General features: G+C 50.4%; 64 protein-coding genes, 3 tRNA genes and 3 pseudogenes (2 of these 70 running past the window's edge). 40 read left to right on the top strand and 30 right to left on the bottom strand.

Annotation, left to right across the window (positions count from 1 at the left end; genetic code table 11):
* Positions 1–682, bottom strand: a pseudogene (tssM, locus tag J1G48_RS13840) (type VI secretion system membrane subunit TssM); its annotated part reaches 1,943 nt to the left of the window's first position; the annotation flags it as partial.
* A gap of 32 nt (positions 683–714) precedes the next feature.
* On the opposite strand from tssM, the gene J1G48_RS13835 reads away from it, so the two are divergent.
* The 6 genes and pseudogenes from J1G48_RS13835 to J1G48_RS13805 all read left to right on the top strand — a co-directional run bounded on the left by J1G48_RS13835 (position 715) and on the right by J1G48_RS13805 (position 4,591).
* Positions 715–1,125: a M91 family zinc metallopeptidase gene (locus J1G48_RS13835; protein ID WP_000523609.1), complete on the top strand. Its 411-nt coding sequence runs from the start codon at positions 715–717 to the stop codon at positions 1,123–1,125.
* A complete protein-coding gene (locus tag J1G48_RS13830) occupies positions 1,125–1,595 on the top strand; it encodes a hypothetical protein (RefSeq protein ID WP_000590999.1) in 471 nt (156 codons plus the stop codon). The genes J1G48_RS13835 and J1G48_RS13830 overlap by 1 nt, the downstream gene beginning before the upstream one ends.
* Positions 1,596–1,703: 108 nt before the next feature.
* The gene (locus J1G48_RS13825; RefSeq protein WP_001574177.1) at positions 1,704–2,216 is read left to right on the top strand and encodes a hypothetical protein; all 513 of its coding nucleotides are present in this window, start codon (positions 1,704–1,706) and stop codon (positions 2,214–2,216) included.
* Positions 2,217–2,283: 67 nt separating this feature from the next.
* Complete coding sequence (locus J1G48_RS13820; RefSeq protein WP_001675351.1) at positions 2,284–2,736, top strand: tetratricopeptide repeat protein; 453 nt, start codon at positions 2,284–2,286, stop codon at positions 2,734–2,736.
* 62 nt (positions 2,737–2,798) lie between these two features.
* The gene (locus J1G48_RS13810) at positions 2,799–3,248 is read left to right on the top strand and encodes a tetratricopeptide repeat protein (RefSeq protein ID WP_012543341.1); all 450 of its coding nucleotides are present in this window, start codon (positions 2,799–2,801) and stop codon (positions 3,246–3,248) included.
* A gap of 193 nt (positions 3,249–3,441) precedes the next feature.
* A pseudogene (locus tag J1G48_RS13805) lies at positions 3,442–4,591 on the top strand (IS3-like element IS1230B family transposase).
* Between the two features lie 138 nt (positions 4,592–4,729).
* Here the strand turns inward: J1G48_RS13805 and J1G48_RS13800 are convergent.
* Positions 4,730–5,509 (bottom strand): hypothetical protein, encoded by a 780-nt coding sequence (locus J1G48_RS13800; RefSeq protein WP_000686693.1) that lies wholly within the window; start codon positions 5,507–5,509, stop codon positions 4,730–4,732.
* A 267-nt stretch (positions 5,510–5,776) separates the two neighbouring features.
* Here J1G48_RS13800 and J1G48_RS13795 point away from each other — a divergent pair, with 267 nt between their 5' ends.
* From J1G48_RS13795 to J1G48_RS13780, 4 genes are all read left to right on the top strand, one after another.
* Positions 5,777–6,055, top strand: coding sequence for a hypothetical protein (locus tag J1G48_RS13795; RefSeq protein WP_001675348.1), 279 nt, complete (start codon positions 5,777–5,779; stop codon positions 6,053–6,055).
* Entirely contained in the window at positions 6,052–6,429 is a 378-nt protein-coding gene (locus J1G48_RS13790) for a hypothetical protein (RefSeq protein ID WP_001574179.1), read from the top strand. Before J1G48_RS13795 ends, J1G48_RS13790 begins: the two co-directional genes overlap by 4 nt.
* Positions 6,430–6,968: 539 nt before the next feature.
* Positions 6,969–7,181, top strand: a complete 213-nt coding sequence (locus J1G48_RS13785) for a cold-shock protein (RefSeq protein ID WP_000208509.1) — start codon at positions 6,969–6,971, stop codon at positions 7,179–7,181.
* A gap of 10 nt (positions 7,182–7,191) precedes the next feature.
* Entirely contained in the window at positions 7,192–7,380 is a 189-nt protein-coding gene (locus J1G48_RS13780; RefSeq protein ID WP_024131109.1) for a hypothetical protein, read from the top strand.
* A 258-nt stretch (positions 7,381–7,638) separates the two neighbouring features.
* On the opposite strand, the gene ompS1 is transcribed toward J1G48_RS13780, so the two are convergent.
* The gene (gene ompS1 / locus J1G48_RS13775; protein WP_001080664.1) at positions 7,639–8,835 is read right to left on the bottom strand and encodes a porin OmpS1; all 1,197 of its coding nucleotides are present in this window, start codon (positions 8,833–8,835) and stop codon (positions 7,639–7,641) included.
* A 649-nt stretch (positions 8,836–9,484) separates the two neighbouring features.
* On the opposite strand from ompS1, the gene drpB reads away from it, so the two are divergent.
* From drpB to J1G48_RS13755, 4 genes are all read left to right on the top strand, one after another.
* Positions 9,485–9,796, top strand: coding sequence for a cell division protein DrpB (drpB, locus tag J1G48_RS13770; RefSeq protein ID WP_000107435.1), 312 nt, complete (start codon positions 9,485–9,487; stop codon positions 9,794–9,796).
* A 79-nt stretch (positions 9,797–9,875) separates the two neighbouring features.
* Positions 9,876–10,571, top strand: coding sequence for a phosphohydrolase (locus tag J1G48_RS13765; RefSeq protein WP_000377050.1), 696 nt, complete (start codon positions 9,876–9,878; stop codon positions 10,569–10,571).
* A gap of 73 nt (positions 10,572–10,644) precedes the next feature.
* Positions 10,645–12,075 carry a DNA cytosine methyltransferase gene (locus J1G48_RS13760; RefSeq protein WP_001157315.1) on the top strand — a complete coding sequence of 477 codons (1,431 nt, stop codon included), beginning with the start codon at positions 10,645–10,647 and terminating at the stop codon, positions 12,073–12,075.
* Positions 12,056–12,526, top strand: a complete 471-nt coding sequence (locus tag J1G48_RS13755; protein ID WP_000785978.1) for a very short patch repair endonuclease — start codon at positions 12,056–12,058, stop codon at positions 12,524–12,526. The genes J1G48_RS13760 and J1G48_RS13755 overlap by 20 nt, the downstream gene beginning before the upstream one ends.
* On the opposite strand, the gene yedA is transcribed toward J1G48_RS13755, so the two are convergent.
* Complete coding sequence (gene yedA, locus J1G48_RS13750) at positions 12,515–13,435, bottom strand: drug/metabolite exporter YedA (RefSeq protein ID WP_001212259.1); 921 nt, start codon at positions 13,433–13,435, stop codon at positions 12,515–12,517. The two genes, J1G48_RS13755 and yedA, sit on opposite strands and share 12 nt — an antisense overlap.
* Before the next feature lie 169 nt (positions 13,436–13,604).
* Between yedA and J1G48_RS13745 the strand changes: the two genes are divergently transcribed.
* From J1G48_RS13745 to dgcQ, 3 genes are all read left to right on the top strand, one after another.
* Complete coding sequence (locus tag J1G48_RS13745) at positions 13,605–14,522, top strand: DUF808 domain-containing protein (RefSeq protein WP_085920526.1); 918 nt, start codon at positions 13,605–13,607, stop codon at positions 14,520–14,522.
* Between the two features lie 76 nt (positions 14,523–14,598).
* The gene (locus J1G48_RS13740) at positions 14,599–14,784 is read left to right on the top strand and encodes a YodC family protein (RefSeq protein ID WP_001521741.1); all 186 of its coding nucleotides are present in this window, start codon (positions 14,599–14,601) and stop codon (positions 14,782–14,784) included.
* Positions 14,785–14,948: 164 nt separating this feature from the next.
* The gene (gene dgcQ / locus J1G48_RS13735; protein WP_001119826.1) at positions 14,949–16,661 is read left to right on the top strand and encodes a cellulose biosynthesis regulator diguanylate cyclase DgcQ; all 1,713 of its coding nucleotides are present in this window, start codon (positions 14,949–14,951) and stop codon (positions 16,659–16,661) included.
* Here the strand turns inward: dgcQ and J1G48_RS13730 are convergent.
* Both J1G48_RS13730 and yodD read right to left on the bottom strand, forming a co-directional pair.
* Positions 16,640–17,455, bottom strand: coding sequence for a mannosyl-3-phosphoglycerate phosphatase-related protein (locus tag J1G48_RS13730; protein ID WP_000948786.1), 816 nt, complete (start codon positions 17,453–17,455; stop codon positions 16,640–16,642). The genes dgcQ and J1G48_RS13730 overlap by 22 nt on opposite strands.
* Positions 17,456–17,764: 309 nt before the next feature.
* Positions 17,765–17,992, bottom strand: a complete 228-nt coding sequence (gene yodD, locus J1G48_RS13725) for a YodD family peroxide/acid resistance protein (protein WP_000844798.1) — start codon at positions 17,990–17,992, stop codon at positions 17,765–17,767.
* A gap of 128 nt (positions 17,993–18,120) precedes the next feature.
* On the opposite strand from yodD, the gene dsrB reads away from it, so the two are divergent.
* Positions 18,121–18,315 (top strand): protein DsrB, encoded by a 195-nt coding sequence (gene dsrB / locus J1G48_RS13720; RefSeq protein WP_000867218.1) that lies wholly within the window; start codon positions 18,121–18,123, stop codon positions 18,313–18,315.
* 38 nt (positions 18,316–18,353) lie between these two features.
* On the opposite strand, the gene rcsA is transcribed toward dsrB, so the two are convergent.
* From rcsA to fliF, 14 genes are all read right to left on the bottom strand, one after another.
* A complete protein-coding gene (rcsA, locus tag J1G48_RS13715; protein ID WP_000103971.1) occupies positions 18,354–18,977 on the bottom strand; it encodes a transcriptional regulator RcsA in 624 nt (207 codons plus the stop codon).
* Positions 18,978–19,258: 281 nt separating this feature from the next.
* On the bottom strand, positions 19,259–20,053 hold the full coding sequence (gene fliR / locus J1G48_RS13710) for a flagellar biosynthetic protein FliR (RefSeq protein WP_000616953.1): 795 nt from the start codon (positions 20,051–20,053) through the stop codon (positions 19,259–19,261).
* An 8-nt stretch (positions 20,054–20,061) separates the two neighbouring features.
* On the bottom strand, positions 20,062–20,331 hold the full coding sequence (fliQ, locus tag J1G48_RS13705; RefSeq protein ID WP_000187355.1) for a flagellar biosynthesis protein FliQ: 270 nt from the start codon (positions 20,329–20,331) through the stop codon (positions 20,062–20,064).
* Between the two features lie 9 nt (positions 20,332–20,340).
* Entirely contained in the window at positions 20,341–21,078 is a 738-nt protein-coding gene (fliP, locus tag J1G48_RS13700) for a flagellar type III secretion system pore protein FliP (protein WP_001253411.1), read from the bottom strand.
* The gene (gene fliO, locus J1G48_RS13695) at positions 21,078–21,455 is read right to left on the bottom strand and encodes a flagellar biosynthetic protein FliO (RefSeq protein WP_000978276.1); all 378 of its coding nucleotides are present in this window, start codon (positions 21,453–21,455) and stop codon (positions 21,078–21,080) included. Before fliO ends, fliP begins: the two co-directional genes overlap by 1 nt.
* Complete coding sequence (gene fliN / locus J1G48_RS13690; RefSeq protein WP_001282115.1) at positions 21,455–21,868, bottom strand: flagellar motor switch protein FliN; 414 nt, start codon at positions 21,866–21,868, stop codon at positions 21,455–21,457. Before fliN ends, fliO begins: the two co-directional genes overlap by 1 nt.
* On the bottom strand, positions 21,865–22,869 hold the full coding sequence (fliM, locus tag J1G48_RS13685) for a flagellar motor switch protein FliM (protein ID WP_000502811.1): 1,005 nt from the start codon (positions 22,867–22,869) through the stop codon (positions 21,865–21,867). Before fliM ends, fliN begins: the two co-directional genes overlap by 4 nt.
* A 4-nt stretch (positions 22,870–22,873) precedes the next feature.
* Positions 22,874–23,341, bottom strand: a complete 468-nt coding sequence (gene fliL / locus J1G48_RS13680) for a flagellar basal body-associated protein FliL (RefSeq protein ID WP_000132169.1) — start codon at positions 23,339–23,341, stop codon at positions 22,874–22,876.
* Between the two features lie 104 nt (positions 23,342–23,445).
* Entirely contained in the window at positions 23,446–24,663 is a 1,218-nt protein-coding gene (gene fliK, locus J1G48_RS13675) for a flagellar hook length control protein FliK (protein ID WP_000631671.1), read from the bottom strand.
* A complete protein-coding gene (gene fliJ / locus J1G48_RS13670; protein ID WP_000046981.1) occupies positions 24,660–25,103 on the bottom strand; it encodes a flagellar export protein FliJ in 444 nt (147 codons plus the stop codon). The genes fliK and fliJ overlap by 4 nt, the downstream gene beginning before the upstream one ends.
* Positions 25,104–25,124: 21 nt before the next feature.
* On the bottom strand, positions 25,125–26,495 hold the full coding sequence (fliI, locus tag J1G48_RS13665) for a flagellar protein export ATPase FliI (RefSeq protein ID WP_000213257.1): 1,371 nt from the start codon (positions 26,493–26,495) through the stop codon (positions 25,125–25,127).
* Positions 26,495–27,202: a flagellar assembly protein FliH gene (gene fliH / locus J1G48_RS13660; protein ID WP_000064158.1), complete on the bottom strand. Its 708-nt coding sequence runs from the start codon at positions 27,200–27,202 to the stop codon at positions 26,495–26,497. The genes fliI and fliH overlap by 1 nt, the downstream gene beginning before the upstream one ends.
* Positions 27,195–28,190 carry a flagellar motor switch protein FliG gene (gene fliG / locus J1G48_RS13655; protein ID WP_000067735.1) on the bottom strand — a complete coding sequence of 332 codons (996 nt, stop codon included), beginning with the start codon at positions 28,188–28,190 and terminating at the stop codon, positions 27,195–27,197. The genes fliH and fliG overlap by 8 nt, the downstream gene beginning before the upstream one ends.
* Complete coding sequence (fliF, locus tag J1G48_RS13650; protein ID WP_001276831.1) at positions 28,183–29,865, bottom strand: flagellar basal-body MS-ring/collar protein FliF; 1,683 nt, start codon at positions 29,863–29,865, stop codon at positions 28,183–28,185. The genes fliG and fliF overlap by 8 nt, the downstream gene beginning before the upstream one ends.
* Before the next feature lie 216 nt (positions 29,866–30,081).
* Between fliF and fliE the strand changes: the two genes are divergently transcribed.
* On the top strand, positions 30,082–30,396 hold the full coding sequence (gene fliE / locus J1G48_RS13645) for a flagellar hook-basal body complex protein FliE (RefSeq protein ID WP_000719037.1): 315 nt from the start codon (positions 30,082–30,084) through the stop codon (positions 30,394–30,396).
* A 119-nt stretch (positions 30,397–30,515) separates the two neighbouring features.
* On the opposite strand, the gene J1G48_RS13640 is transcribed toward fliE, so the two are convergent.
* The 3 genes from J1G48_RS13640 to yedE form a co-directional block, all read right to left on the bottom strand.
* Positions 30,516–30,902: a hypothetical protein gene (locus J1G48_RS13640; RefSeq protein WP_000639597.1), complete on the bottom strand. Its 387-nt coding sequence runs from the start codon at positions 30,900–30,902 to the stop codon at positions 30,516–30,518.
* Between the two features lie 264 nt (positions 30,903–31,166).
* Positions 31,167–31,400, bottom strand: a complete 234-nt coding sequence (gene yedF / locus J1G48_RS13635) for a sulfurtransferase-like selenium metabolism protein YedF (protein WP_000790504.1) — start codon at positions 31,398–31,400, stop codon at positions 31,167–31,169.
* Positions 31,397–32,602: a selenium metabolism membrane protein YedE/FdhT gene (yedE, locus tag J1G48_RS13630; protein WP_001531105.1), complete on the bottom strand. Its 1,206-nt coding sequence runs from the start codon at positions 32,600–32,602 to the stop codon at positions 31,397–31,399. The genes yedF and yedE overlap by 4 nt, the downstream gene beginning before the upstream one ends.
* A gap of 185 nt (positions 32,603–32,787) precedes the next feature.
* Between yedE and yedD the strand changes: the two genes are divergently transcribed.
* Positions 32,788–33,201, top strand: coding sequence for a lipoprotein YedD (gene yedD / locus J1G48_RS13625; RefSeq protein WP_000754694.1), 414 nt, complete (start codon positions 32,788–32,790; stop codon positions 33,199–33,201).
* Between the two features lie 39 nt (positions 33,202–33,240).
* Here the strand turns inward: yedD and amyA are convergent, their stop codons facing one another.
* From amyA to fliD, 4 genes are all read right to left on the bottom strand, one after another.
* Positions 33,241–34,725, bottom strand: coding sequence for an alpha-amylase (amyA, locus tag J1G48_RS13620; protein ID WP_000795475.1), 1,485 nt, complete (start codon positions 34,723–34,725; stop codon positions 33,241–33,243).
* A gap of 71 nt (positions 34,726–34,796) precedes the next feature.
* Complete coding sequence (fliT, locus tag J1G48_RS13615; RefSeq protein WP_000204899.1) at positions 34,797–35,165, bottom strand: flagella biosynthesis regulatory protein FliT; 369 nt, start codon at positions 35,163–35,165, stop codon at positions 34,797–34,799.
* Positions 35,165–35,572, bottom strand: a complete 408-nt coding sequence (gene fliS / locus J1G48_RS13610) for a flagellar export chaperone FliS (protein WP_000287764.1) — start codon at positions 35,570–35,572, stop codon at positions 35,165–35,167. The genes fliT and fliS overlap by 1 nt, the downstream gene beginning before the upstream one ends.
* A 14-nt stretch (positions 35,573–35,586) precedes the next feature.
* Entirely contained in the window at positions 35,587–36,993 is a 1,407-nt protein-coding gene (gene fliD, locus J1G48_RS13605; protein WP_000146816.1) for a flagellar filament capping protein FliD, read from the bottom strand.
* Between fliD and J1G48_RS13600 the strand changes: the two genes are divergently transcribed.
* The 10 genes from J1G48_RS13600 (at position 36,992) to sdiA (ending at position 46,056) form a co-directional block, all read left to right on the top strand.
* Positions 36,992–37,231, top strand: a complete 240-nt coding sequence (locus J1G48_RS13600) for a hypothetical protein (RefSeq protein WP_001141165.1) — start codon at positions 36,992–36,994, stop codon at positions 37,229–37,231. The genes fliD and J1G48_RS13600 overlap by 2 nt on opposite strands.
* 17 nt (positions 37,232–37,248) lie before the next feature.
* Positions 37,249–38,766: a flagellin gene (locus J1G48_RS13595; RefSeq protein ID WP_000079833.1), complete on the top strand. Its 1,518-nt coding sequence runs from the start codon at positions 37,249–37,251 to the stop codon at positions 38,764–38,766.
* Between the two features lie 78 nt (positions 38,767–38,844).
* Positions 38,845–40,050 (top strand): flagellin lysine-N-methylase, encoded by a 1,206-nt coding sequence (fliB, locus tag J1G48_RS13590; RefSeq protein ID WP_000659245.1) that lies wholly within the window; start codon positions 38,845–38,847, stop codon positions 40,048–40,050.
* Positions 40,051–40,246: 196 nt separating this feature from the next.
* Complete coding sequence (locus J1G48_RS13585) at positions 40,247–40,966, top strand: RNA polymerase sigma factor FliA (RefSeq protein ID WP_001087453.1); 720 nt, start codon at positions 40,247–40,249, stop codon at positions 40,964–40,966.
* Positions 40,967–41,024: 58 nt separating this feature from the next.
* Positions 41,025–41,576 carry a flagella biosynthesis regulatory protein FliZ gene (gene fliZ / locus J1G48_RS13580; RefSeq protein ID WP_000218080.1) on the top strand — a complete coding sequence of 184 codons (552 nt, stop codon included), beginning with the start codon at positions 41,025–41,027 and terminating at the stop codon, positions 41,574–41,576.
* A 146-nt stretch (positions 41,577–41,722) separates the two neighbouring features.
* A complete protein-coding gene (tcyJ, locus tag J1G48_RS13575; RefSeq protein WP_000761628.1) occupies positions 41,723–42,523 on the top strand; it encodes a cystine ABC transporter substrate-binding protein in 801 nt (266 codons plus the stop codon).
* A 153-nt stretch (positions 42,524–42,676) separates the two neighbouring features.
* Positions 42,677–43,663, top strand: coding sequence for a D-cysteine desulfhydrase (gene dcyD / locus J1G48_RS13570; protein ID WP_001128188.1), 987 nt, complete (start codon positions 42,677–42,679; stop codon positions 43,661–43,663).
* A 20-nt stretch (positions 43,664–43,683) separates the two neighbouring features.
* Complete coding sequence (gene tcyL / locus J1G48_RS13565) at positions 43,684–44,352, top strand: cystine ABC transporter permease (RefSeq protein WP_001158234.1); 669 nt, start codon at positions 43,684–43,686, stop codon at positions 44,350–44,352.
* Entirely contained in the window at positions 44,349–45,101 is a 753-nt protein-coding gene (tcyN, locus tag J1G48_RS13560) for an L-cystine ABC transporter ATP-binding protein TcyN (protein WP_001273034.1), read from the top strand. The genes tcyL and tcyN overlap by 4 nt, the downstream gene beginning before the upstream one ends.
* Before the next feature lie 232 nt (positions 45,102–45,333).
* Positions 45,334–46,056, top strand: coding sequence for a transcriptional regulator SdiA (gene sdiA, locus J1G48_RS13555; protein ID WP_001157167.1), 723 nt, complete (start codon positions 45,334–45,336; stop codon positions 46,054–46,056).
* Between the two features lie 66 nt (positions 46,057–46,122).
* On the opposite strand, the gene J1G48_RS13550 is transcribed toward sdiA, so the two are convergent.
* Positions 46,123–46,347, bottom strand: a complete 225-nt coding sequence (locus J1G48_RS13550; RefSeq protein WP_000106483.1) for a DUF2594 family protein — start codon at positions 46,345–46,347, stop codon at positions 46,123–46,125.
* Complete coding sequence (locus J1G48_RS13545) at positions 46,344–46,499, bottom strand: hypothetical protein (protein ID WP_000546188.1); 156 nt, start codon at positions 46,497–46,499, stop codon at positions 46,344–46,346. Before J1G48_RS13545 ends, J1G48_RS13550 begins: the two co-directional genes overlap by 4 nt.
* A gap of 311 nt (positions 46,500–46,810) precedes the next feature.
* Here J1G48_RS13545 and uvrY point away from each other — a divergent pair, with 311 nt between their 5' ends.
* The 10 genes and pseudogenes from uvrY to J1G48_RS13495 all read left to right on the top strand — a co-directional run bounded on the left by uvrY (position 46,811) and on the right by J1G48_RS13495 (position 54,027).
* Positions 46,811–47,467 (top strand): UvrY/SirA/GacA family response regulator transcription factor, encoded by a 657-nt coding sequence (gene uvrY, locus J1G48_RS13540; RefSeq protein ID WP_000611323.1) that lies wholly within the window; start codon positions 46,811–46,813, stop codon positions 47,465–47,467.
* Positions 47,464–49,296 carry an excinuclease ABC subunit UvrC gene (uvrC, locus tag J1G48_RS13535; RefSeq protein ID WP_001289463.1) on the top strand — a complete coding sequence of 611 codons (1,833 nt, stop codon included), beginning with the start codon at positions 47,464–47,466 and terminating at the stop codon, positions 49,294–49,296. Before uvrY ends, uvrC begins: the two co-directional genes overlap by 4 nt.
* A 56-nt stretch (positions 49,297–49,352) precedes the next feature.
* Positions 49,353–49,901 (top strand): CDP-diacylglycerol--glycerol-3-phosphate 3-phosphatidyltransferase, encoded by a 549-nt coding sequence (gene pgsA, locus J1G48_RS13530; RefSeq protein ID WP_001160192.1) that lies wholly within the window; start codon positions 49,353–49,355, stop codon positions 49,899–49,901.
* 151 nt (positions 49,902–50,052) lie between these two features.
* A tRNA-Gly gene (locus tag J1G48_RS13525) sits at positions 50,053–50,128 on the top strand.
* Positions 50,129–50,179: 51 nt separating this feature from the next.
* Positions 50,180–50,253 (top strand) — tRNA-Cys (locus J1G48_RS13520).
* 11 nt (positions 50,254–50,264) lie between these two features.
* Positions 50,265–50,351 (top strand) — tRNA-Leu (locus J1G48_RS13515).
* 248 nt (positions 50,352–50,599) lie between these two features.
* Positions 50,600–50,931 (top strand): annotated as a pseudogene (locus tag J1G48_RS13510) (hypothetical protein).
* A gap of 213 nt (positions 50,932–51,144) precedes the next feature.
* Positions 51,145–52,584 carry an SH3 domain-containing C40 family peptidase gene (locus J1G48_RS13505; RefSeq protein ID WP_012543343.1) on the top strand — a complete coding sequence of 480 codons (1,440 nt, stop codon included), beginning with the start codon at positions 51,145–51,147 and terminating at the stop codon, positions 52,582–52,584.
* A 212-nt stretch (positions 52,585–52,796) separates the two neighbouring features.
* Positions 52,797–53,123, top strand: a complete 327-nt coding sequence (locus J1G48_RS13500) for a glucose-6-phosphate dehydrogenase (protein ID WP_000240837.1) — start codon at positions 52,797–52,799, stop codon at positions 53,121–53,123.
* A gap of 238 nt (positions 53,124–53,361) precedes the next feature.
* On the top strand, positions 53,362–54,027 hold the full coding sequence (locus tag J1G48_RS13495) for a YecA family protein (RefSeq protein WP_000781521.1): 666 nt from the start codon (positions 53,362–53,364) through the stop codon (positions 54,025–54,027).
* Between the two features lie 74 nt (positions 54,028–54,101).
* Here the strand turns inward: J1G48_RS13495 and tyrP are convergent, their stop codons facing one another.
* On the bottom strand, positions 54,102–55,143 hold the 3' portion of the coding sequence (tyrP, locus tag J1G48_RS13490) for a tyrosine transporter TyrP (protein ID WP_001680383.1). 170 nt of this gene lie beyond the right edge of the window; the window shows 1,042 of its 1,212 coding nt (coding positions 171–1,212); its start codon lies off the right edge, out of view — the gene reads right to left on this strand; it ends in the stop codon at positions 54,102–54,104.

Raw genomic sequence — 55,143 nt, 5'->3', positions numbered from 1 at the left:
GACGACTGCGATCGCCCCAGTCGCCGTAGGCCAGCGTGGCGTCACGCACCGGGTTAAGTAACGGTAGTTGCAGGTTGCCATAATCGTCCATACCCTGCGGTGGCGGAACCGACATAAAAGCTTTGGCCTGCTCCAGTACGGTGATGCCGGAACGCCAGTTGTTATTGTAATAGTGATGCCAGCCGATAATCAGCAGCAGGGCGGCGATGCCGCCAGTGGCGGAAAACACGGACAACCGGCGGCGGGACTGCATCAGCCAGACGCGGCTTTCACTGGCGAGGTTCGGCTCAGCCAGTAAGGTCTGCGGAAACAGATTACGGGTGAAATACGGTAACGTGTCCACCAGCGGCCAGGCGGTCAGCGGACTGCTGCCCAGCCGGAACTGACGGGCGGCGGACTGCATAAAAATATCGTCTATCTGGCCGCGTTGCAGGGAGGAGGTGAGGTACACGCCGCGCAGCATCATATCCATATTTTCCCCGTCCAGCAGCCCGTTCAGCAGGGCGATCAGCGGCTCGCGGCCCCCCTGGATCTGGCGGACAAAGCTGAACAGGGAACTGCGGGAGCCGGGGGCTAACATCCGCTCCGGCAGGACGTTATTCAACTGTTCGCCCCATGTCTGCCAGAAGGCATTCAGTTCTGTACGCCAGTCGTCATTTTCATGGGCATGACGGGTACCAGTATCCGCTGAACCCTGTCACAGGTACAGATCCATTGGGATTAAAGGTGACTTTTAAGGGTGACGAAGAACAGCAAAAAGCTATGAAAGAGGCATACGAATCTGTAAGGAAGACAAAACATGGTCAGGAAATGATAGAAAAAATGGAGTTATCTGATCATGATTATATATTTAGAGGACCGAGGAAAGGTATGGAACATACATGCTACGATCCCTCCGAATATACTTTCTATATTGAAATAGATTCTGACCATGCCGCATGCCAATATCAAGGAAAAGGTAAAGCATGCAAACTGACACCTACGCCATTAAGTGTAGTTATCGCCCACGAAATGGGGCATGCAATGGGTGAAAATGACGACGGACCAGGACATATGAATAATGTCAAAAAACATGAGAACCCTGTCCGCAAAGAAATGGGAATCCCACCAAGGATGAAATACTGATGATAAAGATAAGCCCTCCCTGCTTAATGAAATTTTATGTATTTTCTTTGCATCTTCAAAAAATCATTAAAAATACATTATTGTTGCTTGTCTGTATTTTACCATTTTTTTGCGATGCGAAAATGCTATTTTTCCGTATTCCTTTTCGTATTCAAACCTATACACCAATAACAAGGGGGGGAATTAAAAGACTTGCAGTGAAAGGAGGGGTGCAAGAATTGCTGCAACGAAATCATGGAAAAGTATTAGCATTACTAAGCCCACATGGGAATAAATGTTATCTATTCGATGATGAAAACATTAGAATATATATATATGAAGATAATCACGAATATTTCATAGATAACAAAGGTGTAGTGTTATTCAAGAATAAAAAAAACTATAAATGCTCAAAAAATAAAATTAATGAGAATGAAATCGTTATGTTATTGAACGATGGAAATGTAGATACATGGGAGAAAGATGAATAATAATGAGAGGAATCGCATAATTCCTGTAGTGGGCCAGGAAAATATATTAAAAATAAAACGATAGTACGATGCAGAAACCAACCGGATCTATATCACCAACACTATGATTTGTTGCAAAGAAAGTATATCACCAAAGATCCGATAGGGCTGGAAGGCGGGCTGAACCTGTATCAGTATCCGCTGAATCCGATTTTGAATATAGATCCTTTAGGATTATCAGGTTGGGATTCTCTTGGATATGGAGGATTTAGGGAAATATGCCAGCAAGCTGGTTCGGCAGTACATTATCTAACACCACAAGAAGCAGCAGGAGTGATACATAATATGGAAACTATGCATAACGTATACAATCCGTTATCTAAATATGTTTTCGGGATATCAGTAGGTTCAACTATAACTGGTATAGCTGGTACGAGTTTCGGAGTGGCAACTGTTGCAGAAAAAGGTTCTGCATGTATTAAAGATGTAGTTAAGTCCATGATAAAAGACGGAGAAAGAGATCCAACAAATTTGGCATTAACTTGCGGAAAAAGCTTTATAAATGAAGGAGATTCCAGTTTTCAGGGTAAGGTATCCGATTACCTTATTGACGCTCTTTTTTCCTATAAGGCGAAACAGTAATCACTGTTATGGATAACGTAACAGTAAGAAATCCATCTATTTTAACAATAGTAAGCTGAAGGATAACATGAAGAAAAACATATTAATGATGGTTTTTACAGTAATTGTTTTATTTGGAGGAGTTATTGCTTGGCTTTATCATTCAAATGATAGTTTGGAAAATGTGAGTGCGAATAGTGATATAGCACATCTAACCAAGTTAGCAGAACAGGGGGATATGAAAGCACAAACAGATCTGGGGCTTGCTTATGGGAGTGGTAACAGTATCCCACAGGATTACACAAAAGCAATGTATTGGTATAATCAGGCTGCAAAACAAGGTTACGCACCAGCACAATTTAATCTCGGTCTTTTCTATGAAAATGGTTGGGGTGGAAGCAGAGATCTTCAATTAGCAAAAGAATTTTACCGTAAGGCGGCAAATCAAGGCTTTACCAATGCTCAAATAAATTTAGGCATTCTATTCATGGATGGCAAAGGGGGGGGATTGATTATGTTCAAGCCAGAAAATTATTTATAAAGGCTGCTGAATCCAATAATCCAGTTGCTATTTATAATCTGGGACACATCTATAATTATGGATTGGGCATTCCAAGAGATGATGTTCAGGCTGCAACATGGTATAGCAAAGCGGAAGATCTTGGTTCAATGAGCGCAAGAAATTCACTTGCTCTATTTTATGCAAAAGGATTGGGTAATCTGCCTGTTGACAGAAATAAGGCATTAAAATTATTGAATATTTCTGCTTGTCAGGGATATGCGGTAGCTCAAAATAATCTTGGAATATTATATTCTGATGGTACAGATGAATTATCTAAAGATTATCAGCAATCCTACGCCTGGTTCTCAGTGGCATTTTATAATGGTTTTAAAGAGGCTGATACCTCACGAAACGTAATCATGGGAAAATTAGAAACTAAAGAAATTGAAAAAGCTAAAGCACTTTCCACTGAATATATTGAAAAATACCATACTAATCTCAATGGAGATGACACAGATAGAGATAAAGAGTGTAAGCATTTATACCCGTGATTATTGAAGATGCTTGATTTTTCAGCGACAGAAGATCATTCTACTCGCTAAGAAAATGTTCATTACTGACCAAGAAAAAGTTGAACTTGAACGCCTTCACAATTCCAGTCGTGACGGGCGAGGCAGAGTGATCTTACCCAGAATAGTGGACACGCGACTAAGTGAGTAAACTCTCAAGTAAGAGGTGACTCACATGACAAAACCAGCATCAACCACCAAAAAGCCACGCAAGCAGCACACGCCTGAATTTCGTCAGGAAGCTATGAAACTGGCTGAACGCATTGGGGTGGCCGCTGCCGCCCGCGAACTTAACCTGTATGAATCACAGCTCTACAACTGGCGAAGCAAACAGCAAAATCAGCTCTCTTCTTCTGAACGCGAGCAGGAGATGTCCGCTGAGATCGCTCGTCTGAAACGTCAACTGGCAGAACGGGATGAGGAACTGGCCATTATCCAGAAGGCCGCGACATACTTCGCGAAGCGCCTGAAATGAAGTATGTCTTCATCGAAAACCATCAGGCTGAGTTCAATATCAAAGCCATGTGCCGTGTACTTCAGATTGCCCGTAGCGGCTGGTACGTCTGGCATCAGCGTCGTCATCAGATAAACCGGCGTCAGCGGTTCCGCCTTGTCTGTGATAACGTCGTCCGGGAAGCATTCAGTGACGCAAAACAACGCTATGGTGCGTCACGCCTGACGGATGAGCTTCGTGCTCAGGATTACCAGTTCAACGTGAAAACCGTGGCGGCCAGCCTGCGTCGGCAGGGGCTGCGGGCGAAAGCCTCGCGCCGGTTCCGTCCGGTCAGTTACCGCAAACATGGTCTGCCAGTCTCAGAGAATCTGCTGAAGCAGGACTTTTACGCCAGCGGCCCGAATCAGAAGTGGGTGGGTGACATCACGTATCTTCGCACTGGTATCTGGCCGTGGTTATCGATCTGTGGTCGCGGTCAGTCATTGGCTGGTCGATGTCTTCGCGGATGACGGCACAGCTTGCCTGCGATGCGTTACAGATGGCGCTGTGGCGGCGTAAATGTCCGGAAAATGTCATCGTGCATACAGACAGAGGCGGTCAGTACTGTTCTACGGATTACCAGAGCTTACTGAAACGCCATAATCTGCGGGGAAGTATGAGCGCCAGAGGTTGTTGTTACGACAATGCCTGTGCGGAAAGCTTCTTCCATACGCTGAAGGTGGAATGTATCCACGGAGAGGACTTTGTCAGCCGGGAAATAATGCGGACAGCAGTGTTTAATTATATTGAGTGTGATTACAATCGGTGGCGTCGTCACAGTGCCTGTGGCGGTCTCAGTCCGGAACAATTTGAAAACCAGAACCTCGCTTAGGGTTGTGCCCATATTACGCGGGTAGGATCAGAAACCCCGCTGACAGTGTTGAATCCAAAGACTTAAAAAGCGGAGCGACAGCTCCTCTGGATTTATGTCAGCGGAGAGTCCACCGGCTCCGTATTTGGCACTGTTCGTTTACTGGTAGCGGTTCACCAGATCTTTCACCATTGACGCATAGGTTCTTTGCCTGAGCTGCGAAATCTGCTGTTCTGTAGTTGCCTCTGCGGAATCTTTTTTCCCCGGCTGTGGTGGAAGTACTGTATTCTCATAGTTGAGTGGCGACCAGGTGGCCCATTCGCCCGTAGCCACGTTCACTAAGGTGAAACGCACCAGATAACGCAACGATACGCTGTCGGTCAGTTTTTCATTTTTAAAATCTGACCAGACGGTGTTTTTTGTCATGGCGTCATATTTGCCAGACTGCAACGTATCCTGATAAACGATAATGGCTTTCTGATGTCCTTTCGCGGCAACATAGCGCAGCGCCTGCATCCAGTTCATATTTTCGGCAGTAGCAATGTCCTGATTTCCGTCTTTAATTTTGTCTTTACTGCAGGTCACAGTCTTTTGTCTGTCCGGGATGCCAGAGAACGTCGCAACAGTATAATACTTGCTCATTTCCTGCTGCATAATAGCTTCCGGTGCGCGATTACCAGACTGAACCAGAATGACGGCAGAATTCAGCGGTACGCTGAATTTCTCACCTTCCAGTGCGGCCTGGATATCTTCTTCTGAAACGGCAAGTGTGGTCTCGTTACCAAAGATATCTTTATCTGTTAACTGACTGGCCATATTTTTACTGATACTACTTTCCGTTCTGGGGACGTCCTTTTTCTTTGCGTCAATGGGGGAACGCACACAGGCGCTCAATAAAAATATTGTTGTGCATAAATAAATCATTGAACAGATTTTCATATGTTTTCCTGAAGTGTGTATTGGATGGCGATGTAATTAAAAGACTCTAGTTATTGTTTTTATTATATCCTGTTATTGATAATTTCAGGAGAATTGTTTTGTATTCATAAATCAAATGAAATGTTCTATTTTGATATTCCCTGATTATTGTTAATGTGTCTGGTATCAATTTTAGTATTTGATTTTTATTTGCCAGTGGTGTTTCTGTTTGTAATAACTGACGATGATATTGAGTCCCTCTGGAAGATAAATAAAGGAGGATGTGATATGAGTTCGGTTCCTTATCACAGTAACAATTCTGTCATGCCGGTCCGGGTAACGATTTATGAAGCCGTTAATATTATAAAAAAGCAAGCTAATGAAGAGATTACAGCCAGTGAAATATGGCGTTATGCGCTCTATGGGCACCCTACGCTATCCATCTATTTTCAGTCTCCGGTGATCTTTCGGCGGATTAAAACCAGAAAAAATAAAATATTTTTAATGAAGGGAAAGGATGATCCAGTTAATCGACTCTGTTACCTGAACAGTGATATCATTTTATGAGCAATAGCTGGAGGGTGAAAACTGAAGGTGATTACATCTCTCCACCCAGTCATATAATGGATACACCATTACTGGGCTATGAATATGTTATGCTGCAACGATTACTGGCGCATTCACTGAATCTACCGCTACCAGAGAGCGGGCAGTGTAATATCTATTGTGGCGTTCTTGTCAGTGATGGAAGTAATATTTTTCAGATTTTTGAATATCAGTCTCTGGAGCAAAGGATTTTTCAGCAGTTACAATTAATTCCGGTAGATAAAGCAAGCCTTTGCCATGACGAAATCAATAAAATACAGTTCGACAGAACAAAGAAAGATTACTTTCCTGTCTATCATTTTCCAGGAGATGCCTGTTTCGTTGTAAAAATGTAGCATCTTGAGTCATTCATCAGCCGGTTTTATTCCTCTCAGACTAAGCCATCAACACAGATTTCAACGCCGCTGTCGCGGTTATTATGGCTTGCCTGTAAACATAATGAACACACTAATTCTCTGCTTGACCACCCTTATAAACTGGTCGCACAAGATCACAGGAACCTCTCACGATGAGGCGCATGTATCCTGGTTTACGACATCAGGAAATGTGGCGCGTTTATTGCCAGGTAGGCGTTATGAGACGTCACTTATTTACGCCAGGTTTCAGCCGTAGCGACGGGCATGGATAAAAAGAGTATGGCAATCAGCGTGATAATACTAAAAAACAATTAATATTTTTTTAACAAAACTAAAGCTTGCTATGTGCAGTTAACCATGCGTTAATGGTTGTGCGGTTTGATACAAACTTATCTGAAGTAGTGATTGTAATATTTCTCATCATTTGTTCCTCTTGAGATCTCCTTTAGGTTTTTTTCTCTCTGATAATTTTCTTCAGGCCATTTTGCCCAAGGGCTCATTCAAAAGGTAACAATATTATGACGACGAAAATCACTGGTTTAGTAAAATGGTTTAACCCTGAAAAGGGCTTTGGTTTCATTACGCCTAAAGATGGCAGCAAAGATGTGTTTGTGCATTTTTCCGCCATTCAAAGTAATGAATTCCGCACTCTGAATGAAAATCAGGAAGTGGAGTTTTCAGTAGAACAGGGACCAAAAGGTCCATCAGCGGTCAACGTTGTGGCGCTTTAAGGCAACTAATATTACTAATAAAATTCACTTCCGGTGTCCATGTTGCCATGGTTCACAATACAGAACATCGACATTCGATGTTACTGAGCAAAACCCGTTTGGCGCGAAATGTATTTTTTGTAAGTCAACCATGATCACTTTTGATAATGTTGGATTATACATTCGCTCAGGACAGGTTCCGCCAGATTTTAGAAAATAATTCATATTAGCTCCGTACAGGAGCTTTTTTATGCCCGGATGATTATCATCTATAGACGCTGACATCCATCATCTATAGTGGCTTACCTTTCCCCAAAGGTGTTATTTCTCTTGCAGACAGCGCCTGAAAAAAGCGACGTTGTCTTCATCTATCCGATGAAACCAGGTCAACCTGTCTTTGTGCCCTTATCCGTTATTTAATTCTTGCCCTATAATAACAAGCCCGCGCTAAGCACGGGCTTGAATAACATAAAGCGTCTTAGAACTGGTAGACCAGACCAACACCTACGATATCATCGGTTGCAATACCGTTGTTTGCGTAGAAGTCATCATCTTCGTCCAGCAGGTTGATTTTATAATCAACGTAGGTGGACATATTTTTGTTGAAGTAGTAAGTCATACCAACGTCAACATATTTAACCAGATCTTTGTCGGTGTAACGATAGTTACCACGGCTATCTTTATCCTGGCCGCCTAAATCTTTGCCCTTAGACTGCAAGTAGGCGATGGACGGACGCAGACCGAAATCGAACTGATACTGCGCAACCACTTCAAAGTTCTGGGTTTTGTTAGCGATACCGCCATTACCGCCATCGCCGCCGCCATAATAGGTCATGTTGCGGGTTTCAGCGTACATCGCCGCCAGGTAAACATTGTAGGCGTCATATTTGGCACCTACGGTCCAGGCTTCGGCAGTTTCACCGCCGGCATAGCTATTGGCATAGTAATGATGGCCATCACCATACCCACGAGTAACCTGATTGTCCGTACGGTCAGAGGAAGAGTAGGCCGCACCCAGGCTTAACCCGAAGTCAAAGTCGTAGGAGGTAGACATACCGAAACCGTCGCCGTTTTCACGGGCCAGTTTGCGAGAACCACTACCTGCATCGCTGCCGTTGGTTGTTCCTTCGCCTGCGCCAGGATCTTCGTTATTGCCCTGGTACTGCAACGCGAAGTTCAGGCCTTCCACCAGACCGAAGAAGTCGGTATTACGGTAGGTGGCAACGCCGTTGGTTCTGCCCAGCATATAGACATCGGTCTGGGTATAAGTATCACCGCCGAATTCCGGCAGCGCATCGGTCCAGGCTTCAATGTCGTAGATAACACCATAGTTACGGCCATAATCGAAAGAGCCGTACTCGCCGAATTTCAGACCGGCAAAGCCCAGACGAGTCCAGGAGTTTGCACCTTCGCCTTCGGTGGTGTTCACCTTAATGTTGTATTCCCACTGACCATAGCCGGTCAGCATATCGTTGATCTGCGTTTCGCCTTTAAAGCCAATACGGGCGTAGGACTGGTCGCCATCGTCGCCTGCATTGTCAGAGAAGTAACGCAGACCATCAACTTTGCCGTACAGGTCGAGTTTGTTGCCATTTTTATTATAGATTTCAGCCGCATTTGCTGCGCCTGCCACTAATAACGCCGGGACAAGCAGTGCCAGAACTTTTCTGTTCATTATGTATTCCCTTATGATAATAATTTATATGAATATGTAGCCACTTCAACAAAACTACAAATTGATACTATTCTATGAAGTTCATGGAATTTAAAAAATAACATGTAACAAAGGTATTTAAAATATTTCAATTTGTTTCTATTTGGTTTTTTATAATACAGGCTATATAAGTGACTAAGAATATATAGTCTATAATTATCATTTTTTATCAATGAGTTATGTGTTTTGATTTGATGGCTGTTGGCGTGAATATAATTTGTTTTTTATATGTATTTGATGCTTTGATTATGAAAAAGCATAAAAAAAACCGGCATAAATGCCGGTAATGTGGGTAATGATAAAATAAATGATAAAAGGCTAATAACCGAATCATTCTGACATTTAATGCTAATAAAATAAAACGCTATCGCGGTGCGTAAAAATAAGTTGTTCTGGTTATAGGTTATTCTGCATCAGAGTGCGATTCAATCACCATTCCCTTATTTAACAGCAGGTTCAGCGCCAGACGTAACATTAACTGAGAATAAACTATTTGTGGAATGAATAGCCAGAACAGGTGGATGAGGTATTCCATGGTCGAAATGTGATTAATATCACATTATAATGTAATTAATGTCATATGACTTACATCACAAAAGCGGAGTAAAGTTTGAGTACCAGGGAGGACAACGCCACCCGTAGCATGGGCGGTAAATTAGCGTTATGGGTTTTTTATACCTTTTGCGGCTACTTCATCTGGGCGATGGCGCGTTGCGTGTGGCTGATGTCCGCCATACAAACCGAGCCGGTTCTCGGCCCAATCAGCACTCCTGGCAGCGCAACGGAAAAATGGCTTAACGCGCTTTCGCTGGGCGTCGTCTGGCTTATTCTGGGGAGTATTGCCTGGTACACCCGGCCTCGCAAAAACAGGGGGTATCCCGCCGACACTCAGCCAGAAACGCGCAAGCACGCAAGGATGTAAAGTGGTGGCGGATATGTCAGGATAGCGAACCCTGTGCTCAGGCATGTAATAAAAATGGTCTGCTATAAAGAGAGGGCGTATGGACTCAGGATATTGGCAATCGCAGTTTGAAGACTGGCTACGTCACCACCACCAGGAACAGGATGCCGCCCATGACATCTTCCATTTTAGTCGTGTTTGGGCAACCGCGCAAACGCTCGGGGAAAACAGTCCTGTCGACTGGCTGGTGGTGCTATCGGCATGTTATTTCCATGACATCGTCAGCCTGGCGAAAAATCATCCGCAGCGGCATCGTTCTTCCATTCTGGCGGCGGCAGAAACCCGGCGTATTTTTCTGCGGGATTTTCCTGACTTTCCGGCAGAAAAACTGGCGGGCATTTGTCATGCTATCGAAGCGCATAGCTTCAGCGCAAAAATTGCGCCTACCACGCCAGAGGCAAAAATCGTGCAGGATGCAGACAGGCTGGAGGCGTTGGGCGCCATTGGTCTGGCGCGGGTCTTCGCGGTCTCCGGCGCGCTGGGCGTCGCGCTGTTTGATGCCGACGATCCCTTTGCCGACAGACGGCCTCTTAACGATAAGCAATTCGCGCTCGACCATTTTCAAACCAAACTGCTGAAACTGCCGCTGACGATGCAGACCGAACGGGGCAAGTACCTGGCGCAGCGTAATGCGGATTTTCTGGTGTCGTACATGGCGAAATTGAGCGCTGAGCTGAAAGGCGACTATGAAACACGGGATGAGGCGGTCATCCAGATGTTTGCTACGCATCAGTAACCCCTGCCGCTGAAACGTAAACCGCGTCATTTTATGTTAGTCTGTCGGCAATTATTTTTGGCCGGTTAAATGTATGCAGGAAAATATTTCAGTAACACACGCCCGGAACCTCATCGCCGACGACGCCGGAAGCGAGATCCAGGCGATGCTGAGTCAATTGCTGGAAATCTACGATGTTAAAACGCTGGTGGCGCACCTTAACGGCCTGGGCGAACAGCACTGGAGCCCGGCCATCTTAAAGCGCGTAATGATGAACGCGGCATGGCATCGTTTGAGCGACAATGAACTCACCTGTCTTAAAACAGGGTTGCCGACGCCGCCAGCGCATCATCCGCATTACGCCTTTCGTTTTATCGATCTCTTCGCGGGCATCGGCGGCATTCGCCGCGGATTTGAAGCGATAGGCGGACAGTGCGTGTTTACCAGCGAATGGAATAAGCACGCGGTACGGACATATAAAGCGAACTATTTTTGCGATCCGCTGCAACATCGCTTTAATGAAGATATCCGCGATATCACGTTGAGCCACCGGGAAGGGGTCAGCGATGATGAGGCGGCGGAACACATTCGCCAGCATATTCCGCAACATGATGTCCTGCTGGCGGGCTTTCCCTGTCAGCCATTTTCTCTGGCGGGCGTTTCCAAGAAAAATGCGCTGGGCCGCGCCCACGGCTTTGCCTGCGAGACTCAGGGGACGTTATTTTTTGATGTCGTAAGAATTATCGACGCTCGCCGCCCCGCGCTGTTTGTGCTGGAAAACGTGAAAAACCTTAAAAGTCACGACCAGGGCAACACTTTCCGCATTATTATGCAAACGCTCGATGAACTGGGATATGACGTGGCGGATGCCGCTGACAATGGCCCGGACGATCCGAAAATTATCGACGGGCAGCACTTTCTTCCTCAGCATCGGGAACGTATTGTGTTGGTGGGATTCCGTCGCGATTTAAACCTGAAAACCGATTTTACGTTACGCAATATCGCCCGTTGTTATCCACCGCGCCGTCCGACGCTGGCAGAACTGCTGGAGCCCGTCGTCGAAGCCAAATATATCCTGACGCCGGTGCTGTGGAAATATTTATATCGCTACGCGAAAAAGCACCAGGCGCGGGGAAACGGTTTTGGCTATGGCATGGTTTATCCTGACAATCCGGAAAGTGTGGCGCGCACGTTATCTGCTCGCTACTACAAAGATGGTGCCGAAATTCTGATCGATCGTGGTTGGGATATGGCGAAAGGCGAAGTGAATTTCGACGATGCTGGCAACCAACAACATCGTCCCCGCCGACTCACGCCGAGAGAGTGCGCGCGTTTAATGGGATTTGAGGCGCCGCAAACGTACCAGTTCAGGATACCTGTCTCGGATACGCAGGCCTATCGCCAGTTTGGCAACTCCGTGGTGGTGCCGGTATTTGCTGCGGTAGCAAAGCTGTTGGAACCCAAAATTCACCAGGCGGTGACGTTGCGTCAGAGAGAGACGGTAGATGGCGGACGTTCACGATAAAGCCACGCGCAGTAAAAATATGCGCGCGATAGCGACCCGCGATACGGCTATTGAAAAACGTCTTGCTGGCCTGTTAAGCGCGCAGGGGATTACGTTTCATACTCAGGACGCGACATTACCGGGCAAGCCGGACTTTGTGGTGAATGATTATGATTGTGTGATTTTTACTCACGGCTGCTTTTGGCATCATCACCACTGTTATCTGTTCAAAGTGCCGGCCACGCGAACGGCTTTCTGGCTGGAAAAAATCGGTAAGAACGTTGAGCGCGATGAGCGCGATATTCAGCGTTTACAGGCGCTTGGCTGGCGGGTACTGATCGTCTGGGAGTGCGCCTTGCGCGGGCGAGCGAAATTGAGCGACGCGGCGTTGGCGGAGCGCCTGGAAGAGTGGATCTGCGGCGGCGGCGCCAGCGCGCAGATCGACACCCAGGGGATTCATCTACTGGCGTGAATCTTCCGTTTTACACGGCGTGACCACCGCCCTGGCGGGAAACAGGTACTTACCCAGAGTCACCAGCACTACGGCAAACACAATCACACCCAGCGCGGCCCATTCAACGGGCGATAACCTCTCGCCGCCCAGGCCAGTGCCAAGCAACACGGCGACAACCGGATTCACATAGGCGTAGCTGGTCGCCAGCGCCGGACTGACGTTGCGAATCAGGTACATATAGGCATTAATGGCGATAATAGAACCGAACAACGCCAGGTAGCCGACGGCCATAAACCCCGATAAGCCAGGCAGCGTGGCGAGCTTTTCGCCGGAAAGAAACGCCGCGCAAAGCAATACCACGCCCGCCGCCAGCATTTCAATCGCACCCGCCATCATGCCCACAGGGAGGGCGATGCGCGAGCCGTAAACGGAACCAAATGCCCAGCTCATCGAACCTATCAGGATCAAAATCGCGCCCCACGGATTGCCGCTTAAATTGCCGCCGCTGTTCAGCAGAATAATCCCGGCAAGTCCAATGGCAATCCCCACCCATTCTAATTTGCGCGCTTTAATACCAAAAAAGTAGCTAAAGCACAGCGTAAATAGCGGGACAGTGGCGACCACGACGGCAGCAATGCCCGATGGCACGTTTTGATGCTCCGCCACCGTCACCAGACCGTTACCCACCGCCAGCAGCAGTAGACCAATCAGCGCGGCGTTGATGGTCTGGCGCAGCGGCGGAAGTTTTTCGCCGCGCAGCAGCAAAAACGCCATGAGCAACATCCCCGCCGAGAGAAAACGTACGCCTGCCATCATCAGCGGCGGCCAGCTTTCAACGCCTATGCGGATAACAAAATAGGTAGACCCCCAAATGATATACAAGGCAAAAAGCGCGCCAAAAAGAGGTAATAACTGCCGGAAACGCATAATCACTCACGGTGAAATAAAAAGGGTGAATATAGTAAACGTCAAAATTATTATGCTGGCGAGCATTATAATTGTCCTTTTGGAATAAAAAGGCGTTGACCCGCGCCGCCGGTTTCGGCATTGCGCGTTTTGCTACATACTTAACGTCTTAGAAGAAAAGACCGAGGAAATCATTTTGGCAGGAAGTAGCTTACTGACATTACTCGACGATATCGCCACGCTGCTGGACGATATTTCGGTAATGGGCAAATTGGCCGCGAAAAAAACCGCGGGCGTACTGGGGGACGACCTGTCGCTCAATGCGCAGCAGGTGACCGGCGTTCGCGCTAATCGCGAGCTACCAGTGGTATGGAGCGTGGCGAAAGGATCATTAATCAACAAGGTTATTCTGGTGCCGTTGGCGCTGCTGATAAGCGCATTTATCCCGTGGGCCATCACGCCTTTATTAATGTTAGGCGGCGCGTTTCTCTGCTTTGAAGGGGTAGAAAAAGTCCTGCATACCTTTGAGGCGCGAAAACACAAAGAAGACCCGGCGGAGCGGCAAAAACGTCTTGAAGCGCTGGCTGCGCAAGATCCTTTGGCCTTTGAAAAAGATAAAGTAAAAGGGGCGGTCCGTACCGATTTCATTCTTTCCGCTGAAATTGTGGCCATTACCCTGGGGATTGTCGCGCAGGCGCCGCTGCTTAATCAGGTGTTGGTGCTGGCGGGGATTGCGTTGGTTGTGACCATTGGCGTGTATGGCCTGGTGGGTATTATTGTCAAACTGGATGATATGGGGTACTGGCTGGCGGAAAAGCGTAGCGTGCTGGCGCAGGGCGTCGGTAAAGGATTACTGATTATCGCGCCCTGGTTAATGAAAGCATTATCCATTGTTGGTACGCTGGCTATGTTTCTGGTCGGCGGCGGGATTGTCGTACACGGTATTGCGCCGCTACACCATGCCATTGAACATTTTGCGCAGCAGCAGGGGGCTTTCATGGCGCATACGATCCCTGCGGGGCTGAATCTGGTGCTCGGCTTTATTATCGGCGCCATTGTGGTGGCGCTGGTGAAAGGTGTGGCGAAAATTCGCGGTGTTTCGCACTGATTTTCTACAATGAATTATGCAAAATTGCCCATCCTCGTCTAAGGTGAAAACGTTTCATCTGATACAGGAGGCAGGTATGGTCTTTTCTGTCAGTGAGGAAGTTACCGTGAAAGAGGGTGGGCCCCGGATGATCGTCACCGGTTATTCCAGCGGAATGGTAGAGTGTCGCTGGTATGATGGTTTTGGCGTAAAGCGGGAGGCATTCCATGAGAATGAGCTCGTGCCAGGCAAGGAAAGGCGCGGGCGGGACGAAGCCCGATGACAAAACGCCCGGTTAATGCCGGGCGTTTTGCTGTGGAGAAAAAGAGTCGTCGCGCTGCGACATGCTGCTACCTGGTTATGCCAGGATTGAGTGGTATCCCTTGATGAGGTCTGGCTACCGTAAGCCATCAGGGGGAGTTGTATCAATAACCAGGAGTTACCAGGGTGCCGCACGAAACACTGTTAGACAATCAAGGCTGGTTTAAAAAGCTGGCGCGGCGTTTTGGTCCCGGTCATGTCGTCAACACCTGTTTTCTGATCGTGATGCTGTTCTCGACGCTACTTACCTGGCGGGAAGTGATGATACTGAAAGACGCGTATGTCGCCAGTCAGCGCAATCATCTGGGGAGCGTCGCGAATGTCCTTGACCGCCAACTGCAATTCAACATGGACAGGTTGATCTTTTTACGCAACGGTATGCATGAAGCGCTGGTGGCGCCGCTGGCTTTTTCCGCATTGCAAAGCGCGGTGACGCAGTTTGAGCAACGACGCGTCAGACATTTCTGGCAACTGGAGCTGGATAAGCGGCGGACATTGCCGTTGTATGGCGTTTCCGATCAATTTGTCGCCCGGACGACGCTTCTTTCGCGGGAGAGTCGTGACCTGGCAAATGAATTAACCGCCACGCTGGAGTTAGGGTATCTGGCGCGTCTGGCGCGCTCATCCGCCATGCTGACGCTGGAGACGATGTATGTTTCTCGCTCAGGGTTTTACCTCTCAACTCTCCCTACGGCGTACGGTAGCGATATTGTCTCCCGTTACTATCAGTACGTGACTCAGCCCTGGTTTATCGAGCAAAGCCAACGGCGTAACCCACAGCGCGGCGTGCGGTGGTTTACCTCCGCACAGCCCTATGTTGCTGACGAGCAGAAAAAAGTGACAGCCAGTCTACCGCTGGATCACGATAATTACTGGTATGGCGTACTGGCAATGGATATTCCCGTCGCGTCATTACAGCGGTTCCTGCGCGATGCGGCCGAAAAGGATATTGAAGGGGAATATCAGCTATACGATAACCATCTCCGTTTGTTGACGGACTCCGCGCCGGAACAACAAACCGCGAATACGTTAAATGACCGTGAGCGCGCCTTACTGGCGCGTGAAATAGAAAAAGATACCCTGGGCGGGCTGCGTTTAGGAACGCATTATGTAAGCTGGGAGCGGCTGGATCATTTTGATGGCATCCTGCTGCGCGTGCATACATTACGTGAAGGCATACAAGGGAATTTTGGCAGCATTAGTATCGCGCTGACGCTGTTATGGGTGCTTTTTACGGCGATGCTGTTGATCTCCTGGGGCGTTATTCGACATATGGTCAAAAACATGTTTGTTCTGCAAAATTCGCTGCAATGGCAGGCATGGCACGATCCGCTGACCCGGCTATATAACCGTGGCGCGCTGTTTGAAAAAGCGTCCAGGCTGGCAAAGCGCTACCGGGAAGCCCGCCAGCCATTTTCTGTGATACAGCTGGATTTAGATTATTTTAAAAGCGTTAACGATCGCTTTGGTCATCAGGCAGGCGATCGCGTGTTGTCCCATGCCGCTGGGCTCATTGGCAGCACCATTCGAGCGCACGACATCGCCGGACGGGTAGGGGGCGAAGAGTTTTGTATCGTGCTGCCCGGCGCGACGAAAGCGCAGGCGCTGCAGATTGCCGAACGCATACGCCAGCGCATTAATGACAAAGAGATTCTGGTGACGAAAAGCACGACGCTTCGTATCAGCGCGTCAATGGGGATCAGTAGCGCGGAGGAATACGGCGACTATGATTTTGAGCAGTTGCAGTCGCTGGCCGACAAACGGCTTTATTACGCCAAACAGTCCGGACGTAACCGTATTTGCGCCAGCGACGCGACTCAGGAGCGGGAAAAGAAATAGTCCATTCCTTCGCGCCAGCCATCCGGCCCTTCGTTCTGGCTACGGTAGACGCGCTGAGGATCGTCGTTACGCAAATGTACGCCCTCCCGGTTTAGCCCTTTGACGACAACCGCATAATCCATCACATCCAGTAAAGGCGCATCATTGGGGCCGTCTCCTAGTCCCAACGTCAGAGGACGCGCGCGCCACTGCCGACGATATGCTTCAATCAGCCAGTTGGCAGCCTGATCTTTACCGGCGGAGGCGTCCAGCACATGCCAGAAACGGGCGCCATGGACAAATTGCAGTCCCAGGTCATTTAAATGGGCGACAAACTGCGCCATGCGTTCATCGCTATCGCGCCAGATCAGCGACACCGACGCTTCATGCAGACGGGTTAGGGCAGACTGTGCCCGGTTTAGGCCCGTCCATTCGCTTATCACCTGATCGTCAACGTCATCAAACGTGGTGAACTTAAACTGTTCCTTTTCACGCAATTTATGCAGGACGAGGCGGATTTCGTTGTGAGAAATACCGGCTATCAGGCGGGGATAGTTGGGATGGTCTTCCCAATGAACGTCCAGTTGGATCACCGCGCCGTTTTCCGCAATCAGCGGCAGTCCCTGTAGATTTAACGTCGTCTGGAGCTGGAGCATTTCAGCCGCGGTTTTACTGCTACAGAGGATCACGGGCACGCCGCTTTCATGCAGGCGTGTAAGCCAGGGAGCCGCGGGCTGCCACTCAAACGTGTGGCTGTTCAGCAATGTGCCGTCCAGATCGGTAAAAATCAGCAAGGGGTCATGGATTGAGAGCATTTTTTCCTCATTTTCCGTTGCAACGGCGGGCTTATTTCCAGGAAAAGTCCTAAAGCACACCCGAAAGAAGTCGAACGCTAACTGGAACCGATCCCGTCGCTTCCAGGCAGCACATGCGTTGTCACACTTTTGCTACCGAACTATTAGCGCGCTTAATCATTCATGTAAAAAATATTTACTTGTCATGCAAAAAAATTGCAGATAAGGTAAATCTCACATCAGATTTCCTGGTGTAACGAATTTTCAAGTGCTTCTTGCATAAGCAAGTTTGATCCCGACCCGTAGGGCCGGGATTTTTTTCGGCCATTTTTAACGGTTTACTTCTGTTACACTAAAATCATGAATATCCAGCTCGAATGCTTCAGCTAATTCATGCCATGTATGATATTCCCGTCCGTCTACGCTCACCCGCTCAGGATCTTCCTGGCTACGGTGAACCTCGCTTTCGCTGATTTCATTGATGGCCGCCAGTAGCGCATCTACATCGACGCTCACTTCGCGCTTGGCCGTATCACTGTACTCTTTTGCCGTTTTCATCTTCACTACCTCACGGGTTCCTGACAGCCTAAGTATAGACCGTTGAGAAAACCAGCAAACACGCCGGCAAGGCGCTGTCAGACGCAGAAAATTGTTCTACACTGGCACAAAGCGACAGGAGGAAAACGATGAAGGTGAATGATCGGGTAACCGTTAAAACGGACGGCGGTCCCCGCCGACCGGGCGTGGTACTGGCAGTGGAAGAATTTAGTGAAGGCACAATGTACCTGGTTTCGCTGGAGGATTACCCGCTTGGCATCTGGTTCTTCAATGAGTCAGGTCACCAGGATGGTATTTTTGTCGAGAAGGCGGAGCAGGACTAATTGAGCCGGACTGGAGGTACATTGCCAGTCCGGATGTCTCAGCGCATGTTAACAAAAATGCCGTTAGTGACGTTATCTGTCAGCCGCACTACGTGATAGATCACTTGTTTATTATGCGTTTTTATCTTTCTTTTTATATTCCCCTTATGGGAGGATACTGTTTTTGCTTTAATATTCATTCTGTCAGAAATCTGAATGGTTCCCTGACCTTCCATCCACATTCGCAACATGCTGGATTCAGTTCGACTTAACGACAATGTTGGTAAATTTATGGTTCCTGAAATACCCGACTCTTTTTTCAGAATATCGCCAAGAATGGTATCCAGCGAGTCAGGTTTAATCGATTTCGAGCTAATCAATAAGTTTTTTCTTACTAATAAATATTCATCAAAATGCACATTAGCAATTGCCATAAAAACAATAAATAACGTGTCAGGATGTTGATTAATGATTTGCTTTATTTGTTGACTGTCTGAAGGCGTATGAATGAAACAGTCCTCATTAATAAACACCACCGAAGGCTGATGCGCGCCACAAGCGATAGCGAGTTCGTCAACGGTTTCGATGTCGTTGATTTCCCTTTTTTTCACCCCTCTGCTGACCAGATACCCGCTTAACCCTAGCCGGGTGTAACTGCATAAATCCATAATAATCGTTGACATGGCATACCCTCACTCAATGCGTAACGATAATTCCCCTTACCTGAATAACTCACCATAATCAGACGGAACACGAATAGTCACCTTAGACAACGCTTACGCGGTTTTTCAGGCGAACTTACTATCCCGTAAAGTTACATATAATTTGCCAGGAATCATCTTAAAGTAAAGTGAATGTTGCGTTATGTGAGTGAAGTAAAAACAAATAAGGGGCAGCGGATATATCCTGGTGAATGTTTTTTAAAATTTATTTTCGGATAAACCTTAGTAAAACAGGATAAAAATTATGGGTTATTATTTATCGGCATCTCGCTAACAATATCAGCAAGCAAATTGAAAATTTCGCTGAATAAATGTTCGCAAAACGGCGCAATTAATGGCATTAGCGCGGCCATCAGCATAATGCCGACGGTGAGGGTAAGCGGGAAACCGATAACAAATATCGAGAGCTGCGGCGCCATGCGGTTTAATAGCCCCAGCGCCAGGTTGAGCGTAAGCAGGAGGGTAATGACCGGCAATGCCAGCATCAGTCCGTTTAAGAAAATGAGCCCTCCGGCCCTGGCGAGCGCCATAAATGCATTACTGTTCACCGGGTTACTACCGATGGGCAGAGTGTGGAAGGTATCGACCAGCAGCGAAATAAGCCACAAATGGCCATTAAAGGTGAGAAACAGTAGCATGGCGAGCATATCCATAATACGCGCCAGAACCGGCATATTCAGGTGGCTGCCCGGGTCGACGAAGGTGGCAAAGGAAAGCCCCATTTGCAGACCGATAAACTCACCTGCGGTACGCACCGCCGCAAAGGCAAATTGCATGGTAAATCCCAGCGCAATACCGATCAGAATTTGTTGCATCGCCAGCCATAAGGCGGCAATAGAAAAAAGCGGCGTATCGTTTGCCGGTAGCGACGGCGCGATAACGAGGGTAATCATTATTCCCAACCCCAGTTTTACCCGCTTGGGAATAGCGCGCTCGCTGAGAATGGGTGCCGTTGAAATCAGCGCCAGTACGCGCAGCAAAGGCCAGAAATAGAGATGCAGCCAGTATAGCCATTGCTCGCTTGTAACCTGTATCATCGTTCTGTTTATCCGATGATATAAGGTAAATTGCTGAACAGAGTGCGTACGTAGTCCAGCAGCAGGTTGAGCATCCACGGGCCGGCAACGATAATTGCGATGAATACCGCGACGATTTTAGGGATAAACGACAGCGTCATTTCATTAATCTGAGTCGCGGCCTGCAAGATGCTGATAATGAGGCCGGTAATCAGCGCGACGAGTAACAGCGGCGCAGCCAGGGCGAGAGCGACTTTCATCGCCTCGGTGCCCATCATCATGACGGATTCAGGAGTCATTTTGCGCCTCTAACTGTAAAAGCTTTGGGCCAGCGACCCCACAAGCAATTGCCAACCATCGACCAGCACAAACAGCATCAGCTTAAACGGTAGGGCGATTGTCGCTGGCGGCACCATCATCATCCCTAACGCCATCAATACGCTGGCGATCACCAGGTCGATAATCAAAAAAGGGATAAAAATCGTAAAACCGATCTGAAACGCCGTCTTTAATTCGCTGGTGACATAAGCGGGCAGGAGGATACGCATCGGTACTGCTTCCGGTCCCTGTAACGGACCGCTATTGGCCAGACGGGCAAACAGCGCCAGATCGGCTTCGCGGGTTTGGCGCAACATGAACGCGCGTAACGGTTGCGCGCCTTTATCCAGCGCTTCCTGCATAGAAATTTTCTGCTCGCTAAACGGCTGGTAAGCATCCACGTAAATCTTGTCAATGACGGGCGACATAATAAAAAAGGTCAAAAACAACGCCAGCCCGAGTAACACCTGATTTGGCGGTGCCGAGGGCGTGCCCAGCGCGTTACGCAACAGGCCAAAAACAATGATGATACGCGTGAAGCTCGTCATCATCAGTAAAATCGCCGGCAGAAACGTCAGCGAGGTGATGAAAACCAGCGTCTGGACGGATAATGACCAGCTTTGGCCTCCGCCCGCTAATGGTTGGCTGATAAGCCCCGGCAGTTGCGCAGCAGCGGCGGGACTAAAAAGCCACAGACCCGCCAGAGAAAGGAATAACAAACGGCGCATCAGGATCTCCCGGAACGCTTGAGTAAGCTCTTCATCATGTTCTGGAAATCCGCCGGTGGGGCAACGGGTGCTTCCGTGTCATTCTCCGCGGGCGGGAGGGTGTGCAGCAGGTTGATCTGCGAGGCGGTCACGCCCAGTACCAGACGCGCATTTTCGACCTCGACAATCACCACGCGTTCGCGCGGGCCAAGCGAGGCGCTGGCTGACACCTTGAGTCCCCGGACGCTATTTCCTTTTGGCGCGAATCCCATACGCTTAATCACCCAGGCCGCCGCCAGAATGAGCGCAATAATGCCAATTAATGCGCCGCTCACCTGCATGAGCGGCGATCCGGCTGGCGCGGTGGGCTGAGAAACCGTGGCCTCTGTCTTCATCATTAACGACTCAAACGACGCATACGCTCGGATGGCGTAATAATATCGGTGATACGTACGCCGTATTTATCCGCCACGACGACCACTTCACCCTGGGCAATCAGGTAGCCATTAATCAGGATATCCAGCGGCTCGCCCGCCAGCCCGTCCAGCGCGACGACCGACCCCTGCGTCAGACGCAGCAGTTCTTTAATGGTCATTCGCGTGCGGCCCAGCTCTACGGTCAGTTTGACCGGGATATCCATAATCAGATCGATATCCTGCATAGCACCGCTGACATCGCCGCCGCCAAGCTGTTGGAAAACCGCGTCGGCGGCGCTTTTAGTGGTGGTCGCTTTTTGCTCGTTTAACGCGTCAGCCCACAGATCATCCAATGCGCCAGTATTCTCATCGGACGGATTATTCATGTCACTCATTTGGGCTGTTCCTCATTCAGCGAATTCAAAATTGGGTTGATCAAATGTTCTACGCGTAGCGCATACTGTCCGTTTACGGTGCCATATTGGCTGGTGAGTACCGGAACGCCGTCCACATGAGCAATAATGCGGTCGGGTTTTTCAATCGGCAGTACATCGCCGGGTTTCAGCTTCAAAATCTGGGAAAGACGTAACGGAATATCGGCAAAATTGGCTACCAGCTCCAGTTCAGAGTGCTGAACCTGGCGGACCAGGTTATCACGCCAGTTCTGATCTTCATGGCGCGAGTTTTCCAGCGGCGGATTCACCAGCAGCTCACGCAGCGGCTCGATCATGCTAAATGGCAGACAGATGTTAAATTCACCGGTCAGATTGCCGATCTCCACATGAAACGGCGTATTAACGACGATATCGTTCGGCGAGGTGGTGATATTGGTAAATTTCACCTGCATTTCGGAACGCACATACTCCACTTCCAGCGGATTAATGGCTTTCCATGCGTCGCTATAGCCTTCCAGCGCCAGTTTCAGCATACGGTTGATGACACGCTGTTCCGTATGGGTAAACTCGCGGCCCTCGACTTTGGTCGGAAAACGACCGTCGCCGCCGAACAGGTTATCGACGGCAATAAACACCAGACTCGGCGAGAACACCACCAGCCCGGTGCCGCGTAGCGGCTTCAGGTGGATCAGGTTCAGGTTAGTCGGTACCGGCAGGTTACGCGCAAATTCGTGATACGGCTGAATACGTATGGCGCCCACGGTAATATCCGGGCTGCGGCGCAGCAGGTTAAATAATCCCATCCGGAACTGGCGTGCGAAACGCTCGTTAATAATCTCCAGCGCCTGCAAGCGTTCACGCACGACGCGACGCTGGGTATTGGGATCGTAAGGGCGAATATCGCTATCGCTTGCGATACCGGGAGTGGGTTCGTCTTTGGTGTCGCTGTCGCCGTTCAACAGCGCATCGATTTCAGCCTGAGAAAGAATACTATCGCCCATATCGTTACCGCAGAATAAAAGCTGTATAAAGCACGTCAGTGACGACCTGTTTTGGTTGTCCGGCAACGAGCGGCGCGGCCAGAGTCTCTTTAATGGCGGCAATCAGTTTTTGTTTGCCAGCTTCTGTTGAGAGCTCGGCGGCATTCTGACGGGAAAACAACAACAGCAGACGGCTGCGCACTTCCGGCAGATATTCATTTAATCGCGCGCGCGTCGCTTCGTCTTTCAGACGCAGGGTCACGCCGATATACAACACGCGATCCGCATCGCCCAGATTGACGGTAAACGTATCCAGCGCAAAAAATACCGGCGCGGGCGGCGGAGCCGGTTCCGCTTTAGCGTTCGTGGTCGGTTGCTGCTGCATACGCCAGTAGCTATAACCGGCGGTCGCGCAGGCGGCGAGGGTAATCAACACCAGCAAAGGTATCCAAATCGAGCGTTTGCTCTTTTTGTTAATCGCGGAGTCAGTCATCTGATACGGGCTTCCTGTTTCGGTACTGCTTATTGGCTGATTATCCCGTGTCCTGTCCACGACAAAGCGTGGAAAAGACGCGGATAATCATGCTACCTCTGGCGTTAGGCGAAGATATCCACTGCGCCATTGCCGCGCGCGGCGGCCTGAAGCGAGGCCGGCGCCGCTAACGCTATGTCATCTTCAGCGCCAAACGCGTCCGTGTGTTGGGCGCGGCCAGACTGTTGTTGCGATGAAGACTGCTGCTGTCCGGCAAAGCTTTCGCTACTGATACTGCTTTGTCCCAACTGAATGCCGCTTTCCGCCAACTGGGTGCGCAACATGGGCAGGGCGGCTTCCAGCGCGGCGCGGACATGGCTGTGCGGCGATACCATCTGGAGCTGCGCCTGATTGTCATCCAGCTTGAGCGAAATATGCACCTGACCTAACTCTTCCGGATGCAATCGAAGCTGCGCGCTTTGCTGTCCCTGACGCGTAAATAACATGACCTGCTGACTGAACGTTTGCTGCCATTCATGGCTGCCTAACGGCGCGCTGAGTACCGGGGCTGAGGCGACAGGTAGCGGTTGCGCCGTGGCGCTGCTGAGCGTCGGCATTGCCGCGCCATGCGTTACTGGCGCGGGCGGGCTATCCACCTCCACTTTCGCGCTGGTCGCGGCGGCAGCGACCACCAGCGGCGTCAGTGATGGCCCCGTGGCGCGATCGTCGCTGGCGCGCGCAAGCGACGCCTCGGTTTTCCCTTTTTCATGCTCGCTAAAAGAGAGCGTATGTGTCTCTTCCTGCGGCGCCGATGGCATGTCGCCGCGCAACAGTGACGGCAAGGCGATGTGATTTTCAGCCGGCGTCTCTCCGGCGACAGGCGTCGCGACAGGTTGTCCGGGCAGCATGGCGAATAAGGCGCTCAGACTGGCAAGATCCTCATCGCTCAGCGCGGGCGTTTTCTCATCATGCTGCGCCGTTTTACTCAATGCGGCCAGAGCGCTGGTTTTCAACGATGGCGTTAGCGTAGACAGTAGATGCTGCGCTTGTGTCAGATCGGTAAGCGTTTCATCCGTCGCATTCGCTTTTTGCGCCAGCAGGTCGGCAAGCTTCACCGCCTGGCCCGGCTCGCCATGTTGGGTCAGTAGCTCTTTCGATAACTTGCCGCCTGCCGCCTGTAAATCGGCCAGCGTGATGCGGGCGTCTTTGCCCTGTGCGCCGTCTGCGCCTAACGCGCCCGCCAGGAGCGCCAGAAAGTCCTCGGCTGAACCGGTGGTTTTTCCTGACGTCAGACCCGCGGTCATGTCGGTATCGGTGGTGATCAGTTGGGGCAGGGTGATCATTCGGGTTTCCTCATTGCTGCACGCTGAGCAAATTCATCCATCTTTTTCTGATCCATGCGGTTTTCAGCTAACAGCGCTGCCGCGGTTTGTCGGTCCTGTAAGGTTTGCCAGGCCTGAAGTCGCTGCTTTTTCTCACGCCAGCTCTTCAGCGCCAGGTCGACTTTTTGCGTCCACTGCGTAAGCTGGAGGCGATGCTGCTCTATCGCCTTTTCCAGTGTCTGAATAAACTGCTGATAGTTGATCCAGCGATTACTGGCGATGCCGTTGCCCATATCGGTGTTCAAATTACTGCGATACTCATTCTGATAATCGATCAGCATTTTGAGCTGTTCTTCCGCCTGTTGGCAGCCGCGACGCATTTCGCCCAGTAAACGCGCCGCGTCATCTACCTCTTTTTCGGCCAGATCTTTGAGTGTTTCCAGAGCGCCATGTTGTGCCATGATCGTCGCCCTCCTGCTTTATCACACCGTCGGGAAAATTAAATCGAGCGCCTGCAGAGAGTCTTCCCAGTCGGCCCGTTCAAAAATGCCTTGCTGTAAAAACGCTTCCAGTTGCGGCCATAAGGTAATGGCTTTATCGAGCATCGGATCGCTGCCTTTGGCATAGGCGCCGACGCTGACCAGATCGCGGTTACGCTGGAAACTGGAAAGCAACTGTTTAAATAGCCGTACCCGCGCATAGTGCTGCTCGGTAATGAGCGCGGTCATCGCCCGGCTGATTGACGCCTCGATATCAATGGCCGGATAGTGCCCGGCCTCCGCCAGACGGCGGGACAAGACAATGTGCCCGTCGAGGATTGCGCGTGCCGAGTCGGCAATGGGATCTTGTTGGTCGTCCCCCTCGGTCAACACGGTATAAAACGCGGTGATAGAGCCGCCGCCGTGGATGCCATTACCGGCACGCTCGACCAGCGCCGGCAGCTTTGCGAACACCGAGGGCGGATAACCTTTGGTGGCTGGCGGTTCGCCGATTGCCAGCGCAATTTCACGCTGCGCCATCGCATAGCGCGTCAGCGAATCCATAATCAGCAACACATGCTGTCCGCGATCGCGAAAATCTTCGGCGATGCGGGTGGCATAGGCGGCGCCCTGCATTCGCAGCAGCGGTGAAACATCCGCCGGGGCGGCAATCACCACCGAACGCGCGCGACCGTCGGGGCCGAGAATATTTTCGATAAAATCTTTAACTTCGCGGCCACGTTCGCCGATAAGTCCCACGACAATCACGTCCGCCCGCGTGTAGCGCGCCATCATGCCAAGCAGAACCGATTTACCGACGCCGGAACCGGCAAAGAGTCCCATACGCTGACCGCGCCCTACGGTTAACAACGCGTTGATAGCGCGTACGCCGGTATCCAACACATGTTCGATTGGCGTTCGCTGTAGCGGGTTAAACGGCGGCGTGATTAACGCGCCGGTTTCCAGCGTATCCGGCGCAGGCAGTCCGTCGAGCGGTTTACCGCCGCCATCCAGCACCCGACCAAGCAGGGCCGGGCCGAGCGGTAACTGTTTGCCGCTTTGCAGACCGTCGCCATGCCCGTTACGGGCGTAAACGCGGGCACCGGGCAGAATGCCTTCAACCTCTTCCAGCGGCATTAAAAACAGACGCTGGCCGTTAAAACCGACGACTTCCGATTCCACCTCTTTGGTTTCAGGGCCGTCCTGGCGCTCAATAATGCAGGTGGCGCCCAGCGGAAGCTGGAGACCGGTGGCCTCCAGTACCAGGCCAGTGGCGCGGGTTAAACGTCCATAACGACGCACCGCCGGCAATAACGCCATTTTTGCTTCAAAGTTGTCGAGCGCGGTAAGCCAGCGGGTCAAACGCGTGGTCATCAGAGCACTCCCGGCGCCGCCAGGCGACACAACTCTTGCCAGCGAGTAGCGACGCTGGCGTCCAGATCGCCCTCATCGGCAGAGACTTTACACCCGCCGTGATGCAACGTTGGATCGCCGCGCAACCGCCATCCGTGAAGACTGAGCGTGGCGCCCAGCATCTCTTCCACCCGCTGTAAGTCGTCCGGATGCACGCGCAACTGCGGCTTGCCGCTAAAGAGCGGCTCTTGCTGCAACAGTTGTTGGATCTGTTTAATCAGCGCTGAGTTGTCCACCGCCGGCGTTTGGCCGATGACCTGACGCGCAGCCTCCAGGGCCATTTGCATCAGCCGTGAGGCGATAACGCTATCGAGCGCGTCAAGCGTGTTCTGAAACTCGCTCACTAACTGCTGCATACGGGCATGAATCGGCGCCTGCTGCGTCTGCGCCTGAGCTTGTCCTTGCTCCAGCCCCTGCGCTAACCCTTCCTGGTATCCCTGCGCGTGTCCTTTTTGCCGTCCCTCCGCCAGCCCGGCGTTATAACCTTGTTCATGGGCCTGTATTTTTAGCTGCGCCAGCTCCTGCTCCAGCTGCTGTTCGGCAGTGAGTTCGGGCTCCGGCGTATCGTCTGTCAAGGTCACGTTATCAGCCTCAACCGGCACAAACGTCTCCGGCGGCGGGGCGAGATCGTCGGGGGTCCAGACTTGCCAAGGCAATTCATTAGACATAGGTATCCTCGCCGCTGCCAATCACCATTTCGCCGGTTTCCGCCAGACGACGCACAATAAGCAGAATCGCTTTCTGCTCGTTTTCCACCTGAGACAGACGAACCGGGCCACGGTTGGCAAGGTCGTCGCGCAGGATATCGGCGGCGCGCTGGGACATATTGCGCAGGAACTTCTCGCGTAATGGCGGTTCGGCGCCTTTCAGAGCGATCAGCAGCGATTCGGAATCCACTTCCTGCAGCAGACGCTGGATACTGCGATCGTCCACATCCACCAGATTTTCGAACAGGAACATCTCGTCGATGATTTTCTGCGCCAGTTCGCCGTCGAATTCGCGCACAGCGGTAATAACCGCTTCTTCCTGCTGCGTTTTCATCAGGTTGATAATTTCCGCCGCGGTTCTTACGCCGCCCATTTTGCTGCGTTTCAGGTTCTGACCGTCGAGCAGGCCATTCAGCACTTCGGTCAACTCCGCCAGCGCCGCCGGTTGTACGCCGCCAAATGTCGCGATACGCAGCATCACATCATGACGCAGTCGTTCGTCAAACAGCGCCAGAATATCGGCGGCCTGACTGCGTTTAAGGTGGACCAGAATGGTGGCGATAATCTGCGGGTGTTCGTCGCGAATCAGGTCGGCGGCGCTCTGCGGTTCCATAAAGTTGAGCGTTTCGATACCGCTGGTGGTATCGCGCGTTTCCAGAATATCTTCCAGCAGGCTGGAGGCGCGTTCTTCGCCCAGCGCTTTAACCAGTACGGAGCGCAGGTATTCGTTGGCGTTGATATTCAGCGCGGCGAACTGCTCCGCTTCTTGCTCAAACTCTGATAGTACGTCCGTCAGTTGTTTGTTGGAGATCTGACGCACGTTAGCCATCGCCGTACTTAACGCCTGTACTTCGCGGGTTGAGAGGTGTTTAAACACCTCTGCCGCCCGGTCTTCGCCAATGGTCATCAACAAAATGACGCTTTTATCGGTACCGCTAAGATTACTCATGATCGTTACTCATCCACTGGCGAATGACCAGCGCCACAACGCGCGGATCGTTGTCTGACATTTCGCGAATACGCTGGCTCATCACCTCAGCGCCCAGACGCTGGTTAGCCCGGCGTTGCTGGAGCTGCTCGTCTTTGCTAAGGCGTACTTCCACGGCTTCTTCGGTTTCCTGGCGAACCTGTGCCTGTTCCTGCGCCGCTTTCGCTTCTTCAACGCGGCGCGTCAACTGCGGACGTACCGCTTTGCGCCACAGAATCCAGGCCACCACCAGCACCAGTAACCAGCGACCTGCCGCGAGCAACTGATCGATAAAGAACTGCTGTTGCCAGAAGGGCAGTTCGCCGCCGGTGTTATCCACTGCGCTAAACGGTGAATTCACCACGTTTAGCGTATCGCCGCGTTTATCAGAAAAACCCATCGCTTCACGGGTTAAATCCTCGATCTGTTTCATCTGATCGGCGGTCAATGGCAGCGGTTTGCCATCCGCCAGCGTTTTGTAATTCACCACGACGGCCACGGAGAGACGCTCAATATCGCCCACATTCATTTTGGTGTGACGAATGGTGCGGTCCACTTCGTAGTTACTGGTTTCATTACGCTGCGTATTGCGCGGGCCAGCACTGTTACTGTTGGTACTGGTGCTGGTTTGTGGCGTATTCTGCGCGTTTTGTTGATTGGTCGGCGGCGTGGCGATCGGCGCCTCGTTAGGCGGCGCTGGTTGGTTCGACAGCGCGCCAGGCACGCCGCCGGGATAGCCCGCGCCTACCTGTTCGCTAATATTCAACTGACGTGAACGCAGGGTGGCCTTCGACGCATCGCCGTTCGGGCTGTAGTGCTCTTCCGTCTGCTCTTTATTGGCAAAATCCAACTGGGCGGTTACCTGAGCGTGAACATTACCGTTCCCGACGATAGGCGACAGAATGGCTTCGATACGGCGTTGGATGCGGCTTTCCACATCATTAGCAAATTTTAATTGCGCGTCATTAAGGTCGCGACCGCTGGTATTGGATTGCGTGAGCAGATGACCGGATTGATCGACCAGAGTGACGTTTCCTGGCGGCAAACCGGCGACAGCGCTGGAAACCAGATGTACCACGGCGCTAATTTGTCCTTCATCCAGCGCCCGACCCGGTTCCAGTGTGACGGTGACGGAGGCGGAAGGGGATTTTTGTTCCCGCACAAATAGCGACGGCTTTGGCATCGCCAGGTGAACGCGGGCGCTTTTTACCGGACCCAGCGTCTCGATCGTCCGGGCCAGTTCACCTTCCAGTGCGCGCTGATAATTCACCTGCTCGCTGAACTGACTGATACCGAATTTTTCCTGATCAAGCAGTTCAAAGCCTACCGCGCCGCCTTTAGGCAGCCCCTGCTGCGCCAGACGCAGACGCAGTTCATGCACTTTGTCGGCGGGCACTTCAATCGCGCCGCTGCCATTGGCAAAGCGATAGGGGATATTCATCTGGGTCAACTGCGCGACGATCGCGCCGCCGTCCTGATCGGAAAGGTTGCTAAATAGCGTGCGGTAATCGGGCGTTTTGGCCCACAGCACCATCGCAACGACGATCGCCACGGCAGCGGAACCCGCCACAATTAACGGAATTCGGGGATTCGCGCGTAGGCGATTAAGCCACTCGAGAGGTTTAGGTTGGGTTGCAGTCGATGCAGTCGCACTCATCTCGCACCTCGTGACTGATCGTGGACGGCGTTTTTTGCAAAGTGGAACAAGACTCACTCCCGGGTCAGCAAACTCGAAAAATTGACGGTCTCATTATTTGTGGTTTCGAATTTTTCTATGCGCTAAAAACCGAGGTTTTTTATCGTTATTTAACGCCTTTATCTTATTGACAAACTGGTAATCTCTGCTGCGTAAAAAATCATCCAGGGGAATAGCATGGCAGCAATACAGGGGATTGAAGGGGTTATTAGCCAGTTACAGGCGACGGCGATGGCCGCGCGCGGGCAAGACACGCACTCGCAGTCGACGGTGAGTTTTGCCGGCCAGCTACATGCTGCGCTGGATCGTATTAGCGACAGACAGACGGCGGCGCGCGTTCAGGCGGAAAAATTCACTCTGGGTGAGCCGGGCATTGCGCTTAATGACGTGATGGCCGATATGCAAAAAGCGTCCGTCTCCATGCAAATGGGGATTCAGGTGCGCAACAAGCTGGTCGCCGCGTATCAGGAAGTGATGTCTATGCAGGTTTAAGCCAGGGCTGACAACACATCCACAGCGAACTCCCGGGCGCTTACCTACGTCAGCGACGGGGACGCGACGCCCATGCAACCAGTGCGTGATTATGTGGGCTTGTTTTTTGCGAGGCGCGCTCATTTTATTGATAAGCGGGTTGCACATTGTTGCAGGGACTTATTAAAAATAGGGTACGCCTGTTTACTGACGCCGTTCATTCCTACTATTCGTTCTGACGCTATTGTCATTGAGTTTGCAATCCAGAATGTTCCTGCAATATATGCGCCGTTGCGATAATACACGGTAAATTCTTTATTAATGCCTGGAATATCTGTTTCATGGAGATCCAGTATATACCCATACGGGGACAGATTATCAGCGAGACAGCGGGCAATGGCGCTCGGATGTGCATTGACCACTGTGACGGGTGAATAACGGGCAGCGGCAAGACAGACGACTCCAGTAATGGAGATGAAAATAATTTTTATCATTTTTTTGGCTTCTGCTGTGCATAAATAAATCATCACCTGATGATGTCAGTGAGTAAAAATATAAATACCTGATAGTCTTTTATGGCGTAGAGGGAAAATAATAATTATTTTATGTTTTGCTTAAAATAGTCATGGGTTTTTCATCGGCTCAAACAAAATTAAAACGGTATACGTTATATAATAGATTTATGCCACGGCGCACAAGACGACCTTGTCTGATTTCTTTTATGCGTTTTAGATTTTTGCCGGTTATGCCGTAAAAGGTCTCCCGCCGTAACGTACAGCGGGAGTATGCGCTTATTTTTGAATCAGATAACGAATTGTCGGGCCATCCTGTTGGATATCCAGCACCGTATAACCGTGATTGCGCGCATCCAGTGGAATATTATTAATGGATTGCGGACAGTCGCTCACCACTTCCAGGATCTCACCTTTTTTTAGCTGCGGCATCGCTTCCAGAGTGGCGACCGCCGGGTACGGGCAAGGTTCGCCAACCATATCCAGACGGTAATCAGGGACGATATTTTTCATACAGATTCCTTAGCAGGCGTCAGCCCCGCACGGCGGAAAAAACGTTTTTCCCAGCCGATAATTAACATCAGCGCGGCAAATAATAACAGGTAGGTGACCAGCAGACCCCCCAGCGGACCAAAGGTATTCAGCAGGTTAACTTTATCCCAACTGGTCGCCAGCGCGGGCGCGAAATCATCCCAGTAGTAAGCCAGGATGGTTGAACCGATGACATTGCCGAGGCCCACCCACCAATAATGCACCTGGCCTTCTACGGCGCGGTACATCCAGCCGGTTTCGCAGCCGCCCGCCAGCACGATGCCAAAACCGAACAGCAGTCCGCCAATGACCGCATTCGGGCCAGCCCACATAATTTTAGGTGCAACGCCCAACTGCACGTAGCTGAAAATACCAATGGCGCTGACCGCCATGCCGAAAATAATCGCTTTCGCCATATGGGCGCGTCCGGAGATCCACAGATCGCGAAAGGCCGAAGTAAAGCAGATTTGCGCGCGCTCGATCAGCAGCCCAAACCCGACGCCGAACAGCATCGCCAGCCCCAGTTTCGGCTGATGCATTGCCGTTAATAACGCCCAGCCAATCATGCCGATAAAGACCAGCATACCGAGCCTGAAACGCCGTCTTGCCTGATCCGGTTTCTGCGTCAGTGGCGAAGCCGCGGAGACCTTCTGCATTTTCACCGGTATGCGAAATATCGGCAGCAACGTAAAGCGGGCGCCGAACCAGGAGCCGATAGCGGTCGCTAGCGCAAAGAACCACGCGTGTAGGGAGAACTGCGGGATCCCGGTAAAAAAGGCGGCCAGGTTACACCCCATCGCCAGACGCGCGCCGAAGCCAGCGATCATGCCTCCGACCACCGCCTGTACGATACGGATTCGGCTGCGCGGCATACGCAGTTTTACGTTGTTGGCCCACAGCGCCGCGGCGAAACAGCCGCCGAACATGCCGAGGATCATCATGCCGTCGATACGCGTCAGCGGCGTACCTTCCAGATGAATCAGCTTGTAGTAGCCCCACTGTTCGGCATGAACGCCAAAAAGCTGCAAAATTTGCCCGCCCCAGCGGGTAAATTCGCCCGTCACGGCCCAAAACGTGCCGGTGATGCCAAAATAGTAGGTAGAGAGAATACCGGCTGCGATCACCGCAGGGGCCGGCGCCCAGAATTTAATTAACCAGGTTTGCTTGAAGTGTTGCCATGACATGTGTTTAGCCTCTGAACTCAGAAGGTGTGAAACAAGAAGTGCGCATACTACACCGATCACAGAATTTGCCTACACCTAATAAGCGGTAATACCGACTGGATCAAATTGCGGCCAGCGCCTGGAAAGGCTGGCGGCGTCAGGGCTTTAATGCCACAATTCCTCTTTCTTCTGATGCAGGATGAATGATGAAAAAAGTAGCGATCGTTGGCGCATTGCTGGTTCTGGCCGGATGCGCCGAGGTGGAAAACTATAATGATGTGGTGAAAACGCCCGCGCCGGCCGGTCTGGAAGGGTACTGGCAGTCAAAAGGCCCGCAACGTAAGCTGGTGAGCCCTGAAGCTATCGCCAGCCTGGTGGTGACTAAAGAAGGCGATACGCTGGACTGCCGCCAGTGGCAGCGCGTTATTGCTCTGCCGGGCAAGCTGACCATGCTCTCCGATGACTTAACCAATGTTACGGTTAAGCGTGAGCTCTATGAGATTGAGCGCGACGGGAATACCCTGGAATATGATGGCATGACGCTGCAACGGGTCGCTCGTCCGACGCCGGAGTGCGCCGCCGCGTTAGAAAAAACGCCGCTGCCGACGCCGCTGCCGTAATTTCGCTTCCCGGCAGCGCTCTGCCGCCGGGAACGCTCATCACACGTCCTCAATGACCCACACGCTGACGCTGCCTGCGTTGCAGAAGAACGTCGCTTCGCCTTGATCATTAGTTACAACATGCTGACTGCGGTTTCCCAGAAAATCACGCCAGGTCTTGTTAGCGTAATTGTCGCCGAGCAGGAGGGTTTTTTCACCGTCGTCGCCATTGGAAAGTACAACCACACAGCCTGGATTCTCTTCAGTACCGCTGCGACTAAAGGCGATACAGTTAGGATGATCGAAAAAGAGTGTTTGTATACCGTGCGCAAAACGCTGACGAGCGAGGATCAGCCGATCCAGTTGGTTAATCACCGGCATGTCGACCCGACAGGTCTCGCCATTTTCGCCATTATCCTCATAGCTGGCGCCGTATAAATCGGGATAAAACACCGACGGTACGCCGTTTTCACGAAGCAGGATCAGCGCATAGGCCAATGGTTTGAACCAGGGTTCTACCGGCGCTTCCAGCGCCTGTAACGGTTGTGTATCGTGGTTAGCGACCAGCGTCACCGCATGAAAAGGGTCGGCTTCTACCAGCGTGCCGGTGAAAATGTGGCGCATGTCATACTCCGCGCCCTGGCGCGAGGCTTCATGAAATTTCATCTGCAACGGCGCGTCGAACAGCATGGTTTTCCCGTCGACCTGATCGATGTACGTTTGCAGTTTATCCACTTCATGCGACCAGTATTCTGCGACAATAAACAGCGGTTTTGGCGCAACCGCCTGTACATGCTCAATCCATTCTTTATAAAACCAGGCGGGTATATGTTTTACCGCGTCCAGGCGAAAGCCGTCACAGTGGGTTTGTTCCATGACCCAACGAGCCCAATATTTAATCTCTTCCGTAACCGCGTGATTGCGAAAATCGATATTTTCCCCCATCAGATAGTCGAAATTACCCAGCTCATCATCAACCTGATCGTTCCAGCCATCGCCGGTATAGTCATTGACGATCTTAAAAATGCCGTCTTCGTCGGGATTCTCGATGTGATCAATGCCGCTGAAACAGTGATAGTCCCAAATAAAGTTGGAATACTGGCCCGCGCGGGCAGGGAAGGTGTAGCGCGTCCAGCCTTCGCATTCAATGATGTTGTCATCGATTTGCGTGCGGTCATCCTGATTCACGCGCTGAACGCGAATACGTTCTTTTTCGTCTGCGCCCAGTTTGTGGTTCACGACGACGTCGAGCAGCACCGCAATATTATTTTTTTTGAGCGCGTCTATCGCCGTCAGTAACTGGCGTTTATCGCCGTACTTTGTCGCGATAGTTCCTTTTTGGTCAAATTCGCCGAGGTCAAACAAGTCGTAGGTATCATAGCCTACGGAATAGCCGCCGGAGGCGCCTTTACAGGCGGGCGGTAGCCAGACCATATTGATACCGATATCATTCAGCCCATCAGCACGTTCCGCCAGCTCAGACCAGAGTTTACCGCCGTCGGGATAATACCAGTGGAAGTACTGCAATAACGTGGGGTTTTTCATCTTCCGTGCTCCAGAAGTCGTTTAGCCGACCTCTGGAGTATGGAAGAATTTTCATACGAGACGGGAAAATATTATGAGGCGCCAGGCGCGTCTGGCACGAGTAACATACCGGAAAGACGGCCATAAGCGTTGTTGAGTGATTTTTGGCGGGTGGATTGTCCGATCAAACTACTGAGTTCATCCAGTCGCTGTTGCAGCAGCCCTTTCAGGAGCTGCTCATTATCCAGCGTTTGTTTGATGTATCCGGCGACCATATCCTGAATACTTCGCGTAATGCCCGGTGGAGTTTGCTTTTCCATCACCGTTTCAATACTTTGCAGATAGGAGACCTCTTGTTGCAGTAAGAGATCCCATTCACCTCGCTGCGCAAGTTCAAGCAGCGATTGACTGAGCAGCGCAATACGCTGCCAACGGTTGATAAACTCCACGGTTGAGGTCATTAACGAGACTCCTGGAAAGATGCTTTCGGTGAAATCTGCTTCCAGGCTTCTGCAATATTGCTGAGTAACCCTTCCACTTCTTCGATGGCCTGAGCGTCGTTACGCAAATTAGCCTGCAGTAAACGGCGAATCATATAGTCGTATAGCTCGGAAAGATTCGTCGCAATCTCACCGCCTTTTTCCTGATCGAGGCCGGCTTTCAGCCCGTTATCGATAATATTGATGGCTTTGCTTAACGCTTCACCTTTCGCGACAACATCGCCTTGTTCTAAAAACAGGCGAGCGCGCACCAGAGCGCTATTCGCGCCATCAAACAACATTTCAATCAACTGATGCGGGCTGGCGCTCATCACGGCGCTTTCCACGCTGACTTGCGCATAAGCTTTGATACCGCTCGCGGTGTACATGGTAACCTCTGTTATCAGGACTTGTTCATAGCATTAAATTGCTGGGTCAAATAAGTACTGGTGTTATTCAGCTTACTCATCATGGTATCCAGTTGGGTAAACTGGGCCTTGTAACGGGCAACGGTGTCGTCAATGCTACTGCTGACGGTCAGATATTGCTTAGTCAGCTTTTTCAGCGTGGCGTTAATACTGTCCTGGGCGCTGTCAATAATGCCGTCATCGGCCAGATAACTTTTCACTTCGGTGGCAATTTTGGTGGTGATCCCCGTTTCTTTACCATCACCTACCAGCAGCTCACGTACAGAAGCGGTATTTTCATCCAGCGCTTTTTTAAGCTTGGTATCATCAATTTTTAGTTTTCCGGTGGTACCATCAGAAGTAATACCAATTTCATTCAGGGTCTTAAATGTACCTGTACTTGCACCATTAGCGAACTGAGCGCGGATTCCAGTTTGAATCGTTCGCACCACGGTATCTCCAAGTAGTGCACCGTTGTTTTTGTCCTGTTCTTCAGCCCCTGGATCAACCTCTGTATATTTTGTTAATGAACTAAAGGTATCAAGCAGTGAGTTGTAGGCATCAACCCAACCTTTGACGGCTTCGGTCGCCTTTTCATTATCTTTTGTGACGGTAATACGGGCATCTTTTACTTCTTTGGTTAGTTCAAGCGTCACGCCTTGTGGAGCGTCAGTGATTTTATTACTCGGTCGCTCAATATCAATGCCGTTAACGGTTAACAAAGCATTATCTGCAGCAACCAGTTGCTTCATTTTGCCCGTGCCAGTACTACTATCATAGGACAACAGATCGCTGAGTTTGCTATCGCCTTCCACAGAGATAGTCATTTGATTATCCGTGCCACTATCTGCGGTCAGTACAAGCTGATAATCGCCTTCTTTAACTTTAACGATACTGGCGGAAATACCACTGTCAGCATCATTAATGGCGTCACGGATACCCTCTAAAGAGGTTTGATCTTTAGTGAGCTTGATTTCAAGTGGTTCTTTACGGCCTTTCTGTTCAATTTTTATGGTACGGCTGTCAGATGTGGTATCTCCCAGCACTTCTTTGGTAGATGTAATTTTGGTTGCTGTACTCAAAGATTGTGCTTGTGCTAACTGAGTTACGCTAACCACATAAGTTCCAGGTGCGGCCCCAGCTTCCGTCGAGACTTTCAGGTCTTCTGTACTGCTGGTGACATTCGTACTTTTAAACAGATCGGCTTTATTTAACGCCGTGTTTGCTGTTTGAAACTTCTCCAGTGCACTTTTTAAAGTACCGTATGCCGTTAGACGGGCCGTATTAGCACTCTGCTGCTGTGTGATCGGCGTTAAGCGTCCTTTTTCAGCGTTGGTCAGTTTAGTCAGCAGTGAATCCAGAGGTAAGTTTGACCCTACACCTAATGATGAAATTGAAGCCATGCCATCTTCCTTTCGATTGCAAACAGTAGTTAAACGCGTTATCGGCAATCTGGAAGCAAAGTTTAATGATAATTTTGCAAAAATAATGCGTGGAATAATGATGCATAAAGCGGCTATTTCGCAGGCTAAGAAAAAGATCGGGGGAAGTGAAAAATTTTCTAAAGTTCGAAATTCAGGTGCCGATACAAGGGTTACGGTGAGAAACCGTGGGCAACAGCCCAATAACATCAAGTTGTAATTGATAAGGAAAAGATCATGGCACAAGTCATTAATACAAACAGCCTGTCGCTGTTGACCCAGAATAACCTGAACAAATCTCAGTCCTCACTGAGTTCCGCTATTGAGCGTCTGTCCTCTGGTCTGCGTATCAACAGCGCGAAAGACGATGCGGCAGGCCAGGCGATTGCTAACCGCTTCACTTCTAATATCAAAGGTCTGACTCAGGCTTCCCGTAACGCTAACGACGGCATTTCTATTGCGCAGACCACTGAAGGTGCGCTGAATGAAATCAACAACAACCTGCAGCGTGTGCGTGAGTTGTCTGTTCAGGCCACTAACGGGACTAACTCTGATTCCGATCTGAAATCTATCCAGGATGAAATTCAGCAACGTCTGGAAGAAATCGATCGCGTTTCTAATCAGACTCAATTTAACGGTGTTAAAGTCCTGTCTCAGGACAACCAGATGAAAATCCAGGTTGGTGCTAACGATGGTGAAACCATTACCATCGATCTGCAAAAAATTGATGTGAAAAGCCTTGGCCTTGATGGGTTCAATGTTAATGGGCCAAAAGAAGCGACAGTGGGTGATCTGAAATCCAGCTTCAAGAATGTTACGGGTTACGACACCTATGCAGCGGGTGCCGATAAATATCGTGTAGATATTAATTCCGGTGCTGTAGTGACTGATGCAGCAGCACCGGATAAAGTATATGTAAATGCAGCAAACGGTCAGTTAACAACTGACGATGCGGAAAATAACACTGCGGTTGATCTCTTTAAGACCACTAAATCTACTGCTGGTACCGCTGAAGCCAAAGCGATAGCTGGTGCCATTAAAGGTGGTAAGGAAGGAGATACCTTTGATTATAAAGGCGTGACTTTTACTATTGATACAAAAACTGGTGATGACGGTAATGGTAAGGTTTCTACTACCATCAATGGTGAAAAAGTTACGTTAACTGTCGCTGATATTGCCACTGGCGCGACGGATGTTAATGCTGCTACCTTACAATCAAGCAAAAATGTTTATACATCTGTAGTGAACGGTCAGTTTACTTTTGATGATAAAACCAAAAACGAGAGTGCGAAACTTTCTGATTTGGAAGCAAACAATGCTGTTAAGGGCGAAAGTAAAATTACAGTAAATGGGGCTGAATATACTGCTAACGCCACGGGTGATAAGATCACCTTAGCTGGCAAAACCATGTTTATTGATAAAACAGCTTCTGGCGTAAGTACATTAATCAATGAAGACGCTGCCGCAGCCAAGAAAAGTACCGCTAACCCACTGGCTTCAATTGATTCTGCATTGTCAAAAGTGGACGCAGTTCGTTCTTCTCTGGGGGCAATTCAAAACCGTTTTGATTCAGCCATTACCAACCTTGGCAATACGGTAACCAATCTGAACTCCGCGCGTAGCCGTATCGAAGATGCTGACTATGCAACGGAAGTTTCTAATATGTCTAAAGCGCAGATTCTGCAGCAGGCTGGTACTTCCGTTCTGGCGCAGGCTAACCAGGTTCCGCAAAACGTCCTCTCTTTACTGCGTTAATCCGGCGATTGATTCACCGACACGTGGTACACAATCAAGGCAGCGAAAGCTGCCTTTTTTAATTCCGGAGCCTGTGTAATGAAAGAAATCACCGTCACTGAACCTGCCTTTGTCACCCGCTTTTCCTGTTCTGGCTCGGCCTGCCGCGATCACTGTTGTAAGGGCTGGAAAATCACGCTGGATAAGACGACGGTCAAAAAGTACCTTACCAGCAAGGATGTAACCATCAGAGAGATTGCCAAAAATAGTATTATTCTTTTAAAGAAAGACCCAAATAACTGGGGGGAGATTAAATTACCATCTGGGACAGGAAGCTGCCCTTATCTGGATGACGATCGTCTGTGCAAGGTACAAAAAACACTGGGAGCTAAAGCATTAAGTTATACCTGCACTACGTTTCCGCGGGTGTTCCATACTTATAAAAACGAGGTACGACATTCTCTAAGCCTTGCCTGCCCGGAAGTGACTGCGCATATTTTAAACGATACTGATGCGGTAACACTCAATGAAAAGGCGATCATTCAGCAGAAGTACAATACCGCGCCGCTATTCTCCCCACAGCAAAAACTACTTAACTTGTTTTGCCTGAGTTTGATTAACCATGCTGCCAGCAATCCGGATGCGGCATTATACGCGTTGATCAAGTTTGTAATGTACGTGCAGAAGTTTCCCCGGATTGATGACGCTGCATTAGGGGAGATTGAGCAAGTGTATGGCACGTTAGTTTCCCAGTTGCAGTCCGGTTCGTTAACTCAGGAACTCGCTAATATTACGCCGGATAAGAAATTCAAAACATCCCTGGTACTGTTGATGCAGGATTATTTCAGGGCTCTCCCACCGAGCAGAGGAAGCTATGTCCTCGATCACTATATCCAGTGTCTTCTGCGGGTGCTGACGGCGGAAGAGGGCGTTTCAATGGAGCAGAAGGTTAGCGATATTGAGTCCTCATTAGCGCGCTGTTTACAGGCGGATGAGCAGCAGAAGAACTGGGCCTTCAGAAATTTAATTCTCTATAAAATTTGGGAAAATAATTTCCCCAACCAGCCGAATGTCGACCCGTTACGCGCGCTGTATATTATCGTGGCGGAATATGCCTTTATTAAGCTATTAACGGCAGCCAGCGTGCATGAGCGCGGGCGGCTTGAGTGGGATGACGTTACCAATATTGTGTATAGCTTTCACTCCCGCAGCCAGCATAACAGCGAGGTGGCGGCGAATTTTCATCGCCATATAGAAACGGTGCGTACTGGCGACGATCTGTCGATGATTCATCTTCTGACATAGTTTTGTTCGGGGTGGGCTTTTGCGCATCCCGTTTATCCTATCTGGCTGATTTTATTCTGCTCTTTGAACCGCTAAAAAGGCGCTACAGGTTACATAAGTGAAATAACCCTTCTTTTATAGCCTTATTCCTTCGATAGAACCCTCTGTAGAAACGGATAATCATGCCGATAACTCATTTAACGCAGGGCTGTTTATCGTGAATTCACTGTATACCGCTGAAGGTGTAATGGATAAACACTCGCTGTGGCAGCGTTATGTACCGCTGGTGCGTCACGAAGCATTGCGCCTGCAGGTGCGATTGCCGGCGAGCGTGGAACTGGACGATCTGCTACAAGCGGGCGGCATCGGGTTATTAAATGCGGTCGACCGATATGACGCTTTGCAAGGAACGGCATTTACCACTTACGCAGTGCAGCGTATTCGTGGGGCGATGCTGGATGAATTACGCAGCCGCGATTGGGTGCCGCGTAGCGTCCGGCGTAATGCCCGCGAAGTGGCGCAGGCGATGGGACAACTGGAGCAGGAACTGGGGCGTAATGCGACGGAAACCGAAGTGGCGGAACGTCTTGGCATCCCTGTTGCGGAGTATCGTCAGATGTTGCTCGATACCAACAACAGCCAACTTTTCTCTTACGATGAGTGGCGGGAAGAGCATGGCGATAGCATCGAACTGGTGACTGAAGAACATCAACAGGAAAACCCGTTACATCAACTGCTGGAGGGCGACCTGCGACAGCGGGTAATGGACGCGATTGAATCGCTGCCGGAACGCGAGCAACTGGTGTTAACGCTGTATTACCAGGAAGAGCTCAACCTCAAAGAGATTGGCGCGGTACTGGAAGTTGGCGAATCGCGGGTCAGCCAGTTGCATAGTCAGGCCATCAAACGATTACGCACCAAACTGGGTAAGTTATAGGTCGCGCATGGTCGCACCCGAAAAGTGCCGCACAACGTATAGACTACCAGGAGTTCTCATGACGGTGCAGCAACCTAAAAGGCGGCCCTTGAGCCGCTATCTTAAAGACTTTAAACACAGCCAGACGCATTGCGCGCATTGTCACAAACTGCTCGACCGCATTACGCTGGTTCGCCGTGGCAAGATCGTTAATAAAATCGCTATTTCACAGCTGGATATGCTACTTGACGACGCTGCCTGGCAGCGGGAGCAGAAGGAGTGGGTGGCGCTGTGTCGCTTTTGCGGCGATTTGCACTGCAAAAAGCAGAGTGATTTTTTCGATATTATCGGTTTCAAGCAGTATTTGTTTGAACAAACCGAGATGAGCCATGGCACGGTGCGGGAATATGTCGTGCGTTTACGACGTCTTGGCAACTACCTCAGCGAGCAAAACATTTCCCACGATCTGCTGCAGGACGGTTTTCTCGATGAAAGCCTGGCACCATGGTTGCCGGAAACCAGCACCAATAATTATCGTATCGCACTGCGTAAATACCAGCAATATAAAGCGCATCAGCAGATTGCGCCCAGACAGAAATCCCCCTTTACCGCCAGTTCTGATATATATTAAAAAAGCATAAGATGTAGCAGAGTCGTGTTGGTGAAACGTGGCAAACCTTCTACATTAGGCTGAGTCCCCCAAAGGTTCGCGAGACGTGACGATGCGCCATGGCGGGACACAGTCTATGGTCATTAACGGCAATATTCGGGGTTACTATGAAATTAGCACTGCTGGGACGTCAGGCACTGATGGGAGTAATGGCTGTAGCGCTGGTGGCGGGAATGAGCGCGAAGAGCTTTGCCGATGAGGGTTTGCTGAACAAAGTTAAAGAACGCGGCACGCTGCTGGTAGGGCTGGAAGGTACCTATCCGCCGTTTAGCTTTCAGGGCGACGACGGCAAATTAACCGGTTTTGAAGTCGATTTCGCCGAGGCGTTGGCAAAACATCTGGGCGTTAAAGCGTCGTTGAAGCCGACCAAATGGGACGGAATGCTGGCGTCACTGGACTCTAAACGCATTGATGTAGTGATAAACCAGGTCACGATTTCAGACGTCCGCAAGAAAAAATATGATTTCTCTACGCCTTATACTGTCTCCGGCGTTCAGGCGCTGGTGAAAAAAGGCAATGAAGGCACGATCAAAACGGCGGCCGATCTGCAGGGCAAAAAAGTCGGCGTTGGGCTGGGGACTAACTATGAAGAATGGCTACGTCAACATGTTCAGGGCGTGGATATCCGTACTTATGACGATGATCCTACAAAATATCAGGATCTGCGCGTAGGCCGTATTGACGCGATTTTAGTCGATCGTTTGGCGGCGCTGGATCTGGTGAAAAAAACCAAAGGTACGCTGGCCGTCACCGGTGATGCGTTTTCGCGTCAGGAGTCCGGCGTTGCGTTACGTAAAGGCAACGAAGACTTGTTGAAGGCGGTAGATAACGCCATTGCGGAAATGCAAAAAGATGGCACCTTAAAAGCGCTTTCCGAAAAATGGTTTGGCGCTGACGTGACCCAATAATGCTCTACGTTGCCCGGCAGGCAGTGCGCCGCCGGGCAATATCAACCTCATACTATGTCAGCAAACGGAGGCGCGTGAATCGGCGCCTTTTTTATTTCCGTTAGATCAACGTGCATAATAAAAAGAACACACCACAACGTTACCGGAGGCTCAATGCCACTACATCACTTAACGCGCTTTCCTCGCCTGGAGCTTATTGGCGCGCCGACCCCGCTCGAATACCTGCCGCGATTGTCTGATTATCTTGGCCGTGAGATTTACATTAAGCGCGATGACGTTACGCCCATTGCAATGGGCGGCAATAAACTGCGTAAGCTGGAGTTTCTGGTGGCCGACGCGCTGCGAGAAGGGGCGGATACGCTGATAACCGCAGGGGCGATTCAGTCGAACCATGTCCGTCAGACGGCGGCGGTCGCGGCCAAATTGGGGCTGCATTGCGTCGCTTTGCTGGAAAATCCAATCGGTACCACCGCGGAAAATTACCTGACGAATGGTAATCGCCTGTTACTGGATTTATTTAATACGCAAATTGAGATGTGCGATGCGCTAACCGATCCGGATGCGCAGCTGCAAACGCTGGCGACGCGCATTGAAGCGCAAGGGTTCAGGCCCTATGTGATTCCGGTCGGCGGCTCCAGCGCGCTGGGGGCAATGGGATACGTAGAGAGCGCCCTGGAAATCGCCCAGCAGTGTGAAGAAGTTGTCGGGCTCTCTTCGGTGGTGGTGGCCTCCGGCAGCGCCGGAACGCACGCCGGGTTAGCTGTCGGGCTGGAACATCTGATGCCTGACGTCGAACTGATTGGCGTGACCGTTTCACGTTCTGTCGCCGAGCAGAAACCCAAAGTGATTGCCTTGCAGCAGGCTATTGCCGGTCAGCTGGCGCTGACGGCGACGGCGGATATTCATTTATGGGATGACTATTTTGCCCCGGGTTACGGCGTGCCAAATGACGCGGGGATGGAGGCGGTGAAACTGCTGGCGAGCCTGGAGGGGGTGTTGCTGGATCCGGTATATACCGGCAAAGCGATGGCGGGTCTGATAGACGGCATCAGCCAGAAACGCTTTAACGATGACGGGCCGATTCTCTTTATTCACACCGGTGGGGCGCCTGCGCTGTTTGCCTACCATCCTCATGTATAACCTCCAGGTAATCAACGCGAATGCAAGAAAGTATCCAACTGGTTATTGAATCGCTGCCGTATTTGCTTAAAGGCGCCGTCTTTACCCTGCAACTGAGTATTGGCGGTATGTTTTTTGGTCTGCTGCTGGGATTTGTGCTGGCGCTGATGCGGATGTCTCCGCTATGGCTGGTTCGCTGGCTGGCGCGCTTTTATATCTCGATTTTTCGCGGTACGCCGCTTATCGCCCAGTTATTTATGATCTATTACGGCCTGCCGCAATTTGGGATTGAGCTGGACCCTATCCCGGCGGCGATGATTGGTTTATCGCTCAATACCGCGGCTTACACGTCCGAGACGCTGCGCGCGGCGATCTCGGCTATCGACAAGGGGCAATGGGAAGCGGCGGCGAGCATTGGCATGACGCCGTGGCAAACGCTACGTCGCGCTATTTTGCCGCAGGCGGCTCGCGTTGCGCTTCCGCCGTTGAGCAACAGCTTTATCAGCCTGGTGAAAGATACGTCGCTCGCCGCGACGATTCAGGTGCCGGAGTTGTTCCGCCAGGCGCAGTTAATTACCTCGCGAACGCTGGAGGTGTTTACCATGTATCTGGCCGCGTCGTTAATCTACTGGGTAATGGCGACCGTCTTATCGGCACTGCAAAACTATTTTGAAAACCAGCTTAACCGCCAGGAGAGAGAGCCAAAATGAGTGCGATCGAAGTCACCAACCTGGTCAAAAAATTTCATGGTCAAACGGTGCTGCACGGTATCGACCTTGAGGTAAAGCCCGGAGAAGTCGTCGCCATTATCGGCCCGAGCGGCTCAGGGAAGACAACGTTATTACGCTGCATTAACCTGCTGGAACAACCGGAAGCGGGCACCATTAAAGTGGGCGATATTATCATCGATACCGCCCGCCCATTCAGCCAGCAAAAAGGGTTGATTCGCCAGCTACGTCAGCATGTCGGCTTTGTCTTTCAGAGTTTTAACCTGTTCCCGCATCGTACCGTGCTGGAAAATATCATTGAAGGTCCGGTGATTGTAAAGGGAGAGCCGAAAGCCGAGGCGACGGCGCTGGCGCGGGAACTGTTAGCCAAAGTCGGGTTGGCCGGTAAAGAGACCCGTTATCCGCGCCGCCTGTCGGGCGGGCAACAGCAGCGCGTAGCGATTGCGCGCGCGCTGGCGATGCGCCCGGAAGTGATTCTGTTTGATGAGCCCACGTCGGCGCTTGATCCTGAATTAGTCGGCGAGGTGCTTAATACGATTCGCCAGCTGGCGCAGGAAAAGCGCACGATGGTGATCGTTACTCACGAAATGGGCTTTGCGCGTGACGTGGCTGACCGGGCAATATTTATGGATCAGGGGCAAATCGTCGAGCAGGGGCCGGCGAAAACCTTGTTCGCCGAGCCTCAGCATCCGCGTACCCGCCAGTTCCTTGAGAAATTTTTAGTGAAATAATACCTTTTCAACGCTCGCCCGAATTAGCCGCGCCTCGGGCGAGCGCAATGAATAATTATGAAGTCATTCTGCCAGATTATTAACCTCGCTCTCTGGCGGAAGCCAAAAAACTGTAATGCCGCTCAAGTATTCTACGTTTCGTCCGATATTTCTTATATATAAATACTATTTATGTGTTAATTTAAGCTATTCATAATAATGATTATCAATATCAAAGGCGTGACCATAAAATATGCAGGAAAATGATTTCTTCACCTGGCGACGCGCAATGTTGTTACGCTTTCAGGAGATGGCGGCAGCAGAGGATGTTTATACTGAATTGCAATATCAGACACAGCGGCTGGAATTTGATTATTATGCCCTGTGTGTTCGTCATCCCGTCCCCTTTACCCGGCCTAAAATATCGCTTCGTACCACTTATCCTCCGGCGTGGGTAACGCATTACCAGTCCGAAAACTATTTTGCGATCGATCCGGTATTAAAGCCGGAAAATTTCAGGCAGGGTCATTTACATTGGGATGACGTGCTATTTCATGAAGCGCAGGCGATGTGGGATGCCGCCCAGCGTTTCGGATTACGCAGAGGCGTAACCCAGTGTGTGATGTTGCCGAACCGGGCGCTGGGCTTTTTATCTTTCTCCCGTAGCAGTTTACGCTGCTCCTCGTTTACCTACGATGAAGTGGAGCTGAGGTTGCAACTGCTGGCGCGGGAGAGTCTTTCGGCGCTGACAAGATTTGAAGACGACATGGTGATGGCGCCTGAGATGCGTTTCAGTAAACGTGAGAAAGAGATTCTGAAGTGGACGGCGGAAGGGAAGACCTCATCGGAGATCGCCATTATTCTGTCGATTTCTGAAAATACCGTTAACTTCCATCAGAAAAACATGCAGAAGAAATTCAATGCGCCAAATAAAACACAGATTGCCTGCTACGCTGCGGCGACAGGTCTGATATGACGTGCTGACGATGCTTCACGCCAGACGCGAAACCGGCTGAAAGCGATGCTAACAGCCGGTTTTTTACTACTGGCGGTAAGCCTGTTTAATTTGCTTAACCGTACTGGAAAATACCGCCGCTTGTGCTTCATCATCCATCTGCGCGATCTGTTTTTCCATTTTAAGAATCACGCGCCCTGCATCGGCCTGGCCCATCGCCTGCAGCATCAGCGTTAACATGGCTTTCAGGCAGTTGACTTCAGTAGCCAGTTCTTGATTATTCTCAGCGGTGGAAAAATCAGGCGTACTCATTTATTTTCCTCGTTATGTTTCAGTGAAAATGTGCGATAGCAGATGTTAAGGCGGCGGAGTATACCATAAGCTACGCTAAAAATAGCAGTGGTTGTTTTTTGATCAAAAAGCGGAGGGGTTACCCACAAAATAAACGTTTCCGCGTGATGCATATATTTTCTTCATTCTTTGTTTATTACGCGTATTTTACTCGTTAATTATTGTTACAAAGTTGATTCCCTAATTAGTGTTTAGACAGCGGAACGTGAAATTTTTGTCACCATTATGAAATAGCAGCCTGGAACAGCGCCGTCAGAAGGGGCTACAACGTTGGCAGTTGCCACATGACGTACAACATAATTTCCAAAAACGAGAGCAAAATCGAATACCCGGTGTTTTTTTACGTTTCAAAGTTGAGATAAAACCAGCTAATATAAGGACGATTAACTATCAGTAGCGTTATCCCTATTCTGGAGATATTCCTTTGATCAACGTTCTTCTTGTTGATGACCACGAACTGGTGCGCGCAGGGATACGACGCATTCTTGAAGATATAAAGGGCATTAAAGTTGTCGGTGAAGCGTGCTGCGGAGAGGATGCGGTAAAATGGTGCCGTACTAACGCCGTTGACGTCGTGCTGATGGATATGAACATGCCCGGTATTGGCGGCCTTGAGGCGACGCGTAAAATTGCCCGATCGACAGCGGATATCAAAGTGATCATGCTGACCGTCCATACGGAGAACCCGTTGCCCGCCAAAGTGATGCAGGCTGGCGCAGCTGGCTATCTCAGCAAAGGCGCTGCGCCTCAGGAGGTGGTGAGCGCTATTCGTTCGGTGTATTCCGGACAACGTTATATCGCCTCCGATATCGCTCAGCAGATGGCGCTCAGTCAGATTGAGCCTGCAAAAACGGAAACGCCGTTCGCCAGTTTGTCTGAACGCGAGTTGCAGATTATGCTGATGATCACCAAGGGTCAGAAGGTCAATGAGATTTCAGAACAGCTGAATCTCAGTCCTAAAACGGTGAACAGCTATCGCTATCGTATGTTCAGTAAATTAAACATTCATGGTGATGTTGAGCTGACTCACCTGGCAATCCGCCATGGCCTGTGTAATGCGGAGACGTTAACAAGCCAGTGAGTGAAATATTTGACGCAAAGGCGTTTTTGAAAACCGTTACCAGCCAACCCGGTGTCTATCGTATGTATGACGCCGGCGGTACGGTTATTTATGTCGGTAAAGCAAAAGACCTGAAAAAGCGTCTTTCCAGCTACTTTCGCAGCAACCTGGCTTCGCGTAAAACCGAAGCGCTAGTTGCGCAAATTCAACACATTGATGTCACGGTAACGCATACCGAAACGGAAGCGCTGCTGCTTGAGCATAATTACATCAAGTTGTATCAACCGCGTTACAACGTGTTGTTGCGTGATGATAAATCCTATCCTTTTATTTTTCTGAGCGGCGATACCCATCCGCGTCTGGCGATGCACCGTGGCGCCAAACATGCGAAAGGCGAGTACTTCGGCCCATTTCCTAATGGCTATGCCGTGCGGGAAACGCTGGCGCTGTTACAGAAAATTTTCCCTATCCGCCAGTGCGAAAACAGCGTATATCGCAACCGCTCGCGTCCTTGCCTGCAATATCAGATTGGCCGCTGTTTAGGCCCCTGCGTTGCAGGACTGGTCAGCGAGGAGGAGTATGCGCAACAGGTGGAGTATGTCCGGTTGTTTTTGTCCGGTAAGGACGACCAGGTCTTAACACAGCTGATTGCCCGGATGGAAAAGGCCAGCCAGGATCTGGCATTTGAAGAGGCGGCGCGTATTCGCGATCAGATCCAGGCGGTACGCCGGGTCACGGAAAAACAGTTTGTCTCCAATGCGGGCGACGATCTCGACGTTATCGGCGTGGCTTTTGATGCGGGTATGGCCTGTGTGCATGTGCTGTTTATTCGCCAGGGTAAGGTGCTGGGCAGCCGCAGCTATTTTCCAAAAGTACCTGGCGGTACGGAACTGGGCGAAGTGGTGGAAACCTTTGTCGGGCAGTTTTACCTGCAGGGTAGCCAGATGCGCACGCTACCGGGCGAGATACTGCTCGATTTTAATCTGAGTGATAAAACGCTGCTGGCCGATTCGTTGTCGGAACTTGCCGGACGGCGTATTCATGTCCAGACAAAACCGCGCGGCGATCGCGCCCGTTATCTCAAGCTGGCGCGGACCAACGCGGCAACGGCCTTAATCACTAAACTCTCGCAGCAGTCCACCATCACGCAGCGTTTGACCGCGCTGGCGGCGGTATTAAAACTTCCTGCGATCAAGCGGATGGAGTGTTTTGACATCAGCCATACCATGGGGGAGCAAACGGTCGCATCCTGTGTGGTATTTGACGCTAACGGGCCGTTACGCGCCGAGTATCGTCGTTATAATATCGCGGGCATCACGCCGGGTGATGACTACGCGGCGATGAATCAGGTGCTACGTCGGCGTTATGGCAAGGCCATAGAAGAAAGTAAGATTCCGGATGTTATTCTGATCGACGGCGGAAAAGGGCAGCTCGCCCAGGCGAAAGCCGTTTTCGCTGAGCTGGATGTCCCCTGGGATAAGCATCGTCCTTTGCTGCTTGGCGTCGCCAAAGGCGCGGACAGAAAGGCCGGTCTGGAAATACTCTTTTTTGAACCGGAAGGCGAGGGGTTTAGCCTGCCGCCGGACTCGCCGGCGCTGCATGTTATTCAGCATATTCGCGATGAGTCGCACGATCACGCGATCGGCGGGCACCGTAAAAAACGCGCGAAGGTTAAAAATACCAGTACGCTGGAAACTATTGAAGGCGTTGGGCCTAAACGTCGCCAGATGCTGCTGAAATATATGGGCGGTTTGCAAGGACTACGTAACGCCAGCGTAGAAGAAATTGCAAAAGTGCCGGGTATTTCGCAAGGTCTGGCAGAAAAGATCTTCTGGTCGTTGAAACATTGAGGCCACTGTAGCAACATAGGGGTAATTTCACTGACAACAGATAGTTACCCGTCACTATGCAATTTAATATCCCTACGTTGCTCACGCTGTTTCGCGTCATCCTGATTCCATTCTTTGTCGTGGTGTTTTATTTGCCGTTCGCCTGGGCGCCGATGGTCAGCGCGCTGATTTTCTGTATTGCCGCGATTACCGACTGGTTTGACGGCTTTCTGGCGCGACGCTGGAACCAGAGTACGCGTTTCGGCGCTTTCCTCGACCCCGTCGCCGACAAGGTGCTGGTGGCGATCGCCATGGTGCTGGTCACCGAGCATTATCATAGCTGGTGGGTGACGTTACCTGCGGCGACGATGATAGCCCGCGAAATTATTATCTCTGCTCTGCGTGAATGGATGGCGGAGCTGGGCAAACGCAGTAGTGTAGCGGTCTCCTGGATCGGTAAAGTCAAAACTACCGCGCAGATGGTGGCGCTGGCGTGGCTCTTGTGGCGTCCGAATATCTGGGTAGAGTATGCCGGGATCGCGCTTTTCTTTGTCGCAGCGGTGCTAACATTGTGGTCCATGTTGCAATATTTGAGCGCTGCACGTGGAGATTTGCTTGATCAGTGATCGTTTCGCCGCAAATTTCAGCAAACGATCGTGAGTGACGAAAAATATCGTTGACTCAGTGCGTCAGGTAAGTAGAATGCAACGCATCGAACGGCAGCACTGATTGCCAGACGATAACAAAATCAAGTGATTAACAAAGTTGCTTGATACTGCGGGAATAGCTCAGTTGGTAGAGCACGACCTTGCCAAGGTCGGGGTCGCGAGTTCGAGTCTCGTTTCCCGCTCCAGTTTAAAAGCATTGGCGTAAAGCGGATGCTGGCTGAAAAGCCAAAAAATTTGGCGCGTTAACAAAGCGGTTATGTAGCGGATTGCAAATCCGTCTAGTCCGGTTCGACTCCGGAACGCGCCTCCAATTTTTCCCGAGCCCGGATGGTGGAATCGGTAGACACAAGGGATTTAAAATCCCTCGGCGTTCGCGCTGTGCGGGTTCAAGTCCCGCTCCGGGTACCATGGGAAAGACAAGAATAATCAAAGCAATAAGCAGTGTCGTGAAACCACCTACGGGTGGTTTTTTTGTGCCTTCAATTTGTATGCCGACCGCGAGCGTGAACTCTCCAGTGCGATACACAGTAAAAAACACCGGTAGCGGCATTTCTGCCAGTACAACAGTTATGTGCTACCGACCCGCAAGAACTTATGCCCGGTAAATACTAAACGTCGGGTAAATCAGCCGATAAAATCCATTAATCTGTATAAAAATGCTGATATGTTTTATGCCTGCTTTATTAAAGAGAGTAGGTCTGCCAGTGAAATATACCGATAATGCAAAATTATTTATTAGCTTCATTAATATTGGGATTGTAGGTTGCGCTTTTTTACTTTTTTTATTTTGTATGAGCCTGAGAGTGCAATCGTAACCTACTCTCTTCCAGGAGAGCCTTCCTCTTCAACATGTGATGCGCGTAATTTTATTGGCTACGTCGATGAAAACGACTTTGCAGAGTATATAAAAAAAGTAGAACTGACGCGCTACAGTATGTATTGTCTGAAAAAAACAGGGGCGGGTCAGTGGAGTATTTATGCAAATTAAACGAATATATAACTGTTCAGGGGTGTTTTCTGCACAATTTAATTAAAGGTAGATAGCGAACTAATATTCATCATAAGGTAATGTGATCCGCATCATGCTTTAATCACGTTTTGCAATATTGTCTTAATAACAGGTCAACTACAGATAATTTCGGGTTTTCGTGAATGGCGGTTTTGGTCAGTCTCTATATTATGCTTTCCCCGCTTTACGGAGATGATGATGCAAAAGAAAACCTGGGCCGTTTTATTGATACCATTGTGCCTCACCGCTTGCCACCAGACGACCTACCGATCAACAGCCAAAGATGAAATTCTCACAGGGAGCTATATTGACCCGACCAAAACACGCTTTCCGTTAGCGGATTATTCACAGTCGGTTGATAAATGGATACCTCCGGACTCGGCTGATTACACTATTCCGGTTATTGATAGTGCTACCCAACAACGCTACTTTAACGCACTAAAATCTCATTATTTCGGAATGGACAGTGAAGCGCACTCGCCGTGGAATGGTTTTTATATTACCGCATTGCTGAAAAAAAACGCAGCACAGGCCCGGGATGCCAGTATTAAGCAGTTTCTTAGCGACGGCAGTGCTTATTGGGGGGAAAACTTCAGACTTTATACCTCTCGCTGGAAAGAGGAGGTTAGAGGGAATACGGATACGCAGATTGACAATATCTATAATGCCTCCCGGCGAGGCATTATGGTCAGAGAAAGTTTAGTCAGAGCGCTGCCAACGGACGACCCGCTCTTTAACGATCCCCGTCAGGCGGGCGAGGGGTATCCGTTTGATAATTTACAAATGTCTTCGCTGCGTCCCGGTACGCCGGTCTATACGCTGACGAAGAGCAAAGACCAACGCTGGCAATATGTCGTTTCACCAGCGGTAACTGGCTGGGTTCATAGTGAAGATATTGCCAGTACGGATCAGAAATTTATAACACAGTGGGTTTTGCTCGCTCACAAGCAACTGGGGGCATTTATCAACGCGCCGGTTTCTGTCCATGCCGCAGGCGTCTATTATTTCACCGGGCGGCCGGGCACTATTTTACCGTTCCGGCATCAACGGGCGGGCCAGTTCCTCATTGCGGCGCCAGTTCGCGACAGCAACGGTCGCGCGTTTATCCATTGGGTCTGGCTAAGCGGTAACGAGTTTACGGCTATGCCGTGGAAAATGACGCCGGAAAATATCGCCGTGCTAATGAAAGCAATGCACGGCGCCCCCTACGGTTGGGGAAATTTTAACTTTTATAATGATTGTTCAGCCGAAGTCCGCAGCCTGTTAATGCCGTTTGGCATATTCCTGCCCAGACATTCATCCGCGCAGGTAGAGGCGGCTGGACGGGTGGTCGATCTTAGTCATAAAAATCCCCAAATGCGGATCGATTATCTCACCAGATACGGAAAGCCGTTTACTACGCTGGTCTATATTCCAGGGCATATTATGCTGTATATCGGTAACACAACCATGAATGGGCAGGTTATGCCGATGACTTATCAGAATATCTGGGGATTGCGCCCAAACCATGCTAATAGCCGGAGCATTATCGGTGAGGCAGTATTTTTGCCGTTACTGCGTTTTTATCCTGAAAATCCTGAGCTGATATCGCTGGCTGGTAAGGTTCTGTTTAAGCTTGGTTATATAGAATAGGTTGACAAACTGTGTTATCGCGGAAGATATGATTAAGGCAACCGTGCGCGTGGATATAAAGAGAGTATCCCTGTAAACTGTGTCTGAAAAAAGTATGCGCTATAGTGCGGGCTGTTTATTTGAAATACTATCTGGAGCTGATTCTGGATGTGATTATGTGCCTCACACATTGAAGTGAGAGTTATTGCTGGTGGTATCTGGCTGGAGGCTGGGTGGTAAAAAGACGTAATTTATTGCATTTTAATAACGGTGCCCGATCAGAGCGCGATCTTGGGGATCTGGTCACTAAAGTTTTTGAGAAAGCGGCGAAAAAAGAACCGCAACCGCTATACACATTTAGCCTGCCGTTGCTGAGTGTGCAGGATGAGATCCGTGTTTACTGTAAGAAAAAAAATATCAAAATAGGGTACGATACGCTGTTTATGGAAATAACCTTTTCTGCTGACAGAGAAGCGGTAGACGAACTCATTAAACACTTTTTTACTGAAAATAAGCTCTATTTGAGAGGGCGGTTTTATCTGTCCGCGGCGGTGGTATAAGTTAGCATGAGTATAATATAGCGAGAAACCCATCTCTCGCTTTTGTGTGGGGCGAGCGTTTCCTGGCGGAAAATCTGCGCCCTGATCCTCCTTTTGTGCGTTAACTTCCGGAATCCTCCTCATTTCGTGTTAATCTGGCCCCTGATGGTTGCCATCCAAACTGCCTGCAAAAAAATTATTTTTATCCGCTGCAATGTAAGAGGCCTACAGGCGGAAGTCATCACTGAGGAAAAGCGTTATGAAAATGGAACCATTAAACGAGAACGAGCTGGAATGGCTGGATGATGTGCTGACGAAATACAATACCGATCAGGCCATTTTGGATGTCGCGGAGCTGGACGGTCTGATTACTGCGGTACTAAGTTCTCCGCGTCCCATCGAGCCGGAACAGTGGCTGGTCGCGATATGGGGGGGACCCGCGTACGTACCGCGCTGGACATCTGAAAAAGAAATGACGCGATTTATGGATCTGGTGTTCCAGCACATGGCGGACACAGCCGCCCGGCTTGAAGATTATCCAGAACAGTTCGAGCCGCTGTTTGGCCTGCGAGAAGTTGATGGCCATGAATTAACGATTGTTGAAGAATGGTGCTTTGGTTACATGCGCGGAGTGTCGCTGTCCGACTGGTCTGACTTGCCGGATACGCTAAAACCGGCGCTGGAAGCGATTGCCTTACACGGCACTGAAGAAAACTTTGCGCTGTTGGATAAAATGAGCCCGGAAGCGTTCGATAAAAGCGTTGACGCTATCCGTATCGCGGCGCTTGAGCTTCATGCCTGGTGGATGGCGCATCCGCACACGACGCCGCTACAGATGCCGATAAAAGCAGAGGTGAAAGTGGGGCGTAACGATCCTTGTCCATGCGGGAGCGGCAAAAAATTTAAGCAGTGCTGCCTGCATTAATGGCTCGTAAACGGCCATAGCGTGACGATTATCGAGCCTGGACGGCGTCCAGGCCCGGTAATCTTTGCCTGGCATTAACCTGGATCGGGCAGAAACCCCAGTGCGATCGAAAACTGGACGCCAATCACGACAATGCCGCAGATAAACACCAGCGCCAGCGCTGGCGTGCCGCCTGCCACACGATATCCCGCCTGAGGGCTCTGTTTACGGCACTGCCAGACCAGCATAGCAGGGATGAGCAGTGCCAGCACTGCCAGCGCTACGCCGGCATAGCCTAATGCCATCACAAATCCACGTGGGTAGAAAAGTGCAAACGCCAGCGGCGGCAGAAAGGTAATCAGCCCGGTTTGCAGACGTCCGGACACCGTACTGCGGCGCTGGAATAGATCGGCCAGGTAATCAAATAATCCTAGCGCTACGCCCAGAAAAGAGGTCGCCAACGCCAGATCGGCGAACAGGTGGACCGCCAGTTCGACATGTGGCGAAGCGACCACTTCTCTGAGCGCCTGCAGCAGGCCATTTAACCCGGCATGGCTGGCCAGTAGCCCTCTGAATGTCGGCGAGTCGATACTTCCCTGCGTGGCGAGCTGCCAAAAAATATAGGCCACTAGCGGAATGGCGCTACCCGTCATAAAGACCCAACGCAGCCGGCGAATGTTGCCGTTCATATAACTCACAATACTCGGTACGCTTCCGTGAAAACCAAACGAGGTGAAAATGACCGGTATGGCGGATAACGCCAGCCCCTGCTGTAAAGGAAGCGTAAGAAGATTTACTTTATGAATATGTGGCGTGAGCAACGCAAGCATGATGACCAGAAAAATGATCTTTGCGCTAAACAGGAAGCGGTTAAAAAGGTCGACCAGCGAGGTGCCCACACACACCACCCCACCGGCAACAAAGGTGAACAGCAGCACCCCGGCAGCGGGCGAGAGCGTGGCGCCAAGCCAGTTATTAATACTGGATGCCAGTAATTCTCCGGCTCCGGAAATGTAGGCGGCGGTGAGCGCATACATTAAGAACATCATACTGAATCCCGTAAGCCACTGTCCGTAACGTCCAAGATAGCGTTTTGCCAACGAGCCCAGTCCGGTATCCGCCGGAACGTGTTGATAT

It is taken from the genome of Salmonella sp. SAL-020 (assembly GCF_017372215.1).
GTDB classification, from domain to species: domain Bacteria; phylum Pseudomonadota; class Gammaproteobacteria; order Enterobacterales; family Enterobacteriaceae; genus Salmonella; species Salmonella enterica.
Note: the sequence above shows the minus strand (reverse complement) of the source record. Positions and strands in the feature narration are given on the sequence as shown.

Bases quoted from the DNA above. Each gene is read 5' to 3' on its own strand.
- J1G48_RS13830 (WP_000590999.1), top strand. From the start codon at position 1,125: ATGATAAAGATAAGCCCTCCCTGCTTAATGAAATTTTATGTATTTTCT.
- J1G48_RS13820 (WP_001675351.1), top strand. From the start codon at position 2,284: ATGAAGAAAAACATATTAATGATGGTTTTTACAGTAATTGTTTTATTT.
- J1G48_RS13800 (WP_000686693.1), bottom strand. From the start codon at position 5,509: ATGAAAATCTGTTCAATGATTTATTTATGCACAACAATATTTTTATTG.
- J1G48_RS13795 (WP_001675348.1), top strand. From the start codon at position 5,777: ATGAGTTCGGTTCCTTATCACAGTAACAATTCTGTCATGCCGGTCCGG.
- J1G48_RS13790 (WP_001574179.1), top strand. From the start codon at position 6,052: ATGAGCAATAGCTGGAGGGTGAAAACTGAAGGTGATTACATCTCTCCA.
- J1G48_RS13785 (WP_000208509.1), top strand. From the start codon at position 6,969: ATGACGACGAAAATCACTGGTTTAGTAAAATGGTTTAACCCTGAAAAG.
- ompS1 (WP_001080664.1), bottom strand. From the start codon at position 8,835: ATGAACAGAAAAGTTCTGGCACTGCTTGTCCCGGCGTTATTAGTGGCA.
- J1G48_RS13765 (WP_000377050.1), top strand. From the start codon at position 9,876: ATGGACTCAGGATATTGGCAATCGCAGTTTGAAGACTGGCTACGTCAC.
- J1G48_RS13760 (WP_001157315.1), top strand. From the start codon at position 10,645: ATGCAGGAAAATATTTCAGTAACACACGCCCGGAACCTCATCGCCGAC.
- J1G48_RS13755 (WP_000785978.1), top strand. From the start codon at position 12,056: ATGGCGGACGTTCACGATAAAGCCACGCGCAGTAAAAATATGCGCGCG.
- yedA (WP_001212259.1), bottom strand. From the start codon at position 13,435: ATGCGTTTCCGGCAGTTATTACCTCTTTTTGGCGCGCTTTTTGCCTTG.
- J1G48_RS13740 (WP_001521741.1), top strand. From the start codon at position 14,599: ATGGTCTTTTCTGTCAGTGAGGAAGTTACCGTGAAAGAGGGTGGGCCC.
- J1G48_RS13730 (WP_000948786.1), bottom strand. From the start codon at position 17,455: ATGCTCTCAATCCATGACCCCTTGCTGATTTTTACCGATCTGGACGGC.
- yodD (WP_000844798.1), bottom strand. From the start codon at position 17,992: ATGAAAACGGCAAAAGAGTACAGTGATACGGCCAAGCGCGAAGTGAGC.
- dsrB (WP_000867218.1), top strand. From the start codon at position 18,121: ATGAAGGTGAATGATCGGGTAACCGTTAAAACGGACGGCGGTCCCCGC.
- rcsA (WP_000103971.1), bottom strand. From the start codon at position 18,977: ATGTCAACGATTATTATGGATTTATGCAGTTACACCCGGCTAGGGTTA.
- fliR (WP_000616953.1), bottom strand. From the start codon at position 20,053: ATGATACAGGTTACAAGCGAGCAATGGCTATACTGGCTGCATCTCTAT.
- fliQ (WP_000187355.1), bottom strand. From the start codon at position 20,331: ATGACTCCTGAATCCGTCATGATGATGGGCACCGAGGCGATGAAAGTC.
- fliP (WP_001253411.1), bottom strand. From the start codon at position 21,078: ATGCGCCGTTTGTTATTCCTTTCTCTGGCGGGTCTGTGGCTTTTTAGT.
- fliO (WP_000978276.1), bottom strand. From the start codon at position 21,455: ATGATGAAGACAGAGGCCACGGTTTCTCAGCCCACCGCGCCAGCCGGA.
- fliN (WP_001282115.1), bottom strand. From the start codon at position 21,868: ATGAGTGACATGAATAATCCGTCCGATGAGAATACTGGCGCATTGGAT.
- fliM (WP_000502811.1), bottom strand. From the start codon at position 22,869: ATGGGCGATAGTATTCTTTCTCAGGCTGAAATCGATGCGCTGTTGAAC.
- fliL (WP_000132169.1), bottom strand. From the start codon at position 23,341: ATGACTGACTCCGCGATTAACAAAAAGAGCAAACGCTCGATTTGGATA.
- fliK (WP_000631671.1), bottom strand. From the start codon at position 24,663: ATGATCACCCTGCCCCAACTGATCACCACCGATACCGACATGACCGCG.
- fliJ (WP_000046981.1), bottom strand. From the start codon at position 25,103: ATGGCACAACATGGCGCTCTGGAAACACTCAAAGATCTGGCCGAAAAA.
- fliI (WP_000213257.1), bottom strand. From the start codon at position 26,495: ATGACCACGCGTTTGACCCGCTGGCTTACCGCGCTCGACAACTTTGAA.
- fliH (WP_000064158.1), bottom strand. From the start codon at position 27,202: ATGTCTAATGAATTGCCTTGGCAAGTCTGGACCCCCGACGATCTCGCC.
- fliG (WP_000067735.1), bottom strand. From the start codon at position 28,190: ATGAGTAATCTTAGCGGTACCGATAAAAGCGTCATTTTGTTGATGACC.
- fliF (WP_001276831.1), bottom strand. From the start codon at position 29,865: ATGAGTGCGACTGCATCGACTGCAACCCAACCTAAACCTCTCGAGTGG.
- fliE (WP_000719037.1), top strand. From the start codon at position 30,082: ATGGCAGCAATACAGGGGATTGAAGGGGTTATTAGCCAGTTACAGGCG.
- J1G48_RS13640 (WP_000639597.1), bottom strand. From the start codon at position 30,902: ATGATTTATTTATGCACAGCAGAAGCCAAAAAAATGATAAAAATTATT.
- yedF (WP_000790504.1), bottom strand. From the start codon at position 31,400: ATGAAAAATATCGTCCCTGATTACCGTCTGGATATGGTTGGCGAACCT.
- yedE (WP_001531105.1), bottom strand. From the start codon at position 32,602: ATGTCATGGCAACACTTCAAGCAAACCTGGTTAATTAAATTCTGGGCG.
- yedD (WP_000754694.1), top strand. From the start codon at position 32,788: ATGAAAAAAGTAGCGATCGTTGGCGCATTGCTGGTTCTGGCCGGATGC.
- amyA (WP_000795475.1), bottom strand. From the start codon at position 34,725: ATGAAAAACCCCACGTTATTGCAGTACTTCCACTGGTATTATCCCGAC.
- fliT (WP_000204899.1), bottom strand. From the start codon at position 35,165: ATGACCTCAACCGTGGAGTTTATCAACCGTTGGCAGCGTATTGCGCTG.
- fliS (WP_000287764.1), bottom strand. From the start codon at position 35,572: ATGTACACCGCGAGCGGTATCAAAGCTTATGCGCAAGTCAGCGTGGAA.
- J1G48_RS13600 (WP_001141165.1), top strand. From the start codon at position 36,992: ATGCCATCTTCCTTTCGATTGCAAACAGTAGTTAAACGCGTTATCGGC.
- fliD (WP_000146816.1), bottom strand. From the start codon at position 36,993: ATGGCTTCAATTTCATCATTAGGTGTAGGGTCAAACTTACCTCTGGAT.
- J1G48_RS13595 (WP_000079833.1), top strand. From the start codon at position 37,249: ATGGCACAAGTCATTAATACAAACAGCCTGTCGCTGTTGACCCAGAAT.
- fliB (WP_000659245.1), top strand. From the start codon at position 38,845: ATGAAAGAAATCACCGTCACTGAACCTGCCTTTGTCACCCGCTTTTCC.
- fliZ (WP_000218080.1), top strand. From the start codon at position 41,025: ATGACGGTGCAGCAACCTAAAAGGCGGCCCTTGAGCCGCTATCTTAAA.
- tcyJ (WP_000761628.1), top strand. From the start codon at position 41,723: ATGAAATTAGCACTGCTGGGACGTCAGGCACTGATGGGAGTAATGGCT.
- dcyD (WP_001128188.1), top strand. From the start codon at position 42,677: ATGCCACTACATCACTTAACGCGCTTTCCTCGCCTGGAGCTTATTGGC.
- tcyL (WP_001158234.1), top strand. From the start codon at position 43,684: ATGCAAGAAAGTATCCAACTGGTTATTGAATCGCTGCCGTATTTGCTT.
- tcyN (WP_001273034.1), top strand. From the start codon at position 44,349: ATGAGTGCGATCGAAGTCACCAACCTGGTCAAAAAATTTCATGGTCAA.
- sdiA (WP_001157167.1), top strand. From the start codon at position 45,334: ATGCAGGAAAATGATTTCTTCACCTGGCGACGCGCAATGTTGTTACGC.
- J1G48_RS13550 (WP_000106483.1), bottom strand. From the start codon at position 46,347: ATGAGTACGCCTGATTTTTCCACCGCTGAGAATAATCAAGAACTGGCT.
- J1G48_RS13545 (WP_000546188.1), bottom strand. From the start codon at position 46,499: ATGCATCACGCGGAAACGTTTATTTTGTGGGTAACCCCTCCGCTTTTT.
- pgsA (WP_001160192.1), top strand. From the start codon at position 49,353: ATGCAATTTAATATCCCTACGTTGCTCACGCTGTTTCGCGTCATCCTG.
- J1G48_RS13505 (WP_012543343.1), top strand. From the start codon at position 51,145: ATGATGATGCAAAAGAAAACCTGGGCCGTTTTATTGATACCATTGTGC.
- J1G48_RS13495 (WP_000781521.1), top strand. From the start codon at position 53,362: ATGAAAATGGAACCATTAAACGAGAACGAGCTGGAATGGCTGGATGAT.